At 73.1% G+C, this 57,671-nt stretch carries 45 protein-coding genes (1 of these 45 running past the window's edge); 31 read left to right on the top strand and 14 right to left on the bottom strand.

Translation table 11 applies throughout. The annotated features are described in order from the left end of the window. The 18 genes from murF to nrdR form a co-directional block, all read left to right on the top strand. A protein-coding gene (murF, locus tag Q0817_RS10395) for a UDP-N-acetylmuramoyl-tripeptide--D-alanyl-D-alanine ligase (protein WP_298586834.1) crosses the window boundary here: on the top strand, positions 1-321 show its 3' portion. It extends 1,281 nt beyond the left edge of the window; 321 of the gene's 1,602 nt are visible here — the last part of the coding sequence; its start codon lies off the left edge, out of view; it ends in the stop codon at positions 319-321. After that, positions 318-1,433 carry a phospho-N-acetylmuramoyl-pentapeptide-transferase gene (gene mraY / locus Q0817_RS10390; protein ID WP_298586831.1) on the top strand — a complete coding sequence of 372 codons (1,116 nt, stop codon included), beginning with the start codon at positions 318-320 and terminating at the stop codon, positions 1,431-1,433. Before murF ends, mraY begins: the two co-directional genes overlap by 4 nt. Then, positions 1,430-2,956 (top strand): UDP-N-acetylmuramoyl-L-alanine--D-glutamate ligase, encoded by a 1,527-nt coding sequence (murD, locus tag Q0817_RS10385; protein WP_298586828.1) that lies wholly within the window; start codon positions 1,430-1,432, stop codon positions 2,954-2,956. The genes mraY and murD overlap by 4 nt, the downstream gene beginning before the upstream one ends. Then, positions 2,953-4,188 (top strand): putative lipid II flippase FtsW, encoded by a 1,236-nt coding sequence (gene ftsW / locus Q0817_RS10380; protein WP_298586825.1) that lies wholly within the window; start codon positions 2,953-2,955, stop codon positions 4,186-4,188. The genes murD and ftsW overlap by 4 nt, the downstream gene beginning before the upstream one ends. Then, complete coding sequence (gene murG, locus Q0817_RS10375) at positions 4,185-5,312, top strand: undecaprenyldiphospho-muramoylpentapeptide beta-N-acetylglucosaminyltransferase (RefSeq protein WP_298586821.1); 1,128 nt, start codon at positions 4,185-4,187, stop codon at positions 5,310-5,312. The genes ftsW and murG overlap by 4 nt, the downstream gene beginning before the upstream one ends. Beyond that, positions 5,302-6,705: a UDP-N-acetylmuramate--L-alanine ligase gene (gene murC / locus Q0817_RS10370; protein ID WP_298586819.1), complete on the top strand. Its 1,404-nt coding sequence runs from the start codon at positions 5,302-5,304 to the stop codon at positions 6,703-6,705. Before murG ends, murC begins: the two co-directional genes overlap by 11 nt. Further along, positions 6,705-7,925 carry a cell division protein FtsQ/DivIB gene (locus Q0817_RS10365; RefSeq protein WP_298586817.1) on the top strand — a complete coding sequence of 407 codons (1,221 nt, stop codon included), beginning with the start codon at positions 6,705-6,707 and terminating at the stop codon, positions 7,923-7,925. Before murC ends, Q0817_RS10365 begins: the two co-directional genes overlap by 1 nt. A gap of 249 nt (positions 7,926-8,174) precedes the next feature. After that, positions 8,175-9,422, top strand: a complete 1,248-nt coding sequence (ftsZ, locus tag Q0817_RS10360) for a cell division protein FtsZ (RefSeq protein ID WP_298586814.1) — start codon at positions 8,175-8,177, stop codon at positions 9,420-9,422. A gap of 110 nt (positions 9,423-9,532) precedes the next feature. Beyond that, complete coding sequence (locus tag Q0817_RS10355) at positions 9,533-10,267, top strand: polyphenol oxidase family protein (RefSeq protein WP_298586991.1); 735 nt, start codon at positions 9,533-9,535, stop codon at positions 10,265-10,267. After that, positions 10,264-11,043, top strand: coding sequence for a YggS family pyridoxal phosphate-dependent enzyme (locus Q0817_RS10350; RefSeq protein WP_298586811.1), 780 nt, complete (start codon positions 10,264-10,266; stop codon positions 11,041-11,043). Before Q0817_RS10355 ends, Q0817_RS10350 begins: the two co-directional genes overlap by 4 nt. Positions 11,044-11,170: 127 nt before the next feature. Next, positions 11,171-11,692 (top strand): cell division protein SepF, encoded by a 522-nt coding sequence (sepF, locus tag Q0817_RS10345; protein ID WP_298586808.1) that lies wholly within the window; start codon positions 11,171-11,173, stop codon positions 11,690-11,692. Positions 11,693-11,701: 9 nt separating this feature from the next. Further along, a complete protein-coding gene (locus Q0817_RS10340; RefSeq protein ID WP_298586805.1) occupies positions 11,702-11,992 on the top strand; it encodes a YggT family protein in 291 nt (96 codons plus the stop codon). A 202-nt stretch (positions 11,993-12,194) separates the two neighbouring features. Further along, entirely contained in the window at positions 12,195-12,914 is a 720-nt protein-coding gene (locus Q0817_RS10335) for a DivIVA domain-containing protein (RefSeq protein ID WP_298586802.1), read from the top strand. Positions 12,915-13,079: 165 nt separating this feature from the next. Beyond that, positions 13,080-13,670 carry a signal peptidase II gene (gene lspA, locus Q0817_RS10330; RefSeq protein ID WP_298586799.1) on the top strand — a complete coding sequence of 197 codons (591 nt, stop codon included), beginning with the start codon at positions 13,080-13,082 and terminating at the stop codon, positions 13,668-13,670. Then, positions 13,663-14,613 (top strand): RluA family pseudouridine synthase, encoded by a 951-nt coding sequence (locus tag Q0817_RS10325; RefSeq protein WP_298586796.1) that lies wholly within the window; start codon positions 13,663-13,665, stop codon positions 14,611-14,613. Before lspA ends, Q0817_RS10325 begins: the two co-directional genes overlap by 8 nt. A 127-nt stretch (positions 14,614-14,740) precedes the next feature. Further along, on the top strand, positions 14,741-18,289 hold the full coding sequence (gene dnaE, locus Q0817_RS10320) for a DNA polymerase III subunit alpha (protein WP_298586794.1): 3,549 nt from the start codon (positions 14,741-14,743) through the stop codon (positions 18,287-18,289). Between the two features lie 58 nt (positions 18,290-18,347). After that, positions 18,348-19,703: a histidinol dehydrogenase gene (hisD, locus tag Q0817_RS10315; RefSeq protein ID WP_298586791.1), complete on the top strand. Its 1,356-nt coding sequence runs from the start codon at positions 18,348-18,350 to the stop codon at positions 19,701-19,703. Positions 19,704-19,710: 7 nt separating this feature from the next. Continuing rightward, positions 19,711-20,280, top strand: a complete 570-nt coding sequence (gene nrdR / locus Q0817_RS10310; RefSeq protein ID WP_298586788.1) for a transcriptional regulator NrdR — start codon at positions 19,711-19,713, stop codon at positions 20,278-20,280. Between the two features lie 215 nt (positions 20,281-20,495). Here the strand turns inward: nrdR and ppgK are convergent, their stop codons facing one another. After that, positions 20,496-21,308: a polyphosphate--glucose phosphotransferase gene (ppgK, locus tag Q0817_RS10305; RefSeq protein ID WP_298586786.1), complete on the bottom strand. Its 813-nt coding sequence runs from the start codon at positions 21,306-21,308 to the stop codon at positions 20,496-20,498. A gap of 58 nt (positions 21,309-21,366) precedes the next feature. Continuing rightward, positions 21,367-22,266, bottom strand: a complete 900-nt coding sequence (map, locus tag Q0817_RS10300) for a type I methionyl aminopeptidase (protein ID WP_298586783.1) — start codon at positions 22,264-22,266, stop codon at positions 21,367-21,369. Positions 22,267-22,397: 131 nt separating this feature from the next. On the opposite strand from map, the gene Q0817_RS10295 reads away from it, so the two are divergent. Next, a complete protein-coding gene (locus tag Q0817_RS10295) occupies positions 22,398-22,574 on the top strand; it encodes an SPOR domain-containing protein (protein ID WP_157571329.1) in 177 nt (58 codons plus the stop codon). A gap of 42 nt (positions 22,575-22,616) precedes the next feature. On the opposite strand, the gene panB is transcribed toward Q0817_RS10295, so the two are convergent. Beyond that, complete coding sequence (gene panB, locus Q0817_RS10290; protein ID WP_298586778.1) at positions 22,617-23,453, bottom strand: 3-methyl-2-oxobutanoate hydroxymethyltransferase; 837 nt, start codon at positions 23,451-23,453, stop codon at positions 22,617-22,619. A 156-nt stretch (positions 23,454-23,609) separates the two neighbouring features. Here panB and glnA (Q0817_RS10285) point away from each other — a divergent pair, with 156 nt between their 5' ends. Together glnA (Q0817_RS10285) and Q0817_RS10280 are read left to right on the top strand one after the other, a co-directional pair. Next, on the top strand, positions 23,610-24,950 hold the full coding sequence (gene glnA / locus Q0817_RS10285; protein ID WP_298586775.1) for a type I glutamate--ammonia ligase: 1,341 nt from the start codon (positions 23,610-23,612) through the stop codon (positions 24,948-24,950). Positions 24,951-24,968: 18 nt separating this feature from the next. Continuing rightward, positions 24,969-28,034, top strand: a complete 3,066-nt coding sequence (locus Q0817_RS10280) for a bifunctional [glutamine synthetase] adenylyltransferase/[glutamine synthetase]-adenylyl-L-tyrosine phosphorylase (RefSeq protein WP_298586772.1) — start codon at positions 24,969-24,971, stop codon at positions 28,032-28,034. Positions 28,035-28,115: 81 nt separating this feature from the next. On the opposite strand, the gene Q0817_RS10275 is transcribed toward Q0817_RS10280, so the two are convergent. Both Q0817_RS10275 and glnA (Q0817_RS10270) read right to left on the bottom strand, forming a co-directional pair. Further along, the gene (locus Q0817_RS10275; protein WP_298586769.1) at positions 28,116-28,616 is read right to left on the bottom strand and encodes a hypothetical protein; all 501 of its coding nucleotides are present in this window, start codon (positions 28,614-28,616) and stop codon (positions 28,116-28,118) included. A gap of 276 nt (positions 28,617-28,892) precedes the next feature. Beyond that, entirely contained in the window at positions 28,893-30,317 is a 1,425-nt protein-coding gene (gene glnA, locus Q0817_RS10270; RefSeq protein WP_298586766.1) for a type I glutamate--ammonia ligase, read from the bottom strand. A 197-nt stretch (positions 30,318-30,514) separates the two neighbouring features. On the opposite strand from glnA (Q0817_RS10270), the gene Q0817_RS10265 reads away from it, so the two are divergent. Further along, on the top strand, positions 30,515-30,961 hold the full coding sequence (locus Q0817_RS10265) for an RDD family protein (protein ID WP_298586763.1): 447 nt from the start codon (positions 30,515-30,517) through the stop codon (positions 30,959-30,961). Positions 30,962-31,051: 90 nt separating this feature from the next. Here Q0817_RS10265 and Q0817_RS10260 read toward each other — a convergent pair whose 3' ends face one another. From Q0817_RS10260 to lipB, 3 genes are all read right to left on the bottom strand, one after another. Beyond that, on the bottom strand, positions 31,052-31,849 hold the full coding sequence (locus Q0817_RS10260) for a DUF4191 domain-containing protein (protein ID WP_298586761.1): 798 nt from the start codon (positions 31,847-31,849) through the stop codon (positions 31,052-31,054). Positions 31,850-31,975: 126 nt separating this feature from the next. Beyond that, positions 31,976-32,983, bottom strand: coding sequence for a lipoyl synthase (gene lipA, locus Q0817_RS10255; RefSeq protein WP_298586759.1), 1,008 nt, complete (start codon positions 32,981-32,983; stop codon positions 31,976-31,978). A 69-nt stretch (positions 32,984-33,052) separates the two neighbouring features. Then, positions 33,053-33,754 carry a lipoyl(octanoyl) transferase LipB gene (gene lipB / locus Q0817_RS10250; RefSeq protein ID WP_298586756.1) on the bottom strand — a complete coding sequence of 234 codons (702 nt, stop codon included), beginning with the start codon at positions 33,752-33,754 and terminating at the stop codon, positions 33,053-33,055. A gap of 96 nt (positions 33,755-33,850) precedes the next feature. Between lipB and Q0817_RS10245 the strand changes: the two genes are divergently transcribed. Further along, a complete protein-coding gene (locus Q0817_RS10245) occupies positions 33,851-35,434 on the top strand; it encodes a hypothetical protein (protein ID WP_298586753.1) in 1,584 nt (527 codons plus the stop codon). A gap of 37 nt (positions 35,435-35,471) precedes the next feature. Here Q0817_RS10245 and Q0817_RS10240 read toward each other — a convergent pair whose 3' ends face one another. The 4 genes from Q0817_RS10240 to Q0817_RS10225 form a co-directional block, all read right to left on the bottom strand. Then, a complete protein-coding gene (locus Q0817_RS10240; RefSeq protein ID WP_298586750.1) occupies positions 35,472-35,819 on the bottom strand; it encodes a hypothetical protein in 348 nt (115 codons plus the stop codon). A 132-nt stretch (positions 35,820-35,951) separates the two neighbouring features. Beyond that, positions 35,952-38,267, bottom strand: coding sequence for a 2-oxoglutarate dehydrogenase, E2 component, dihydrolipoamide succinyltransferase (gene sucB / locus Q0817_RS10235; RefSeq protein WP_298586747.1), 2,316 nt, complete (start codon positions 38,265-38,267; stop codon positions 35,952-35,954). A 117-nt stretch (positions 38,268-38,384) separates the two neighbouring features. Further along, positions 38,385-39,752, bottom strand: coding sequence for a dihydrolipoyl dehydrogenase (gene lpdA, locus Q0817_RS10230; RefSeq protein WP_298586745.1), 1,368 nt, complete (start codon positions 39,750-39,752; stop codon positions 38,385-38,387). A gap of 143 nt (positions 39,753-39,895) precedes the next feature. Next, the gene (locus Q0817_RS10225; protein WP_298586742.1) at positions 39,896-41,449 is read right to left on the bottom strand and encodes a leucyl aminopeptidase; all 1,554 of its coding nucleotides are present in this window, start codon (positions 41,447-41,449) and stop codon (positions 39,896-39,898) included. Between the two features lie 268 nt (positions 41,450-41,717). On the opposite strand from Q0817_RS10225, the gene Q0817_RS10220 reads away from it, so the two are divergent. The 4 genes from Q0817_RS10220 (at position 41,718) to Q0817_RS10205 (ending at position 47,318) form a co-directional block, all read left to right on the top strand. Continuing rightward, positions 41,718-42,635, top strand: coding sequence for a proteasome assembly chaperone family protein (locus Q0817_RS10220; protein WP_298586739.1), 918 nt, complete (start codon positions 41,718-41,720; stop codon positions 42,633-42,635). Between the two features lie 91 nt (positions 42,636-42,726). Then, positions 42,727-44,022, top strand: coding sequence for a nitrate/nitrite transporter (locus tag Q0817_RS10215; protein WP_298586735.1), 1,296 nt, complete (start codon positions 42,727-42,729; stop codon positions 44,020-44,022). Between the two features lie 118 nt (positions 44,023-44,140). Then, entirely contained in the window at positions 44,141-45,634 is a 1,494-nt protein-coding gene (locus tag Q0817_RS10210; protein ID WP_298586732.1) for a DUF4192 family protein, read from the top strand. A gap of 187 nt (positions 45,635-45,821) precedes the next feature. Continuing rightward, entirely contained in the window at positions 45,822-47,318 is a 1,497-nt protein-coding gene (locus Q0817_RS10205) for an RNA polymerase sigma factor (RefSeq protein ID WP_298586729.1), read from the top strand. Between the two features lie 233 nt (positions 47,319-47,551). Here the strand turns inward: Q0817_RS10205 and Q0817_RS10200 are convergent, their stop codons facing one another. Beyond that, a complete protein-coding gene (locus tag Q0817_RS10200) occupies positions 47,552-47,752 on the bottom strand; it encodes a hypothetical protein (RefSeq protein ID WP_017834164.1) in 201 nt (66 codons plus the stop codon). Between the two features lie 254 nt (positions 47,753-48,006). Here Q0817_RS10200 and Q0817_RS10195 point away from each other — a divergent pair, with 254 nt between their 5' ends. Further along, the gene (locus Q0817_RS10195; protein ID WP_298586713.1) at positions 48,007-50,115 is read left to right on the top strand and encodes a type IIA DNA topoisomerase subunit B; all 2,109 of its coding nucleotides are present in this window, start codon (positions 48,007-48,009) and stop codon (positions 50,113-50,115) included. 94 nt (positions 50,116-50,209) lie between these two features. Then, the gene (locus Q0817_RS10190; RefSeq protein ID WP_298586711.1) at positions 50,210-51,262 is read left to right on the top strand and encodes a malate dehydrogenase; all 1,053 of its coding nucleotides are present in this window, start codon (positions 50,210-50,212) and stop codon (positions 51,260-51,262) included. 3 nt (positions 51,263-51,265) lie between these two features. On the opposite strand, the gene Q0817_RS10185 is transcribed toward Q0817_RS10190, so the two are convergent. Further along, entirely contained in the window at positions 51,266-53,767 is a 2,502-nt protein-coding gene (locus Q0817_RS10185) for a DNA topoisomerase (ATP-hydrolyzing) subunit A (RefSeq protein WP_298586708.1), read from the bottom strand. A gap of 127 nt (positions 53,768-53,894) precedes the next feature. Between Q0817_RS10185 and Q0817_RS10180 the strand changes: the two genes are divergently transcribed. After that, positions 53,895-56,591, top strand: a complete 2,697-nt coding sequence (locus Q0817_RS10180) for a GNAT family N-acetyltransferase (RefSeq protein ID WP_298586705.1) — start codon at positions 53,895-53,897, stop codon at positions 56,589-56,591. Between the two features lie 15 nt (positions 56,592-56,606). Further along, a partial coding sequence (locus Q0817_RS10175; RefSeq protein WP_298586702.1) for a serine/threonine-protein kinase occupies positions 56,607-57,671 on the top strand: 1,065 nt, incomplete at its 3' end.

Here is a 57,671-nt window from a genome sequence, read left to right as displayed (position 1 = left end):
GCCGCCCAGCTCGAGGGCTCGTGGGGCAACGAGGCGACCTGGGCGGCCACCCCGGAGGACGCGGAGGAGATCCTGCGCCAGGAGCTCGCACCCGGTGACGTCGTGCTCTTCAAGTCCTCCAACGCCGCCGGCCTGGCGGTCCTGGGGGACCGGGTGGCGGCCGCCGCGGGGAACCGCGCCGGCGGACCCGCTCCGGGCAACGACGCCCCGGCGCACGGCGACCACTGGCTCTCCGCCGGCCCCTTCGTCAACGCCTCCCTCGACCCGAGCGGGAGGCCCACCACCCCGGGACCCTCGGCGGAGGGGAACGAGCCGGCATGATCCAGATCCTCATGGCGGCCTGCTTCGCCCTGGTGCTGTCCCTCTTCGGGACCCCGGCGTTCATCAAGTTCCTCGCCCGGCGCGGCTACGGCCAGTTCATCCGGGACGACGGGCCCACCAGCCACCACACCAAGCGCGGGACGCCCACCATGGGCGGGGTGGCGATCCTCGGCTCCGTGGTGCTCGCCTACGGGCTGACGCACCTGATCTCCGGTATCCTGTGGCCGGCCTACGGCGGCGTCACCCTCTCCGGGCTCTCCGCGCTGCTGCTGATGCTGGGCATGGGCTTCGTCGGCTTCATCGACGACTACAAGAAGATCGCCAAGAAGCAGAACCTCGGGCTCAGCGCCGTCGGCAAGATCGTCCTCCAAGGCCTCATCGGCACCGCGTTCGCGCTGCTCGTGCTGCTCGTGCCCGGCCCGCAGGGCACGACCCCCGCGTCCTCCGCGATCTCCGTGACCCGGGACACCGCCCTCGATCTCGCGTTCGCGGGCACCGCCGTCGGGGCGGTGCTCTTCGTGATCTGGGTGAACCTGATCGCGACGGCCACGACCAACGCCGTGAACCTCACCGACGGCCTCGACGGCCTCGCCACCGGCGCGTCCATCCTCGTGTTCAGCGGCTACCTGCTGATCGCCATGTGGCAGAACACCCACCTCTGCGGGTCCGTGGCCCAGGGGGTCTGCTACGAGGTGCGCGACGCCGCCGACCTCGCCCTCACCGCCGCGGCCCTCGTCGGGGCGCTCGTGGGATTCCTGTGGTGGAACACCTCCCCGGCGAAGATCTTCATGGGCGACACGGGCTCCCTCGGGCTCGGCGGCGCGCTCGCCGCGTTCGCGGTGCTCACCCGCACCGAGCTGCTGCTCGTGCTCATCGCCGGGCTGTTCGTGGTGATCACGGTCTCCGTCATCCTGCAGGTCGGCTACTTCAAGCTCTCCGGCGGCCGGCGCATCTTCAAGATGGCGCCGCTGCAGCACCACTTCGAGCTCAAGGGCTGGAACGAGGTGACCATCGTGGTCCGCTTCTGGATCATCGCCGGGCTGTTCGTCGCGGCCGCGCTCGGCGTCTTCTACGGCGACTGGCTGCTCTCCCACGGAGGAATGATCCAATGATCCACGCCAGCAACGACAACCCCGTCCTGGACCGGCCGCGCCTGGCCGGGCTCACCACGTGGGACGCGGACTGGTCCGGGCTGCGCGTGGTCGTGGCCGGGATCGGGCTCTCGGGCTTCGCCGCCGCGGACACCCTGATCGAGCTCGGCGCCCGTGTCGTCGTCGTCGACGGGGCGGACACCCCCGAGACCCGGGCGAAGGCCGACACCCTGCGGATCGTGGGCGCCGCCGACGTCCTGCTGGGGGAGCGCGGCCAGGAGACCGTGCCCGACGTCGAGGGCGCCCGCCCCGACCTCGTGGTCACCTCCCCGGGACTGCGGCCCGAGCACCCCCTGCTGGCCGCCGCGGCCGCCGAGGGCATCCAGATCTGGGGCGACGTGGAGCTCGCCTGGCGGGTCCGCGAGCGCGCCGGGCGCAGGACCGCCGAGTGGGTGTGCATCACCGGCACCAACGGCAAGACCACCACGGTCGGGATGACCGCGTCGATGCTGCGGGCCGCCGGGCTGACCACGGCCGCCGTCGGCAACGTGGGCACCCCGATCCTGGATGCGCTGCGCGAGCCGGTGGAGCACGACGTCCTCGTCGTGGAGCTGTCCAGCTTCCAGCTGCACTGGACGTCCTCGATGTCGCCGCTGGCGTCCGTGGTGCTCAACGTGGCCGAGGACCACGTGGACTGGCACGGCGGCTACGACAACTACGTGGCGGACAAGTCCCGGATCTACGAGAACACCCGGGTGGCCTGCGTCTACAACGCCCAGCAGGCCGAGACCGTGCGCATGGTCGAGGAGGCCGACGTCGTGGAGGGCTGCCGGGCCGTGGGCTTCACCCTCGAGAGCCCCGACGTCAGCATGCTCGGCGTCGTGGAGGACCTGCTCGTGGACCGCGCCTTCCTCGACGACCGGCGCGGCTCCGCCCTCGAGCTCGCCTCGATCACCGACACCGGCCCCATCCCCACGCCCCACGGCGTGGCCAACGCCCTGGCCGCCGCGGCGCTCGCCCGAGCGGCCGGCGCCCCGCCCGAGGCCGTGCGGGACGGGCTGCGCTCCTGGGAGCCCGGCGACCACCGGATCCAGGCCGTCGCCACGACCCACGGCGTGATGTGGATCAACGACTCCAAGGCCACCAACCCGCACGCGGCCGACGCCGCGCTGTCCGCGTTCGACTCCGTGGTGTGGATCGCCGGCGGCCTCTCCAAGGGCGTCTCCTACGAGCAGCTCGTCTCCCGGCACGCGGGCCGGCTGCGCACCGTGGTGCTCATCGGCACGGACAACGACTCGCTGCTGGCCGCGCTCGCCGCGCACGCCCCGCAGGTCCCCGTCCTGCGGACCGCCGAACGCCCCGGCCCCGGTGCGGGCGACGCCGTGATGGGCGAGGCCGTCCGGCTCGCCCACGAGGTCGCACAGCAGGGCGACACGGTGCTGATGGCCCCGGCGGCCGCCTCGATGGACCAGTTCAGCTCCTACGCCCACCGCGGCGACGCGTTCATCCGTGAGGTCGCCGACCTCGTGGGACGGCTCTCGTGACCCAGGTGCGGGAGCGGCCGGGGATCGCGCAGACGGCCCGGGGCTCCCTCGGCGGGGCGCGCCGCTTCTGGCGGGCCCTCGTGGACGGTCCGCTCATCCACTCCTACTACGCGCTGGCCGGCTCCGTGCTGCTGCTCACCGCCATCGGGATCATGATGGTCCTCTCCGCCTCGGCGGTGGAGTCCATCTCCGCGCAGGAGTCCGCGTACTCCTACTTCGTCAAGCAGGCCACCTTCGGGGGGCTGGGCGTGCTCCTGATGTTCGCCCTGTCCTTCGTGCCCACCGCGTGGTACCGCAGGGGCGCCACCGGTCTCCTGATCCTGGCCGTGCTGCTGCTGACGCTCGTCTTCACCCCGCTCGGGCAGGAGATCAACGGCAACCGGAACTGGATCGTGGTGGGCGGACAGTCCTTCCAGCCGTCCGAGGCCGCCAAGCTCGCCGTCGCGATCTGGCTGGCGATGGTCCTGGCCCGGCAGGGCGACGCCGTGCGGGACTGGCGCCAGGCCCTGTGGCCCTCGGGCCTGGGCATCGGGGTGCCCGCCCTGATGATCGTGCTCGGCGACGACGTGGGCACCGCGCTGGTCTTCGTCCTGATCTACGCGGCCGCCCTGTTCTTCGCCGGGGCGCCGCTGCGCCTGTTCGCGGTCTCGGCCGCCGGGGCCGCCCTGGCCGGCACGCTGGCCATCGTCACCGCGCCCCACCGCGTGGACCGGATCACCGGCTGGCTCTTCGGCGAGTGCGGGGCCACCGACGCCTGCTACCAGGCCGAGCAGGGCCTCAACGCCCTCGCCTCGGGCGGCTGGTGGGGCGTGGGGCTGGGCCAGTCCCGGCTCAAGTACAACTACGTCCCCGAGGCGCACAACGACTACATCTTCTCGATCATCGGCGAGGAGCTGGGCCTGCTCGGCACGGTGCTGATCCTCGCCCTGTTCGCGGTCATGGCCCTGGCGATGGCCCGGGTCATCCTGCGCGCCCGCAGCAGCTTCGTCCGGATCGCCACGGCCTGCATCGTCACCTGGCTCGTCGGCCAGGCGTTCATCAACATCGGCATGGTCACCGGTGTGCTGCCGGTGATCGGCATCCCCCTCCCATTCATCAGCTACGGTGGGTCGTCGCTGCTGATGAGCCTCGCGGCCGTCGGCGTCGTGATGTCCTTCACCCGGCTGCCGCGCCGGATCCAGGTCCCCACCCGCACCCCCCGCCCCCGCACCCCGAACGAGGATCGCGCATGACACCGTCCGAACCCACTCCCGGCGGCCCAGCGCCGTCGGTCCTGCTGGCAGGCGGGGGCACCGCCGGGCACGTCAGCCCCCTCCTGGCCGTGGCCGCCGCCCTGCGGGAGCAGGCCCCGCAGGCCCGGCTCACGGCGGTGGGCACCGCGTCCGGGATGGAGACGCGGCTCGTCCCGCAGGCAGGTCTCGAGCTCGAGCTCGTCGACCGGGTGCCGCTGCCCCGCCGGCCCTCCGTGGACCTCGTCCGGCTGCCCGGGCGGCTCCTCGGCGCCGTGCGGCAGGCGGGGGAGATCCTGGACCGGGTCCGGCCCGACGTGGTGCTCGGCGTCGGCGGGTACGTCTGCACCCCCGTCTACCTGGCCGCCGCCCGCCGGGGACTGCCCATCGTGGTCCACGAGGCCAACGCCCGGCCGGGCCTGGCCAACCGGGTGGGCGCGCGCTGGGCCAGGACCGTGGCCACCGCGTTCCCCGGCACCCCGCTGCGCGGCGCCGTGACCGTCGGCATGCCCATGCGCCGGGAGATCTCCCGCCTGGACCGCGGGGCGCTGCGCGCCGAGGCCCGCCGGTCCTTCGGGCTCGACCCGGACCTGCCCACCGTCGTGGTCACCGGCGGCTCCTCGGGCGCCCTCGCCATGAACCGGACCGTGGCCGGCGTCGCCGAGGAGGTCGCCGAGCACGGCCACCAGCTGCTCCACGTCACCGGCCGGGGCAAGCAGCTCACCCGGGAGGACGGCACGCCGCTGAGCGCCCCGGGCTACGTGCAGGTCGAGTACGTCGACGGCATGGAGCGCGTCTACGCCGCGGCGGACCTGCTGGTGGCCCGCGCCGGCGCCGCGACCGTCTCGGAGGTCGCGGCCGTCGGCCTGCCCGCCGTGTTCGTCCCGCTGCCCGTCGGCAACGGGGAGCAGGCGCTCAACGCCGCCTCCCTCGTGGCGGCCGGCGCGGCGCAGCTCGTCGCCGACGACGCGTTCACGCCCGACTGGTACCGCGGGCACGTCCACCCCCTGCTGGCCGACCCCGACCGGCTCGCGACGATGGCCGCCGCGAGCCGCGGCCACGGCGTGCGGGACGCCGACACCGTGCTGGCACGGCTGATCCTCGAGGAGGTCCCCCGTGGGCGCTGAGCACGAGACCGACCCCGGCCTGCTGGGCCGGGTGCACTTCATCGGCATGGGCGGGGCGGGGATGTCCGCCGTCGCGAAGCTCATGCTCGCCCGCGGGGTGCCGGTCAGCGGCTCCGACCGGCAGGACTCCCCGGCCCTGCGACAGCTCCAGGACCTGGGCGCCACCGTGCACGTGGGCCAGCACGCCGGCAACGTCGACGGGGCGCAGACCGTGGTGGTGTCCACCGCCATCCCGCCCGGGGACCCCGAGTACTCCGCCGCCCGGGCCGCCGGGCTGCGCGTGCTCCACCGCTCCGAGGCCCTCGCGGCCGCGATGCACGGGCGCGACGTCGTGGCCGTCGCCGGTACCCACGGCAAGACGACCACCAGCGCCATGGCCGCCGTCACGCTGCACGCCGCCGGACTGGAGCCCTCCTGGGCCATCGGCGCGCACGTGGCCGACCTCGGCTCCAACGCGGCCCTCGGCACGGGCCGGTGGTTCGTGGCGGAGGCCGACGAGTCGGACGGCTCCTTCCTGGCGTACGGCCCGCGGATCGCCGTGGTCACCAACATCGAGCCCGACCACCTCGACTACTACGCCTCCCGCGAGGCCTTCTTCCGGGCCTTCGACGAGTTCGCCGCGACGCTGCCCGGGGACGGGCTGCTCGTGGCCTGCCAGGACGACCCCGGCTCGCGGGCGCTCGCCGAGCGCCACCGGGCCGCCGGCGGGCGCGTCGTCAGCTACGGCACGGACCCGGGGTCCGACGTCCAGGTGCTCCCCGGGGAGGCCGACGGGCTGCGCACCCGCAGCACGCTGGTGCTGGGCGAGGGCGCGGACCGCCGCGAGGAGCGGCTCGAGCTCGCGGTGCCGGGCCGGCACAACGTCCTCAACGCGACCGCTGCCTTCTGCGTGGCCGTCGAGGCCGGCGTCCCGCCCGCGGACGCGGTGCGCGGGCTGGCCGGGTTCCACGGCTCCGCCCGGCGCTTCGACCTGCGCGGCGAGGTGGGCGGGATCCGGGTCTTCGACGACTACGCCCACCACCCCACCGAGGTGGTCGCCGCGCTCACCGCGGCGCGCGAGGTCGCGGCCGGGCACCGGGTGATCGCCATCTTCCAGCCGCACCTGTTCTCCCGCACGCGCGAGTTCGCGGCCGAGTTCGCCGACGCCCTCGCGCTGGCGGACGAGGCCCTGGTCATCGACATCTTCGCCGCGCGGGAGCAGCCCGTCGACGGCCTCACGAGCGAGATCGTCACCGACCGTGCCCCGGCCCACGTCCGCTACGTCCCGGACGGCGCCGACGCGGTCGCCCAGGCCGCCCGGGCCGCACGGCCCGGGGACCTGGTGCTCACGGTGGGCGCCGGGGACGTCACCGCCCTCGGCCCCCGGCTCGTGGACCGCCTCGGAGCCCGCTGATGAGCCGGCACGGCCGCCCGCCCCAGCCACGGCTGGGGGACTCCGCCGGGGACGGCGAGGACCAGCCCCCCGCGACGGTGGACGGGAGCGCCCCGGAGCGCGTCCCCGGAGCGCCGGCCGGCCCCGGGGTCCGGCCTCCGGCTGGGACCACGGACCCCGGCGGAACCGGCACCCCCGGAGGAGCCGCACCGCAGGGCGGCCGGGTGCGCGTGAACGACGGCACCAAGGTCACGCCCCTGGCCGACGAGGACGACCTCGAGGAGGTCCCGGCCGCCGGCGGGCGGTTCAGCGCGTGGCGGCGGCACCGGCAGGAGCGGTCCGCCTCGCGCACGCTCACCGCCTCCCGCGTCCCCCCGGAGGACGAGCCCGCACGGGCCGGTTCCACGGCGGTGGGTGCCACGGCCGCCGGTTCCACCGTGGGGGGTGCCCCGCCGGCCGGTTCCACTGCGGTGGGCTCCACCGCAGCCGGTTCCCCGGCAGCCGGTTCCACCGCGGCCGGTGCCACGGTCGTCGCCTTTCCCGCCTCCCCGGCGGCCCGGCGCCGGCGCCGCCGGATCGCTGCGGTCCTCGGGGTGCTCGCAGCCCTCGCGGTGCTCGCCGGCGTCCTGTTCCTCTCCCCGGCCCTGGCCGTCCGGGAGGTCTCGGTGCGCGGGGCCGAACTGACGGACCCCGCCCGCGTCGAGTCCGCGCTCGAGGTCTACCGGGGCGTCCCGCTGACCCGGATCTCCAAGGACGAGGTGCGGGAGCGGGTGGGCCGGATCCCGCAGGTCCGCTCCATCGAGGTGCTGCTCGAGCCCCCGCACCACCTCGTGGTGGCGCTGCACGAGCGCGTGCCCGTGGCGGCGATCGAGGACGGCGACGAGTTCGTGGTCGTCGACTCGGAGGGGGTCGCGCTGATGACCGCCGGCTCGGCGGAGGAGGCGGGCGTCCCCGTCGTCACGGGCGGCCGCGACGTGCTCGAGAGCGAGCGGTTCGACGCCATCGCCGACGTCCTGGCCGCCCTGCCCGAGTCCGTGCTCGCCCAGCTGCGCACCGCCTCGGCCGAGTCCCTGTCCTCGGTGGAGCTGGCCTTCACCGACGGCCGCACGGTCGTGTGGGGCACCGCCGAGGACAGCGAGCTCAAGTCACAGGTGCTGCGGGAGCTCGTCGAGGCGCGCGGCGCCGGCAGCGGGGTCGAGACCTACGACGTGTCGAGCCCGACGCGGCCCGTGGTGCGCTGACGGACGATGCGCGCCCTCACCTTCGACCAGAGGTCTAAGGTGGTGCGAAAGAGCGGCACGACCTGCGGTTTTGGCGAAAAGTGTCGAAAGCGGTATGGCTTGTCGTGCAGGTGGTCCCCACGGTTGTTAGGCTTGACCTCGACATCGAACCTCCCGGGAGAGCAGCTGACGGCCTGATATTCGACCTTCGATCGAAGGTTGAGGAACAGCTCGCGATTCCGGACCCGGACCATCTCAAGTTAGGTACCCATGGACTCCTCCACCCCCCAGAACTACTTGGCCGTCATCAAGGTCGTCGGAATCGGCGGCGGCGGCGTCAACGCCGTGAACCGGATGATCGAGGAGGGGCTGCGCGGCGTCGAGTTCATCGCGATCAACACGGACGCGCAGGCCCTGCTGATGAGCGACGCCGACGTCAAGCTCGACGTCGGGCGCGAGCTCACCCGCGGCCTGGGCGCCGGCGCCAACCCCGACGTGGGGCGCCAGGCGGCGGAGGACCACCACGAGGAGATCGAGGAGGTCCTCAAGGGGGCCGACATGGTCTTCGTGACCGCCGGCGAGGGCGGCGGCACCGGCACCGGCGGCGCCCCCGTGGTCGCCCGCATCGCCCGCTCCCTGGGCGCTCTGACCATCGGTGTCGTCACCCGCCCGTTCACCTTCGAGGGCCGCCGCCGCTCCAACCAGGCGGAGAACGGGATCGAGACGCTGCGCGACGAGGTCGACACCCTCATCGTGATCCCCAACGACCGCCTGCTGTCCATCTCCGACCGGAACGTGTCCATGCTGGACGCCTTCAAGTCCGCGGACCAGGTGCTGCTCTCGGGCGTGCAGGGCATCACCGACCTGATCACCACCCCGGGGCTGATCAACCTCGACTTCGCCGACGTGAAGTCCGTCATGCAGGGCGCCGGCTCGGCGCTCATGGGCATCGGAGCCGCGCAGGGCGAGGACCGCGCCGTGAAGGCCGCCGAGCTCGCGATCGCGTCCCCGCTGCTGGAGGCCTCCATCGACGGCGCCCACGGCGTGCTGCTGTCCATCCAGGGCGGCTCCGACCTCGGCCTGTTCGAGATCAACGAGGCCGCCCGCCTGGTCCAGGAGGTCGCCCACCCCGAGGCGAACATCATCTTCGGCGCGGTCATCGACGACGCCCTGGGCGACCAGGCCCGCGTCACGGTCATCGCCGCGGGCTTCGACTCGGTGAGCCCGGAGACCAACGCCAACAACACCAACGCGGCCGCCCAGCAGGCGGCGACCACGCGCGCGGCCTTCGGCTCCGGCGCCGGTCAGCCCGCCGGTGTGGGGCGCGCCCCGCAGCGCGGCGGCGCCCCGTCCTTCGGCCAGCCCTCGACGTCTCAGCGGTGGGCGCAGCCGGTGCAGAACGACGACGTGCCCGACGACGCCGGTTTCGACGTCGACCTGCCCGCCGAGGCCGAGGCCGGCGCCGGGGCGGGTTCCGGGCGCAAGGACTCCCTGGACTTCCCCGACTTCCTGAAGTGAGCACCGCCCCGGGGGCGGACGCGGAGGACCCGCGTCCGCCCCCGGGCGCGTTAATCCCCGCCGCAGCCGGCCCCCGGCGGCGGCACGACGAGGCACGACAGGAGGACCCGGTGTTCTGGTGGCAGGACGACGTCGGGCAGGGCGTCCGGGTGGCGTTCACGGACCGCGGCGCGGGCAATCTCGCGCTGCACACGGGCGACGACGCGGACGCGGTGCGGACCCGCCGCGCCGCGCTCGAGCGGTCGATGGGCGTTCCCGGTGGCTCCCTGCTGTTCCTCGAGCAGGTGCACGGCACCGATGTCGTCGACGCGGACCGGCAGGACCGGCCGGCCGTGCCGACCGCGGACGCCGCCGTCACGGCGACGGGCGTGCCGCTGGCCGTGATGGTCGCCGACTGCGTGCCCGTGCTCCTGGTGGGGGAGGGCCCGCGGGGCCCGGTCACGGGCGTGGCGCACGCGGGCCGCCGCGGTCTGCTCGACGGCGTGCTCGAGCGCACGGTCGAGCGGCTGCGGGACCGTGGCGCGCACGGGCTGTCGGCGTGGCTCGGTCCCTCGATCTGCGGGAGCTGCTACGAGGTGCCCGCCGCCATGCGCGAGGAGTCCGTGGCGCGGCTCCCCGCCGTCGCCGCCACGACGTCCTGGGGCACCCCCGCCCTCGACCTGCGCGGCGGGGCCCGGGAGCGGTTGTCGGCCCTCGGGGTCGGCGTCGTCGAGCCGCCGGCGGCCGCCGGCTCCTGCTGCACCCTGGAGAACGAGCGGCTGTCCTCGCACCGGCGGGACCCCGGCTCCGGCCGCATCGTCGGCCTCGTCTGGGCCGCCGGTGCCCGCGGGGAGGACGCCGCGTGAGCGCGGACCGGGCCGCCGGCTCCGGCGGTGACGATCCGCGGACCCTGGAGCTCGCCCGCTCCCTCGACCGGGTGCGCGCCCGGATCGCGGCCGCGGCGCAGCGGAGCGGGGCGGCGCAGGAGCCGGTGCTGGTCGCCGTGACGAAGTTCTTCCCCGCCGCGGACGTGGCCCGGCTGCACCGGCTCGGCGTCCGGGACGTGGGGGAGAACCGGGACCAGGAGGCCGCCGCGAAGGCGCGGGAGGTGGCCGAGCTCGTGGACGGACCCCTCACCTGGCACTTCGTGGGCCAGCTCCAGTCCAACAAGGCGAAGTCGGTCGTGCGCTACGCGTCCTGGGTTCACTCCGTGGACCGGGCCTCCCTGGTCACGGCCCTCGGCAAGGCGGTGCAGCGGCACCGGGAGTCCGTGGCGGCCGGGGACGCGGCCCCCGGCCCGTGCGCGGACCAGGACCTGACGTGCCTCGTCCAGGTCTCCCTGGACGCCGAGGAGCGCCGCGGCGGGGCCCGCCCCGAGGACGTCGTCGGGCTCGCCGAGCAGATCGCCGGGACCGAGGGGCTGCGCGCCGGCGGGATCATGGCCGTCGCCCCGCTGGGGGCGCCGCCCGGACCCGCCTTCGACCGCCTCCGGGAGATCTCGCAGGAGCTGCGGCAGTCCCTGCCGGAGGCCACGGCCGTGTCCGCGGGCATGAGCCAGGACCTCGAGGAGGCGGTCGCCCGGGGAGCCACGCACGTGCGCGTCGGCTCCGATATCCTCGGCCCCCGGGCGCCCGTAGGATAGCTTGGAGGACGGCCCCGCGGGGCCAGGGCCGTACCGCGTTCCGCGCAGCACGACGGGCGCAGGCGGTCCGAGGATCCCGGAACTCCCCCCATCGCCGATATCCGCACAGACAGTCAAGGAGAGCACCATGGCCGGAGCGTTGCGCCGCACCATGATCTATCTCGGCCTCGCCGAGACGGACGAGGACTACGACGACCCGACGCCGTCCCGCCAGGAGCACCAGTCCGCCGTCGCGGTCCGCGAGGAGCCGCGCGAGGCCCGCGCCCACGAGTCCACCGCGGTGGCCGTGCCGCGCCGGTCGGCCGAGTACCGGGCGCCGGTCACCCCCATCAAACGCGCCCCCTCCAGCTCTCGAGAGGACAGCTCGACCTTGCGCACGATCACCACGGTCCACCCCCGCTCCTACAACGACGCGAAGTCCATCGGCGAGGCCTTCCGCGAGGGCACGCCCGTCATCATGAACGTCAGCGACATGGGCGACGCCGAGGCCAAGCGCCTGGTGGACTTCTCCGCCGGCCTGGTCTTCGCCCTGCACGGCTCCATCGAGCGGGTGACCGGCAAGGTCTTCCTGCTCACCCCGTCCTACGTGGAGGTCGTCGGGCACCCCGCCGGCGGCGAGGACGAGACCGACGACCAGCAGGAGGACTGAGGCGGACCGATGGACCTTCTGCTCTCCGTGCTGTACCTGGCACTGCACCTCGTGTACGTCGCGCTGCTCGCGCGCCTCGTCATCGACTGGGTGCAGATGTTCGCCCGCAGCTGGCGGCCCCGCGGGGCCGCCCTCGTCGGGGCCTCGGCCGTGTACACCGTCACCGACCCGCCGATGCGGTGGCTGCGGCGGATCGTGCCGCCGCTGCGCTTCGGCGGGGTGTCGCTGGACCTCGGGTTCCTCATCCTCATCTTCGCCGTGAGCATCGTCCAGGGCATCATCGGCTCGATACTGATCTGATCTGCTGCTAGCTCTGACGTGATGCTGATCCGACCCGTCGCTGCTCCGACGCCGCGCCGGTCCGTCCCGGTCCGCCGAGGACCGGCCTGTACGCTGTAACCGCACGACCACCGGGGGCCGGCCACCGCGCCGCCCCGGCCCCGGTCGGACGGATCCCCCGCCGCGGGCCGCGCCCGCGCCCCGCCCACGAAGGAATGCACTCATGGCCCTGACGCCCGAAGACGTCATCAACAAGCGGTTCCAGCCCACCAAGTTCCGGGAGGGCTACGACCAGGACGAGGTCGACGACTTCCTCGACGAGATCGTCGTGGAGCTGCGCCGCCTGAACCAGGAGAACACGGACCTCAAGCAGCAGCTCGAGGCCGCGGGGCAGCCCGTCGCCCCCAAGGACTCCACGCCGTCGCCCGTCTCCGAGCCCGGTTTCCCGGACGCGGAGGACACCGGCGCCCCGGAGGCCCCCGGCCGGGTGGCCGGCGGCGCCGAGCAGGACGCGGTCGAGCAGACCGCACCCGCCGCGGCCGCGCCGGCGGACACCGGTGCCGCCGAGACCGTCCCGGCGGAGACCGCGCCCGCCTCCGGCGCGGCGCAGTCCGCGGCCGGCGTCCTGGCGATGGCCCAGAAGCTGCACGACGAGTACGTCGCCGAGGGCACGGCCGAGCGCGACCGGATCATCGGCGAGGCCCGCGACCGGGCCGAGGAGCTCGTCACGGACGCCCAGCGCACGCGCGAAGAGACCCTCACCGCCCTGCAGGAGGAGCAGGCCGAGCTGCAGTCCCGGGTCTCGGGCCTGCGCACCTTCGAGCAGGACTACCGCACCAACCTCAAGGTGTTCATCCAGGACCAGCTGCAGGACCTGGACACCACCCCGTCGCTCGAGCCCGCGCCGAGCGCCGACGGCGCGGTCCGGACCGAGCAGGCCTAGCCACCGGGCCACGGCGCACGACCGACGGAGGGACCGGCCACGTGCCGGTCCCTCCGTCGTCGCCCGGCCGGGCCGCTCCCGGACGGACGTGGCACCATGGAACGGGACCGATGTCCCCGCCGCCCCGCTCCGCGGGCCGGCCCCGACCCGCCACCCGAGGAGAGCATGAGCGAGTCCCCCGAAGTCCCCGCCGGCGCACCCGACCGCGGGGTGCCGCGGGGCGTCCTGCTCCTCGCCGCGGTCGCCGCGCTGCTGGTCTACACCGCGGACCAGCTCACCAAGTGGTGGGTCGTCTCGACCATGGCGCTGGGCGAGCGCACCCCCGTGGTCGAGGGCCTGCTGTGGTGGCAGTTCATCCGCAACCCCGGTGCCGCGTTCTCGCTGGGCGAGAACATCACCTGGGTCTTCACCGTGGTCATGGCCGTCGTCTCCGTCCTCATCGTGCTCACCCTCCGCCGCGTCCGCTCGGCCGCGTGGGCCCTGGCCCTGGGCCTGGTCCTCGGCGGGGCGCTCGGCAACCTGACCGACCGGCTCCTGCGGGAACCAGGCTTCGGGGTGGGGCACGTGGTGGACTTCATCGCCGTGCCGCGCTTCGCGATCTTCAACATCGCCGACTGCGGGGTGGTCACGGGGGTGTCCCTCGTGGTGCTCCTGACCCTGCTCGGCCGGGAGCTCGACGGCACCCGCACGGGTTCGCGCGGCCCGGACGCGCAGCGGCTCGAGGCCTCGCCGGAGGAGGAGGGAACCCGTGGCTGACCCCGAGGAGCACGTGCAGGAGCGCTTCACCGTCCCGCCCGAGCTCGAGGGCCACCGCGCGGACGCCGCCGTGGCCGCCCTGACGGGGCTCTCGCGCTCCGCGGCCGCCGGTCTGTGCGCGGAGGGGCGCGTGCTGCACCGTGACCGGCCGGTCGCCAAGTCCTTCCGGGTCGAGGCCTCGCAGACGCTCACCGTGCACGTGCCCGTTCCCGAGGACCCGGCGCGGATCGTCCCCCAGCTGGTCGAGGACTTCCGCGTGGTGCACCTGGACGACGACATCGTGGTGATCGACAAGCCCCCGGGCGTCGCCGCGCACCCCTCGCCGGGCTGGAAGGGACCGACCGTGGTCGGGGCCCTGGCGGGCGCGGGCGTCACCGTGAGCACCTCCGGCGCCCCCGAACGGGCCGGCGTGGTGCACCGGCTCGACGTCGGCACGTCCGGGCTGATGGTCGTGGCCCGCACCGAGCGGGCCTACACCGCGCTCAAGCGCGCGTTCAAGGAGCGGACGGTCACGAAGGTCTACCACACCGTGGTCCAGGGGCTGCCGGACCCCCTGCGCGGGACGATCGACGCCCCGATCGGCCGCCACCCCGGCTACGACTGGCGCTTCGCCGTGGTCGAGGGCGGCCGCAGCTCGATCACCCACTACGAAGTCCTGGAGGCGTTCGGCCGGGCGGCGCTCGTCGAGGTGCACCTGGAGACCGGCCGCACCCACCAGATCCGGGTGCACTTCTCGGCGCTGCGCCACCCGTGCTGCGGTGACCTCACCTACGGCGCGGACCCCGCGCTGTCGGCCGGCCTCGGGCTCACCCGGCAGTGGCTGCACGCCAAGCGGCTGGGCTTCGAGCACCCCGGCACCGGGGAGCCCGTCGAGTACGAGAGCCCGTACCCGCCGGACCTCTCGTTCGCCCTCGAGACGCTGCGCGACGGCGGGCCCGCCTGAGCCGCCGGCCCGGCCCCGCCCGGGGAATCCGTCCCGCCCCGTGGGGCCGCCCGCGGCGGGCCGGCCGCCGGCTCCGGCGTGGCCCCGGCGGGGCGGAGCGGTCGGTGCGGGCCACTACACTGGTCGGGTGACGACGGCGACCGGCAAGAACAGCTTCACCCACCTGCACGTGCACACCGAGTACTCCATGCTCGACGGTGCGGCACGGCTCGACGACCTCTTCGAGGCCTGCCACGAGCTGGGGATGTCCTCCCTCGCGACGACCGACCACGGCTTCGTCTTCGGGGCCTTCGACTTCTGGAACAAGGCCCGCAACGCGGGGATCAAGCCCATCATCGGCGTGGAGGCGTACCTGACGCCGGGCACCGCCCGCTCGGACCGCACCCGTGTGAAGTTCGCCGACGGCGGCCGGGACGACGTCTCGGGCGGCGGCGCCTACACGCACATGACGCTGCTCGCGGAGACCACCCAGGGGATGCAGAACCTGTTCCGCGCCTCGTCCCTGGCGTCCCTCGAGGGCCAGCTGTACAAGCCCCGCATGGACCGCGAGCTGCTGAGCACCTACGGCAAGGGCCTGATCGCGACCACCGGCTGCCCCTCCGGCGAGGTCCAGACCCGCCTGCGCCTGGGCCAGTACGAGGAGGCGCGCCAGGCCGCGGCGGAGTTCCGTGACATCTTCGGCGCCGAGAACTACTACTGCGAGCTCATGGACCACGGCCTGGGGATCGAGAAGCGGGTCACCGGCGACCTGCTCCGGCTCGCCAAGGACCTGCAGCTGCCGCTCGTGGCCACCAACGACCTGCACTACACCCACGCCGAGGACGCGAAGTCCCACGCCGCCCTGCTGTGCGTGCAGTCCGGCTCGACGCTGGCGGACCCGAAGCGGTTCAAGTTCGACGCCGACGAGTTCTACCTGAAGTCCCCGGCGGAGATGCGGGAGCTCTTCCGCGACTTCCCAGAGGCCTGCGACAACACCCTGGAGATCGCGGAGCGGTGCAACGTCGAGTTCGACACCTCCGCGAACTACATGCCCCGCTTCCCGACCCCCGAGGGCCACGACGAGGAGTCCTGGTTCGTGGAGGAGGTGCAGCGGGGACTGCACCACCGCTTCCCCGGCGGGATCCCGGAGGACGTCCAGCGGCAGGCGGACTACGAGAAGGGCATCATCCTGCAGATGGGCTTCCCCGGGTACTTCCTGGTGGTGGCCGACTTCATCAACTGGGCGAAGAACAACGGCATCCGGGTGGGCCCGGGCCGCGGCTCCGGGGCCGGCTCCATGGTCGCGTACGCCATGCGCATCACGGAGCTGAACCCGCTGGAGCACGGGCTGATCTTCGAGCGCTTCCTCAACCCGGACCGCGTGTCCATGCCCGACTTCGACGTCGACTTCGACGACCGCCGCCGCTCCGAGGTGATCCACTACGTCACCGAGAAGTACGGCGACGAGCGCGTGGCCATGATCGTCACCTACGGCACCATCAAGGCCAAGCAGGCGCTGAAGGACTCCTCGCGCGTGCTCGGCTACCCCTTCTCGATGGGGGAGAAGCTCACCAAGGCCATGCCGCCGGACGTCATGGGCAAGGGCATCTCCCTCAAGGACGTCTACGACGACTCCGCCAAGCGCCACGGCGAGGCCGACGAGCTGCGCGAGGTCCTCGCCCAGGACCCCGAGGCGAAGAAGATCTTCGAGACCGCCGAGGGCCTCGAGGGGCTCAAGCGCCAGTGGGGGGTGCACGCGGCCGGCGTCATCATGTCCTCGCACCCGCTGATCGACATCATCCCGATCATGCGCCGCGAGCAGGACGGCCAGGTCATCACCCAGTTCGACTACCCCACGTGCGAGGGTCTCGGGCTGATCAAGATGGACTTCCTGGGTCTGCGCAACCTCACGATCATCTCCGACGCCCTCGAGAACATCACCCTCAACCAGGACGGCTTCGTCCTCGACCTCGAGAACCTCGGCCTCGAGGACACCGAGTCCTACGAGCTGCTGGCCCGCGGCGACACCCTGGGCGTCTTCCAGCTCGACGGCGGGCCCATGCGCCAGCTGCTCAAGCTCATGCGCCCCGACAACTTCGAGGACATCTCGGCGGTCATCGCGCTGTACCGCCCGGGCCCCATGGGTGCGAACTCGCACACGAACTACGCGCTGCGCAAGACCGGCCAGCAGGAGATCACCCCGATCCACCCCGAGCTCGAGGAGCCGCTCGCGGAGATCCTCAACACGACCTACGGCCTGATCGTCTACCAGGAGCAGGTCATGGCGATCGCCCAGAAGGTCGCGGGCTTCTCGCTCGGCCAGGCGGACATCCTGCGCCGCGCCATGGGCAAGAAGAAGAAGTCGGAGCTGGACAAGCAGTACGAGGGCTTCCACGGCGGCATGGCGGAGCGCGGCTACTCGGAGGCCGCCATCAAGGCCCTGTGGGACATCCTGCTCCCTTTCTCGGACTACGCGTTCAACAAGGCCCACTCCGCGGCCTACGGTCTCGTGTCCTACTGGACGGCGTACCTGAAGGCGCACTACCCGGCCGAGTACATGGCCGCGCTGCTCACCTCGGTGGGCGACGACAAGGACAAGCTCGCCCTGTACCTCACCGAGTGCCGCCGGATGGGCATCACCGTGCTGCCCCCGGACGTCAACGAGTCCGCGCTGAACTTCACCCCGGTGGGCACCGACATCCGCTTCGGCATGGGCGCGGTGCGCAACGTGGGCGCCAACGTGGTCAGCGCGATGGTCGAGGCCCGGGAGGAGCACGGCGCGTTCACGTCCTTCAACGACTTCCTCGCCAAGGTCCCCGCCGTGGTGTGCAACAAGCGCACCATCGAGTCCATGGTCAAGGCCGGCGCCTTCGACCGGCTGGGCCACACCCGGCGCGGGCTCGTGCTCTGCCACGAGGAGGCCGTGGACGCCACGGTGGCCGTGAAGCGCCAGGAGGCGGCCGGGCAGTTCGACCTCTTCGGCGGCATGGGCATGGACGACGAGGACCCCACCACGTCGCTGACCGTCGCGGTGCCGGACGTGCCCGAGTGGGAGCGCAAGGACCTGCTCGCCTTCGAGCGCGAGATGCTCGGCCTGTACGTCTCCGACCACCCGCTGCGCGGCCTCGACGAGGCGCTCGGGCAGTACGCGGACACCTCGATCCAGCCGCTGCTGGGCGAGGACGGCCGCCCGGACGGCGCGGTCGTGACCGTGGCGGGCATGATCACGTCCCTGTCCCGGCGGATCGCCAAGACCTCGGGCAACGCCTACGCACGGGTGGAGCTCGAGGACCGGACGGGCTCCATCGAGATCATGTTCTTCGGCAAGGCCTACGCCCCCATCGCGGGGGTGCTCGCGGAGGACCTGATCTGCGTGATCAAGGGCCGGCTGCAGCGCCGGGACGACGGGTCGGTGACGATCTCCGCGCAGGAGCTCACCGTGCCGGAGCTCTCGGCGGACGGGCACAGCGGACCCGTGCTCATCGCCCTGCCCGAGTTCCGCGCCACGGAGGAGACGGTCAAGGAGATCGGCGCGGTGCTGCGCAACCACCGCGGGGACTCCGAGGTGCGCATCCACCTCGAGACGCGTCAGAAGGTGCAGGTCCTGCGGCTGGGTCCGGACCTGCGGGTGAACCCCTCGCCGGCCCTGTTCGGGGACCTCAAGGTGCTGCTCGGCCCGACCTGCCTGGAGGTCTAGCCCAGCGGGCGGCGGAGCGCAGGATCCGGCACCCGGCCGGGCCTCGCAGTGGAATACCATGGAGAACGTGACTACTGCTGAGACGACCACGACTCCCGTCCTGCGAACGATCGACCTGCGCGGGCGGCACCTGTCCTGGTCCGAGCTGCGGGCGGCCGTGCCCCGGCAGAGCTCCACGTCGCTCGCCTCGGCGCAGCAGGCCGTGGAGGAGATCCTCGCCGCGGTCCGCACCGAGGGCGCCGACGCCCTGCGCCGCTACGCGCAGCGCTTCGACGGGGTGGCACAGGGCTCCCTGCGCGTGGACCCCGCGGAGATCCGCCGGGCCGTCGAGGAGCTGGACCCGGCCGTGCGCCGGGGCCTGGAGACCGCCATCGAGCGGACCCGGGCCTTCGCCCGCGCCCAGCGCCCGGCCGACGCCCGCGTGGAGGTCGCCCCGGGCGCGGTGCTCGTGCACCGGTGGACGCCGCTGCGCCGGGCGGGTCTGTACGTGCCCGGCGGGCTCGCCGTCTACCCCTCGTCCGTGGTCATGAACGTCGTCCCGGCCCAGGCGGCCGGGGTCGGCTCGGTGGTGCTCTGCAGCCCGCCGCAGAAGGAGTTCGGCGGTCTGCCCCACCCCACGATCCTCGCCGCCGCCGGGCTGCTCGGCGTGGACGAGGTCTGGGCCATCGGCGGCGCCCAGTCGCTGGCCGCGATGGCCTACGGGGTCACGGACGGCGATGACGTCCTCGAGCCGGTCGACACCGTGACCGGTCCGGGCAACGTCTACGTCGCCACGGCCAAGCGCCTGCTCCGTTCCGTGGTCGGCGTGGACGCCGAGGCGGGGACCACCGAGATCGCCGTGCTGGCCGACGACACCGCCGTGCCGGCCTACGTGGCCGCCGACCTGATCTCCCAGGCCGAGCACGACCCCGCCGCCGGCGCGGTCCTGATCACCCACTCGCCGGGGCTCGCCGAGCGGGTCGCGGCCGAACTGGCCGTGCAGGTGCCCGAGGCGAAGCACCGGGAGCGGATCAGCACCGCCCTGTCCGGACCGCAGTCCGGGATCGTGCTCACCGACGACCTCGACGCCTCGATCGCCGTGGCCGACGCCTACGCCGCCGAGCACCTCGAGATCCACACCGCCGACCCGCAGGAGGTCGCGGCCCGCGTGCGCAACGCGGGGGCGATCTTCCTGGGGCCCTACAGCCCCGTCCCGCTCGGGGACTACGCCGCGGGCTCGAACCACGTCCTGCCCACGGGCGGGACGGCGGTGCACGCCCAGGGCCTGTCCACCACCGCGTTCATGAAGGCCGTGCAGATCGTCGAGTACACCCAGGACGCGCTGGCCCGGATCGGGGAGGACATCGTGGCCGTCGCCGGCTCCGAGGACCTGCCCGCGCACGGCCGGGCCATCACGATCCGCACCGGGAGCTGATCCGACCGTGCACTGCCCGTTCTGCCGTCACACCGACTCCCGCGTCGTCGACAGCCGCACCACGGACGACGGGACGGCGATCCGCCGCCGCCGCCAGTGCTCCGAGTGCGGCCGGCGGTTCACCACGGTCGAGACCACGACGATCTCGGTCATCAAGCGCTCGGGCGTCACCGAGCCCTTCGACCGGCAGAAGATCGTCAACGGCGTGCGCAAGGCCTGCCAGGGCCGGCCGGTGAGCGAGGACGACCTCGCGATGCTGGCCCAGGAGGTCGAGGAGACGATCCGGGCGCTGGGCGCCGCGGAGATCGAGGCCCACGAGGTGGGGCTCGCGATCCTGGCCCCGCTGCGCCGGCTGGACGTGGTGGCCTACCTCCGCTTCGCCAGCGTCTACCAGGCCTTCGACGGCCTGGGCGACTTCGAGGAGGCGATCGACCTCCTGCGCCGGCAGCAGGCCGAGCAGTCCGGGCAGCAGACGATCCCCGCCACCGTGGAGCCGATCGGTGCCGCCAAGCGGCGCTCCGGCCGGCGGCCGCGGGGCAAGGGCCTCGAGGGCGTGTCCCAGCCGCGGCTGCTCTGACACCCCTCGTGCGCCCCGCCGCGTCCGGCCGGCAGGTCCCGGCGTGTCCCTTGCCGGAGGCCGGAGCGGGGCCGTAGAGTGGGGACCACAACAAGCTCCCGCCGGGGGCTGCGGAGGGGAAGCCGCGGCCCCCGGCGGGTTTTTTTCTGCCCCGAGCACGACGACGCCCGGTCTCCTCCGCGAGGAGGCGACCGGGCGTCGTCGTCGGACCGGGGTCAGCTCTCCGGCTCGTGCGGGATGCCGGCCCACAGGGCCGCACCCACGATGCCGGCGTTGTTGCGGAGCTCGGCGACCTTCACGGGCGTGCGCAGCTCGATGAAGGGCAGGAACTTCTCCGCCTTCTTCGACACCCCGCCGCCGACGACGAAGAGGTTGGGCGAGAACAGGAACTCCACGTGGCTGAAGTAGCGCTGCAGCCGGGTGGTCGCCCACTTCTTCCACGGCATGTCCTCGCGCTCGCGCGCCGCGGCGGACGCCTTCGTCTCGGCGTCGTGGCCGTCGATCTCCAGGTGCCCCAGCTCGGCGTTGGGGACGAGCTTCCCGTTGAGGATCAGGGCGGAGCCGATCCCGGTGCCCAGCGTGATGACGATGACCAGGCCCTTGACCCCCCGGCCGGCGCCGTAGACGGCCTCGGCCAGGCCCGCGGCGTCGGCGTCGTTGAGGGCCTCGACCGGGCGGCCGAGCCGTTCGGTCATGAGCGCGTCGACGTCCGTGCCGATCCATGACTGGTCGATGTTCGCCGCGGAGAGGGCGACGCCCTCCTTGATGATCGCCGGGAAGACGATGCCCACCGGCGAGTCCGGGGCGGGGGCCTCGGGGCGGGACTGCAGCTCCGCGACGATCTGCTCCACCACCTCGGCGACCTTCTCCGGAGTGGCGGGTCGGGGCGTGGGGATCCGGAAGCGCTCGCCGACGAGCTCGCCCGTGTCGAGGTCCACGATCCCGCCCTTGGTCCCGGTGCCGCCGAAGTCGATGCCGATGACGCGGCGGCTCGGGACGGCGGCGGCGGCGCGGTCTGGTGTGGTCATGGAGCGGTCCTCTCGTGGGGCCGTGGTCGGATGATCAGTGGGCAGTCTACGGCAGGGGCTACGGAAGGGTGAGGACGTCCACCCCGTCCTCGGTGACGGCCATGGTGTGCTCGAACTGCGCGGTGCGGCGCCGGTCGCGGGTGGTCACGGTCCAGTCGTCGTCCCACTGCTCCCACTGGACGGTGCCCAGGGTCAGCATGGGCTCGATCGTGAAGACCATGCCCGGGACCATGAGGGTGGCGTAGGAGGGCGCGGCGTCGTAGTGGGGGACGATCAGTCCGGAGTGGAACTCGCGGCCCACGCCGTGGCCCGTGAAGTCCCGCACCACGCCGTAGTCGAAGCGCCGGGCGTACTTCTCGATGACGCGGCCGATGACGTTGATCTCCCGCCCCGGGCGGACCGCCTTGACGGCCCGGTTCAGGGCCTCCTCGGTGCGCTCGACCAGCAGGCGGGACTGCTCGTCGACCTCGCCCACCAGGAACATCCGGTTGGTGTCGCCGTGGAAGCCGTCCTTGTAGGCCGTGACGTCCAGGTTGATGATGTCGCCCTCCTCCAGCACCGTGGAGTCGGGGATGCCGTGGCAGATCACCTCGTTGAGGGACGTGCAGATGGACTTGGGGAAGCCCCGGTACCCCAGGCAGGAGGGGTAGGCCCCGTGGTCGCACATGTACTCGTGGGCGATCCGGTCCAGCTCGTCCGTGGTGGTGCCGGGCACGGCCGCGCGGCCGGCCTCCTGCAGGGCGCGGGCCGCGATCCGGCCCGCCGCACGGATGAGCTCGATCTCGTCCGCGGTGTAGACGTTGCCGCCGCGGCCCTCGTCCGGCTCCGCCCGGCCGACGTACTCCGGGCGGGGGATGGCCGCCGGCACCGGGCGGCCAGGGGTCATGGAGCCGGGGACGAGGGTCCCGACGGGGGCGGCGCCGCCAGGGGCGGGCGCGGTGAGGTTGTGCGTGGGCACGGGGGTCTGGACCTCCTGGATCGGGTGTGCCGGCCCCGTCCGGGCCGGTCCGGGCCTAGGATCTACCCTAGCGCGCCGGGCACGGAGCCGGCCCGGTCTCCCGGGCCCGGCGGCCACCGAGAGGAGAGGTCATGAGCGAGTACTGGTTCAACGTCTACACCCACCAGGTGGAGGAGGGTCCGCAGTCGGACTACCGCAAGCTGCTCGGGCCCTACGCCACGCGCGAGGAGGCGCAGAACGCGCTGAAGCTGGCCGCGGAGCGCACCCGGCAGTGGGACGAGGAGGACCGGGCCTTCGACGAGGGCTGAACGGCCGGGCCGCGCGTCGGCGCGGTGCGTCCGCGGGCCGGGTCAGAAACCGTGCTCCGGGCCCGGGAAGGTCCCCGAGCGGACGTCCTCCACGTAGCGGCCCACGGCGTCGGAGACCACCCCGTGGAGGTCCGCGTACTGCCGCACGAAGCGGGGCATCCGGCCCTGGCGAAGTCCCAGCATGTCCTGCCACACCAGCACCTGGCCGGTGGTCGCGGACCCGGCCCCGATCCCCACGGTCGGGACCTCCAGGGCGGCGTCCACGGCCGCGGCGGCCTCCGCCGGGACCATCTCCATGAGCACGCAGAAGGCCCCGGCCGCCTCCAGGGCACGGGCGTCCTCGACGAGCGTGGCCGCGGCGTCGCCGCGGCCCTGCACCCGGTACCCGCCCAGGGCGTGCTCGCTCTGCGGGGTGAAGCCGATGTGCGCCACGACCGGCACCCCTGCCTGGACCATGGCCTCGACGTGCGGGGCGAACCACGCCCCGCCCTCGAGCTTCACCGCGTGCGCGCCGCCCTCCTTGAGGAAGCGCACCGCGGTGGCCACCGCCTGCTCGGGAGAGCCCTCGTAGGAGCCGAAGGGCAGGTCCACCACCACGAAGGCGCGCTCGACCGACCCGGACACGGCCCGGCACATCGGCAGCAGCTCGTCCACCGTGACCGGCAGGGTGCTGGAGTGGCCCAGGACGTTGTTGCCCGCGGAGTCCCCCACCAGCAGCGAGTCGACGCCGGCCGCGTCGAAGATCGCAGCCGTCAGGGCGTCGTAGCAGGTGAGCATCGTGAACTTCTCGCCGTGGCGCTTGGCCTCGCGCAGGTGGTGCGTGCGCACCCGGCGCACGTCCAGCGCGCCCGGTGCCGGGCGGGGTGTCTCCTGGGTCATGGCCCCACCCTATCGGGCGCACCCGCCCGCGCCGGTCCCGTCCGCGGGGCGCGGCGGGGCCGCGCGTTAGAGTGGGCGGGACAAGCAGTCGTGCCCGGCCGGCACAGCACGCACGGGCGGGGCGGAGCCGCGGGCAGGAAGACGAGGAAGGCAACCATGGACCGTCAGCAGGAGTTCGTCCTCAGGACCATCGAGGAGCGCGACGTCCGCTTCGTGCGCATGTGGTTCACGGACGTCGTCGGGAGCCTCAAGTCGGTGGCCCTGGCCCCCGCCGAGGTCGAGGCGGCCTTCGAGGAGGGACTGGGCTTCGACGGCTCGTCCATCGAGGGTCTGTCGCGGGTCTCCGAGGCGGACATGCTCCTGCAGCCGGACCCCTCCACGTTCCAGATCCTGCCGTGGCGCGGCGAGACGGAGCCCACCGCACGGATGTTCTGCAACATCCTCACCCCGGACGGCGAGCCCTCCTCCTCGGACCCGCGCGGCGTGCTCAAGCGTGTCCTGGAGAAGGCCTCGGACATGGGCTTCACCTGCTACACGGCGCCGGAGATCGAGTTCTACCTGCTGAAGTCCGCGGACCTCGACGCCGAGGGCCGGCCCACCCCCGTGGACCACGAGGGGTACTTCGACCACGTGCCGGGCGGCGTGGTGCAGGACTTCCGGCGCAAGGCCGTGAGCATGCTGGAGGCCGTCGGGATCTCCGTCGAGTTCTCCCACCACGAGGCGGGTCCCGGGCAGAACGAGATCGACCTGCGCTACGCCGACGCCCTGCAGACGGCCGACAACATCATGACGTTCCGCACGGTGATCAAGGAGGTCGCGCTCTCGCAGGGCCTCTACGCGACCTTCATGCCCAAGCCCTTCACGGAGCACCCCGGCTCCGGCATGCACACCCACTTCTCGCTGTTCGAGGGGGACACCAACGCCTTCTTCGAGGCCGGGTCCGAGTTCCGGCTCTCCCGCACGGCGGGGCACTTCATCGCCGGCATCCTGCGGCACGCCCCCGAGTTCACGTCGGTGACCAACCAGTTCGTCAACTCCTACAAGCGGCTCTGGGGCGGGGGAGAGGCGCCCTCCTACCAGTCCTGGGGGCACAACAACCGCTCCGCGCTCGTGCGGGTGCCGCTGTCCAAGCCGGACAAGGTGCAGGCCGCGCGGATCGAGTACCGCGGCATCGACTCCGCCACGAACCCGTACCTGTCCTACGCCGCTCTGCTGGCCGCGGGTCTGCGGGGCATCGAGAACGAGTACGAGCTCCCGCCGGTCGAGCTGGACGACGTCGCGGCGATGAGCTCCGCGGAGCGCCGCGCCCTCGGCCACAACCCGCTGCCCTCGAGCCTGTACGACGCGATCCGGGAGACCGAGGAGTCGGAGTTCATGGCCGAGCTGCTCGGGGAGCAGGTCTACGACTACTTCCTGCGCAACAAGCGCCGCGACTGGAACGACTACCGCCGGGTCGTCACGCACTTCGAGCTCAAGAACAACCTCGGCATCCTCTGACCCCGGACGGACCGTCCCATGACACACCCTCCCCAGTCGACGGCCGCCACGGACCCCGTCGCGTCCGGCCGGCTCATCAAGGTCGGCTTCGCCGACACGGGCAACGCCCAGCGCTGGCTCGGCTTCCCCGAGCTCGCCGAGGTCGACCTGGACCGGCTGCTGGAGGGCCTGGCGCTGGCGGCGTCGCCCGACGTCGCCCTGCAGCTCACCGTCCGGCTCCTCGAGGGCACCCCGGAGCTCGCCGAGCGGATCAACGCGGGTCCGGAGGCCTCCGAGACCATGTTCCGGCTCCTGGGGGCCTCCGAGGCGCTCGGGGAGTTCCTGCTGCGGCGCCCCGAGCACCTGGACCTGCTCGCTGAGCCCGCCGCCGCCGAGCCCGAGGAGATCCCCGCGGAGCAGTTCCGCGACGCGCTGCTGACGGCCGTCGGAGCCGATCCCGCCGCGCGAACCCCGGTGGCGGCGGAGACCGGCGACACCGCCTGCAGCGCCCTGCGCGTGGCCTACCGGCGGGAGCTGGCGCGCATCGCGATCCGCGACGTCGGGGCCCTCTACCCCGCCGACCACATGCCCGCGGTGGGCCGGCAGCTGGCCGACCTCGCCGCCGCCGCCCTCGAGGCGGCGCTCGCCGTCTCCCGGGCGGAGGCGGCGGCAACCTGGGCCCCCGAGACCGTCGACCGGGTGCGGCTGGCCGTGATCGGGATGGGCAAGTGCGGCGCGCGGGAGCTGAACTACATCTCCGACGTCGACGTCGTCCACGTCATGGCCGTCGAGGACCCGGACGGCACCGAACCCCTCGACGGGGCGGAGGCGACCGTCATCGGCGCGGCCCTCGCCACGGGCACCGCCCGGGCGCTCATGTCCCGCGGCACGGAGCCCCCGCTGTGGGAGGTGGACGCCAACCTCCGGCCCGAGGGCAAGGACGGGCCGCTCGTGCGCACCCTGGACTCGCACGTGCGCTACTACGAGCGGTGGGCCGAGTCCTGGGAGTTCCAGGCCCTGCTCAAGGCCCGCCCCGTTGCCGGGGACCCGGAGCTCGGGGCGGCCTACCGGAAGGCCATCGAGCCGTTCGTGTGGCGCAGCTCCGCGCGCGAGGGCTTCGTCGAGTCCGTGCAGGCCATGCGCCGGCGGGTCACCGACAACATCCCGGCGGCCGAGGGCGAGCGCCAGATCAAGCTGGGCCCCGGCGGTCTGCGCGACGTCGAGTTCACGGTCCAGCTCCTCCAGCTGGTGCACGGGCGCACGGACGAGCGGGTCCGGACGCAGGCCACGACCGAGTCCCTCGCCGCGCTCTCCGAGGGCGGCTACATCGGCCGCCGGGACAGCGAGCAGTTCTCCGCCCACTACCGCTGGCTGCGCCTGCTCGAGCACCGCATCCAGCTGTTCCGCCTGCGCCGCACCCACCTCATGCCGCGCGGGGAGCGGGAGCTCACGGTCATCGCCCGGTCGCTGCAGGGCGCCGCCGACACCGCCCGTCCCTCCGGCGACTCGCTGCTCGAGGAGTGGCGCAAGGTCAAGCGCAGCGTGCGGGGGATGCACGAGCGGATCTTCTACCGGCCGCTGCTCGCCGCGCTGGCCCACCTGCCCGAGACCGACACCCAGCTGTCGGCCGAGTCGGTGCGGGACCGGCTGGCCGCGCTCGGCTACCGGGACCCGAAGGCCGCCGTGCGGCACATCGAGGCGCTCACCCGCGGCGTCAGCCGGCGGGCGGAGATCCTGCGCACCCTGCTGCCCGTGCTCCTGGCCTGGCTGGCCGACGGGGTCGACGCCGACGCCGGGCTGCTCGGGTTCCGGCGGCTCTCCGAGTCCCTCGGGACCACCCCCTGGTTCCTGCGGCTGCTGCGCGACTCGAACGCCGCCGCGGAACGGCTGTGCCAGATCCTCTCGAGCTCGCGCTACGTCACCGACCTGCTGGAGAACTCTCCGGAGGCGACCGCCTGGCTCGGCCAGGACGACGAGCTCTGCCCCGTGTCCTTCGAGACGCTGTGGAGCGAGATCCGCGCCCAGATGGCCCGGCACCCCGACCCCGGGGAGGCCGTGCGGATGATCCGGCTGATCCGCCGCCGCGAGGAGCTGCGCGTGGCGCTCGCGGACACCTCCGGGCTGCTCGACGTCGAGCAGGTCGTGGAGGCGCTGTCCGACATCGACCGGGTCTGCATCCTGGGCGCCCTGCACGTGGCCGAGCGGGAGGTCTACGACCGGGACGGGCGGCTCGCCGACGTCCTGGTCGTGGCGATGGGCCGGCAGGGCGGGCGGGAGATCGGCTACGGCTCCGACGCCGACGTCATGTACGTCTGCGCCCCGGTGGAGGACGCGGACCCCGCGGACGCCCGGGAGCAGGCCGAGACGCTGCTGCAGCGGATGGTGCAGCTGCTCAAGGCGCCCTGCACGCCGCCCATCGTGGCGGAGCGGGTGCTCGAGATCGACAACGACCTGCGCCCCGAGGGCAAGCAGGGGCCCATGGTGCGCTCCGTCGACTCCTACGCCGAGTACTACGCCCGCTGGGCGCAGACCTGGGAGTTCCAGGCGCTCACCCGCGCCCTGCCCATGGCCGGCAGCGACGACCTGGCCGACGCCTTCCGGCGGGTCATCGACCCGCGCCGCTACCCGGAGGAGTTCACGGAGCGCCAGCTGCTGGAGATCCGGCGGATGAAGGCCCGCGTGGAGAACGAGCGGATGCCGCGGGGTGCGGACCCGTCCCGGCACGTGAAGCTGGGCCGGGGCGGGCTCTCGGACGTCGAGTGGCTCGTCCAGACGCTGCAGCTGCAGCACGGGCACCGGGTCCAGGGGCTGCGGACCACGAGCACCCTGCGGGCGCTGCACGCCGCGGAGGAGGCCGGGCTCGTCACCGCCGAGGACGCCACGGCCCTCTCGGCCGCGTGGCGGCTCGCCACGGCCGTGCGCAACGGCAACGTCCTGCGCACCGGGCGCCGCTCCGACGCCCTGCCCTCGAAGCGGGCCGACCTCGAGGCGGTGGCCCGCTGGTGCGGGTACGAGCACGGCGGCGCCGGCCGTCTCGAGGAGGACTACCTGCGCACCACCCGCAAGGCCCGGGCCGTGTTCGAGCGGCTCTTCTATGGGCACTGAGGGCGGTCACGTTCCGCCGTCGGCACGGGAGCGCCCCGGACGCTTATGAGGCAACCGGGGCCCTCCCCGAGATGGCTCGGACTAAGCAAGCTCCGCGCAAATGTCCCGTTCCCGGCCGGATGTGCTGACTAGGGTCCACACGCCGTCCGTTCCAATGGTGTAGACGACTCGCCCAAAGTAATGGGTGGTGCTGGGACCAGGAGGCTCGTCCGAGGGGAAAAAGATGAGTCCACCCTGGCCGGTCATGGTGACGGTCTGCGATCCATCCGGATGGTAAGTCTTGCGCTCCACGTTGCCTCCCGTCTTGAGGGACAGGAACGCACCCGTATCCAGGTTCGTGTAAGTCACCACATCGCCCCGACCCGCAGTAATGCTACGCACGGGATCGCCCTTTTCGTCGTACCACGTCTTGGTGTGGAGCTTGCCCCCGGTGGCTGATACACCGAGCGGGAATGTGCATGCCGTGTTTTCGGGCAACTCGAAAGGAGGATAGTGATCGGCCGTGGCCGGTGGCAGTCCTGTGAGGACGAGGGCGCCGGCCACTGCCAGCGGTGCAAGGGCGCGCTTGGTGGAGGTTCTCATGATCGCCTCGGTTCATTGACAACGTGATGGAGAGGGCACCGGCACCGAACGGCCGACGAGCGCAGAGTCGGTGCGCGCGCGAGTGCCGACAACAATCGGCCGGCTCAATGTCCCCCTGCTGGCCCCCATGGCCGGCAGTGTCCACGTTAGTGATGCCCATCACAAATATTCACTGACCATGGCAAATGTCGAAAAGTGAACGCCGAGCACGGGCAAGGCCCCGGACCCCTGCGAGGGGTCCGGGGCCTTGCCCGTGAAGCGGTCGATCCCTGCGGGTCAGACGCCGTAGTACAGCGAGAACTCCAGCGGGTGCGGGACCACGGACAGCGGCTTGAGCTCGAACTCGCGCTTGTACTCGATCCAGGACTGGATGGTGTCCTCGGTGAAGACGTCGCCGGCGAGCAGGAACTCGTGGTCCTCCTCGAGGGCCAGGAGCGCCTCCTCGAGCGAGGCCGGGGCCTTCTTGATGTCCTTGGCCTCCTCGGCGGGCAGCTCGTAGAGGTCCTTGTCGATCGGGTCGGCCGGCTCGATGCGGTTGCGGATGCCGTCGAGGCCCGCCATCAGCTGCGCGGCGAAGGCGAGGTACGGGTTGCAGGAGGGGTCCGGGGCGCGGAACTCGAGACGCTTGGCCTTCGGGTTGGTGCCCGTGATCGGGATGCGGATGCCGGCGGAGCGGTTGCCCTGCGAGTACACCATGTTGACCGGGGCCTCGAAGCCCTTGACCAGGCGGCGGTAGGAGTTCACCGTCGGGTTGGTGAAGGCCAGCACGGCCGAGGAGTGCTCGAGCAGGCCGCCGATGTACCAGCGGGCGAGGTCGGAGAGGCCCGCGTAGCCCTTCTCGTCGTAGAACAGCGGGTCGCTGCCCTTCCACAGGGACTGGTGGCAGTGCATGCCGGAGCCGTTGTCGTTGAAGACGGGCTTGGGCATGAACGTGGCCGACTTGCCGAAGGCGTCCGCCGTGTTCTTGATGACGTACTTGAACTTCTGCAGGTCGTCGGCGGCCTTGGTCAGGGTGTTGAACTTGTAGTTGATCTCGGCCTGGCCGGGAGCGCCCACCTCGTGGTGGGAGCGCTCGACCTCGAGACCCACCTCGTCCAGGGCCACGCACATGGCGTCGCGCAGGTCGGCCTGCTTGTCGACCGGGGAGACGGGGAAGTAGCCGCCCTTGGTGGCGGTCTTGTTGCCCAGGTTCCCGCCCTCCTCCTTGCGGCCGGTGTTCCAGGCGGCCTCGTCGGAGTCGATGGCGTAGAAGGAGCCCTGCGGCTGGATGTCGTAGCGGACGTCCTCGAAGATGAAGAACTCGGCCTCGGAGGCGAAGTTGGCGACGTCGGCGATCCCGGTCGACGCCATGTAGGCCTCGGCGCGCTCGGCGACACCGCGGGGGTCGCGGTGGTAGGGCTCACCGGTGCGGGGGTTCACGATCGAGCAGGTCACCACGAGGGTCTTCTCGACGCGGAAGGGGTCCACGAACGCCGAGGTCGGGTCCGGGATGAGCTGCATGTCGGACTCGGCGATGCCCTGGAAGCCGCGGATGGAGGAGCCGTCGAACAGCTGTCCGTGCACGAAGAAGTCGTCGTCCACCGACTTGGCGGGGAGGTTGAAGTGCTGCTGCACGCCGGGCATGTCCGTGAACCGGACGTCGACGAAGACGATCTCCTCGTCCTTGATGAAGGCGAGGACTTCCTCGGGTGTCTGGAACATGTGCTGTTCTCCTTGTTAGGTGGGCTGGACCGCCGTGCCAGGTGCGTTCGGCCGGCGTCCGTTTCCGGGGACAACGCTACGGACCGGGCATTAAGGCTCCGTGTCCCGGGTGTTTCCTCGGTGTTACGCAGGAGTCCCCCGGGGGAGCCACGGTCTCCCGCCAGTCTAGGGGAGTCCCTCCCCGATACCCTGAGGGGATGATCGACAGACGTGATGTGGGCTCGTGGCTCGAGGGGCCGGGGACCGGCCGGCAGCAGTACCCGGGGCAGCGCCTCGGACGCCCGGAGCAGGGGCCGGGCTCCGTGGGGCGGGTGGGGCGGCGGCTCGTGGCCCTGGTGGTGGACTGGTACCTGTGCTGGGCCCTCGCGCAGTGGCTCGTGCCCCAGTGGAACGAGCAGGGGCTGATGACCCTGGCGTTCCTGTTCGTGCTCAACGTGCTGCTCGTCGGTGCGACCGGCCACACGCCGGGGCACCTGCTGCTCGGTCTGCAGGTGCAGACGCTGGCCGGGCGGCCGGCGGGCTTCGCCCGCGCCGCGGTCCGCTCCCTGCTGCTGTGCCTCGTGATCCCGGCGGTCGTGTTCGACCCGGACCAGCGGGGCCTGCACGACCGGGCGGCGGACACGGTCCTCGTCCGCACCCGCTGAGCCCCCGGCGGCACGGCGCCCGACGACGACGGAGCCCCTCGCCTTCCGCGGAAGGCGAGGGGCTCCGTCGTCGTCGGGCAGACCCGCGGCTCAGCGGCCGCGCATGGCCCGGCGGTCCGGGCGGGCGCGCATGGGGTCCACGCCCTTGGGGATCGGCAGGCGGTTGCCCAGGGTGCTGATCCGCTTGTGCACGGTCTGCACCTCCTGCTGGGTGAGCTTCTTGTCGAGCTTCTTCATCTCCTTGGACAGCTGGCGCAGCGGGACCTGGCCCTCGCCCTTGCCGGTCTTGATGACGTGGATCGGCACGTTCTGGATCACGGGGCCGATCCGGCGGCGCTCCTTGGTGACGAGCTTGTCGACCCGTCCGGCGGGCCCCTCGGTCACGAGGACCACCCCGGGCCGGCCGATGGCGCGGAAGATGAGGTCGCGGGTGCGGGGGTCCATGGCGGCCGGCTGGTCCTCGACGATCCAGCCGCGGCGCAGCGCGGACAGCGCGGCGCCGGCGGCCCCGGGCTGGTCCTCGATCCGGGCGAACGCGGCGCGCTCGGCCCGCCGGGAGAGGTAGAACGAGGCGGCGAGCAGGGCGAACGGCAGGCCGATGAGCAGCCCGGTGATCCAGTTGCCGAGGAGGACGCCGACGAGCAGAAAGACCAGGAGGACGCCGAGGCCGATCAGCAGCATCCACCAGCCGATGTTGGGCTCGACCTCGCGGGTCATCTTGAAGACCTGCTTGATCTGGCTGAGGAAGCCCGGCCCCTTGGACGCCTTCCGCTGCTGCTTCGCCTCGCGCTTCTGCGCCCGGGTGGGCTTCCCGGTCGGCTTCCCCGTCGGCTTCCCGGGGGAGGTGGATCGCGACGTCGGGCGCGACTTGGCGTGGGAAGGTGACACGGTGAGACCTCGTCCTGTGGTGCGGTGGCGGTGTTCCGGGGGACCCGCGGCGTCAGCGCATGGGGGCGCCCGGCCGTGGTCCGTCCTCCAGTTTAGCGGGTGGACGGGGCCGCGCCCCGCCGGTCCTCAGCGGAGACGCTGGACGAGCGAGGACGCCTCCTGGGAGGCGCTGCCGGTGTCCTCGATGTGCGCCAGGTGCTCCGGGATCGCCCGGCCGGACTTCTCCATGGCCCGGGCCCACAGCCGGCCGGCGCGGTACGAGGAGCGGACCATCGGCCCGGCCATGACGCCCAGGAAGCCGATCTCCTCGGCCATCTCGGAGAGCTCCACGAACTCCTCGGGCTTGACCCACCGGTCGATCGGGTGGAACAGCGGGGAGGGGCGCAGGTACTGGGTGAGCGTGATGATGTCGCACCCGGCGTCGTTGAGGTCGCACAGCGCCTCGTAGATCTCCTGGTTCGTCTCGCCCATGCCCAGGATGAGGTTGGACTTGGTGATCATCCCGGCGTCCTTGCCCTGGGTGATGACGTCGAGGGAGCGCTCGTAGGTGAACGCGGGCCGGATCTCGCGGAAGATGCGCGGGACCGTCTCGACGTTGTGGGCGAAGACCTCCGGCTCGGCGTCGATGACCTGCTGCAGCCGGTCGGGCTTGCCCTGGAAGTCGGGGATCAGGATCTCCACGCCGGTGTTCGGGTTCAGCGTGTGGATCGCGCGGATGGTCTCCGCGTACAGCCAGGCGCCGCCGTCGTCGAGGTCGTCACGGGCCACGCCCGTGACGGTGGCGTAGCGCAGGCCCAGCTCCTTGACGGACTCGGCCACCTTGCGGGGCTCGGTGACGTCCAGCAGGTCGGGCTTGCCGGTGGCGATGTCGCAGAAGTCGCAGCGGCGGGTGCACTTGGAGCCGCCGATCAGGAACGTGGCCTCCCGGTCCTCCCAGCACTCGTAGATGTTGGGGCAGCCGGCCTCCTCGCACACGGTGTGCAGGCCCTTGCCGCGGGCCAGCGACTTCAGCTCCTGGAACTCGGGGCCCATCCGCGCCGTGTTCTTCAGCCAGGACGGCTTCTTCTCGATGGGTGTCTCGGCGTTGCGCGCCTCGACGCGCAGCAGGCGGCGGCCCTCGGGGGCAACGGTCATGGTCGGTCTCCTTGTCGAGATGTCGACGGTGGTGCGCTCACGGTCCCGGCGGTCCCGGGGCGGCGCAGGTCAGCTGACGGCGGTGGGCCAGGGCAGCGGACCCGGGGTCCCTGACGGGACGAACTGTTCGCACAACTCGTCCCGGCGGGCGGATATTTCCTGCTCCATGCGCGCGACCACCGTCTCCGGGGTCACGAGCCGGCCCGTCTCCTGGGAGAGGCTCGTGACGGAGGCGTCGGTGATGCCGCAGGGGATGATCTTGCCGAACGGACGCAGGTCGTTGGAGCAGTTCAGGGCGAAGCCGTGCATGGTGGTCCGTTTGGAGACCTGCACGCCGATGGCGGCGATCTTGCGGTCCGGGCCGTGCTCGTCCGCGAGCACCCACGCCCCGGAGCGCCCCGCCACGGTGGTGGCCTCCACCCCGAAGTCCGCGACCACGGCCAGGATGATCTCCTCGAGCAGGCGCACGAAGCGCACGACGTCGATGGGCGTGGTCAGCCGGACGATGGGGTAGCCGACGAGCATCCCGGGTCCGTGGTACGTGAGCTTGCCACCGCGGCCGATCTCCACGACCTCGCTCCCGTCCTGGGGGTACTCGTGGGGTTCGGTGCGCCGACCGGCCGTGTAGACCGGGGGGTGCTCGAGCAGCAGCACGGTGCCGGCCCGCTCGCCCGCGACGACCTCGCGGTGCACGTTCTTCTGCAGCTCCAGCGCCGAGCGGTAGTCGACGAGGTGCGGATCGAAGCCGAGCCGTTCGAAGCAGAGGGACATGTCCCCAGCCTATCGCGCGGCCGGCCCGGCGCGCGCCGGGCGGAGGCTGTGGACGGCGCCCGCGGTCCCGGGCGCCGGGCGGGCATCCTGGGGGGCATGGACCAGCGCCCCGCCGCGCACGGCGGCCACCACGAGGCCATCCGGGCCCTTCCCGTCTCCGCGCGGGCACGGCTCGCCGCGGCCGTCCGCGACGACCGCCCCGGCGCCTCCGCCGGCCCACCGCCGGAGGACACGCCCCCGCGGCTCCCGCCCGAGGACGGGCTGGAGCCGGTCCGCCGCCTGGGCGGGCGCTCGTGGCTGGTGCGGGAGGCGCGCTCCGGGGAGCACTTCGTCCTGCGTCCCTGCCCCGAGGAGCCCGGCCCGGCGCGCGACCGGTCCCGGGCCGCGGCCCTGTCGCTCGCGGTGGCCCTGGGGGGCCGGGAGGAGCCCTGCCTCGTGGCCGTGCGCGGACTGCTGGGCCCGGCGGCGGCGCCCGTGGGACTGGTCGAGGACTTCCTGGCGGGCGGCTCCCTCGCCGACCGGCTGGCCGTGCGCGGCCGGCTGGAGCCCGCCGAGGCGGCCGCGGTGCTCCGGGACGCCGCCACCGGCCTGGCCGCCCTGCACGCCCTCGGCCGGTGCCACGGAGAGCTCTCGGCCCGGCAGGTCCTGTTCCGCGCCACGGCGACCACGGACGGTGCCGCGCCGTCGGCCGCCGTGCGGGCGGGCACGGCGGCCGGGAGCCCGGAGGACGACGTCCGCGATCTGGGGGCGGTCGGATGGACGGCCCTCACCGGGCGGGCGCCGGCCCGGGAGGCGCGGCGGGTGCCCCTGTCCCTGCTGTGCCCCGCGGCCCCGCACGGCCTCGTCCGGGCGGTCGAGGCCGCCCTCGACGCCGACCCGTCGGCCCGGCCCACCGCGGGGGACCTGGCCGACCGGCTCGCGCGGGCCCAGGAACCGGCCCCGGACGGCCCGGGGCTCCCGGCCGGCCGACGAACCCGGACCGGGACGGGCGGGCGCCGGACCGTGCTCGTCGGGGCGGCGGCGCTGCTGCTGGCCGCCGCGGGCGCCGTCCTGCTTCCGCAGGGGGACCCCGTCCCGTCCCCCGGAGCGGCGTCGGAGCCGGCCTCGACGCGGGATCCCGCAGTGACGGCGGACCCGGTGCCGACGGCGGACGCGGTGCCGACGGCGAACCCGCTGCGGCGCACGGCGCCCGGGCGGCCGGGAACGACCGAGCCGGGCGCGGGGCCCGGCGGCGGAACGCCGCAGGACCCCGCGGATCCCCGGCAGGCGCTGCGGGAGCTGGTGGCGCGGCGGGGCGAGGCCCTGCGCACCGGTGACGCCCGGCTGCTGGAGGAGGTGTACGTGCCCGGGGCCGAGGCCGCGGCGGCCGACCGGAACACCATCGCGCGAGGAGCAGGCGACTTCCCCGAGCTCGTGCTCGAGGTCGGGAGCATCCGCGACGCCCCTGCTGGGCCCTCGGAGCCGGGCACGGTCGCGCTGGTGGCCGAGGTGCGGGTGGACGGCTACCGGGGCGAGCCGGGAGCGACCGCGTCCGTGGTGGCGGCGGGGGACGCCTGGGTGCAGACGGTCCTCGTGGTCCTGGTCGACGGCGAGCGGGGCTGGCGGCTCGGGGCGGTGGAGCCCGTGGCGGACGCGACCGCCCCCGCCGCGGACCCGGAGACGAAGAACCCCCGGGGCTGACGGGCAGCGCCGGGGGTCCGGTGGTGGGGGACGCCGCTCACCAGAGCGTGGCGACCGCCATGTTGATCAGCGCCAGCCCGCCCACGGCGTGGGCCAGGCCGGTCGAGACGGTCTCCCCGCGCTTGGTCCTCCGCTGTCCCACGAAGGCCGCGACCGCCACCGCGAGGGCGACGAGCAGCTTCACGGCGACCTTGGCGTGGTTGACGTCGGCGTCGCCCATCTCGTAGATCGCCACGAGCAGGAGACCGGTCACCAGGCTCAGCAGCGAGGCGTGGAACTGTCCGGGGGACACCGTCGGGCGCTTCATGGTGTAGATCCAGGTGCCCACGATGATCGCGGCGCCGACGAGGTGCAGGAGGACGAGGAGTCCGGTCAGGAAGGTCATGATTCCGAGCCTATCGGAGCCCCGCCCGCGCACGCCGAGAGGGCGTGCTCCCTGTGACCAGGAACACGCCCTCTCGTCGTGGTGGGTCCTCCGCAGGTGCTCAGCGGCGGACGGGGACCGGCACGGGACCGGTCAGAGACCGACCTCGGACTCGAAGCGGCCCTCCTCCAGGCGCGCCTTGAGCGCCTGCAGGAAGCGACCGGCGTCCGCGCCGTCGACCAGACGGTGGTCGTAGGTCAGCGACAGGTAGCACATCTGGCGGATGGCGATGGTGTCGTTGCCGTCCGCGTCCGAGACGACCATCGGGCGCTTCACGATCGACCCCGTGCCGAGGATGGCCACCTGCGGCTGGTTGATGATCGGGGTGTCGAACAGGGCGCCGAAGGAGCCGAGGTTCGTGATCGTGAAGGTGCCGCCGGTGAGGTCGTCCGGCGTGATGTTGCCGTCCTTGGCCCGGGAGCCGAGGTCGGCGATCTGCTTGGCCAGGCCGCCGAGGTTGAGGTCGCCGGCGTTCTTGATGACCGGCACCAGCAGGCCCTTCGGGGTGTCCACCGCGATGGCGATGTTCTCCGAGCCGTTGTAGACGATCTCCTTCTCGGCCTCCTTGAAGGTGGCGTTGAGCTTGGGGTGGGCCTGCAGCGCCTCGGCCACCGCCTTGGCGAAGAAGGGCAGGTAGGTGAGCTTGGCGCCCTCCCGCTCCTGGAACTTCGCCTTCGCCTTGCCGCGCAGCACGGCCACGCGGGTCATGTCGACCTCGGTCACCTGGGTCAGCTGGGCGGCCTCCTGCAGCGACTCGCGCATGCGCTGGGCGATCGTCATCCGGATCCGCGGGGCCTTCTCCGTGGTCCCCCGCTTGGCGTCCGCCTTCGGCGCGGCCGGGGCGGACTCCTTCTCCGGTGCCGCGGCGGCCGGCTCGGCCGCCGGTGCCTCGGCGCCCTTCTGCTGCTCGGCGGCGGCCAGCACGTCCTGCTTGCGGATGCGACCGCCCACCCCGGTGCCCGTGAGCGTGGAGAGGTCCACGCCCTCCTTCTTGGCGAGCTTGCGCACCAGCGGGGTCACGTAGGACGAGTTGTCACCGGTCGGAGCCTCGGCCTTCTCGGTGCGGGCGCCGTCGCGCTGCTCGGCGTCCTGCTGCTCGTCCCCGGACGTGTCGGCCAGCGCGGGCTCGTCGGTCTCGACCAGGGCCTCGTCGCGGGACGGCGCCTTCTCCTGCTTGCCGGAGGAGGAGCCCTCGTAGCCCTCGCCACCGTCGGTGGACTGCTTCGCCGGCTTCTCCTCGGCCTCCTGCGCGGAGGAGTCCTCGGCGGGCTTCTCGGCGGGCTCGTCCCCGGACGGGGCGGAGCCGGAGCCGATGATCGCCAGGACCTGGCCGACCTCGGCGTCCTCGTCCTCCTGCACCCGGATCTCCAGCAGGGTCCCGGCCACGGGGGAGGGGACCTCCGTGTCGACCTTGTCGGTGGAGACCTCCAGCAGCGGCTCGTCCACGGCGACCTCGTCGCCGACCTGCTTGAGCCACCGGGTCACGGTGCCCTCGGTCACGGACTCGCCCAGGGCGGGCAGGGTGATCTCGCTGCCCTCGCCCGTCTGCTGGGCCTCGGCCTTCGGGGCCTTCTCCTCGCCGGAGGGCTCCTGCTCGGCGGCCTCGTCGGTCGCCTCGGGGGTCTCCGCCTCGGTCGCGGCGTCCTCGGCCTCCTGCGCGGAGGAGTCCTCGGCGGGCTTCTCGGCGGGCTCGTCCCCGGACGGGGCGGAGCCGGAGCCGATGATCGCCAGGACCTGGCCGACCTCGGCGTCCTCGTCCTCCTGCACCCGGATCTCCAGCAGGGTCCCGGCCACGGGGGAGGGGACCTCCGTGTCGACCTTGTCGGTGGAGACCTCCAGCAGCGGCTCGTCCACGGCGACCTCGTCGCCGACCTGCTTGAGCCACCGGGTCACGGTGCCCTCGGTCACGGACTCGCCCAGGGCGGGCAGGGTGATCTCGCTGCCCTCGCCCGTCTGCTGGGCCTCGGCCTTCGGGGCCTTCTCCTCGCCGGAGGGCTCCTCGCCGGAGGGCTCCTCGCCGGAGGGCTCCTCGCCGGAGGGCTCCTCGCCGGAGGGCTCCTGCTCGGCGGCCTCGTCGGTCGCCTCGGGGGTCTCCGCCTCGGTCGCGGCGTCCTCGGCCTCCTCGGCGGAGGACTCGTCCTGGCCGGAGCCGCCCTCGGACCCGGAGCCCGAGCCGTCGCCGATGACGACCAGCGGTGCGCCGACCTCGACGTCCTCGTCCTCCTCGACGAGGATCTCCTCGATGACGCCCGCCACGGGGGAGGGGATCTCGGTGTCGACCTTGTCGGTGGAGACCTCGACCAGGGGCTCGTCGACGGCGACCTCGTCACCGACCTGCTTGAGCCACCGGGTCACGGTGCCCTCGGTCACGGATTCGCCCAGTGCGGGCAGGTTTACGGTTTCTGACATGGTCCGACCGTCTCTCTTTCGGTGCCTTCGATGATGCCTTCGATGGTGCGGTCCGGGCGCCCGCCCGGTCCCGGGTGCTGGGGAGGCCCCGCCCGGGAGGGCGGGGCCTCGGCGTGCTCAGCCGTGCAACGGCGTCCCCGCGAGTGCCATGGCCGCCTCGCCGATGGCCTCGTTCTGGGTGGGGTGGGCGTGCACGAACGCGGCGACGTCCTCCGGGTAGGCCTCCCAGTTGACGATGAGCTGGCCCTCGCCGATCTGCTCGCTGATGCGCTTGCCGATGGCGTGGAAGCCGATGATCGGGCCGTCCTTCTCCCGCACGAGCTTGATCATGCCGCCGGTGCCCAGGATCGAGCTCTTGCCGTTGCCGGCGAGGTTGTACTCGGCGACCTCGACGTTGTCCTCGCCGAACTTCTCCTTGGCCTGCGGCTCGTTGTACCCCACGGAGGCGATCTCGGGCTCGGTGAACGTGACCTTGGGGATGTTCACGTCCTCGACGACGGCCGGGTTCAGCCCGGCGATCTCCTCGGCCACGAACCGACCCTGCTGGTAGCCGCGGTGGGCGAGCTGCACGCCGGGGACGATGTCGCCGATCGCGTAGATGTTGCCCACGCCGGTGTGCAGACGCTCGTCCGGGGTGACGAAGCCGCGGTCCATGGGGATGCCCTGCTCCTCGTAGCCCATGTCGGCGGTGTTCGGGCCCCGGCCCACGGCGACCAGGACGATGTCGGCCTCGAAGACCTTGCCGTCGGCCAGGGTGACCTTCGCACCGTCGTCGTCCTGCTCGACCTTCTCGAAGAAGGTGCCGAGGTTCGACTTGATGCCGCGCTTCTTGAACTCCCGCTCGAGCGTCTTGACGATCGCCGGGTCCTCGTTGGCGACCAGGTGGGGCAGGCCCTCGATGACGGTGACGTCCACGCCGAAGGACTTCCACATGGAGGCGAACTCGCAGCCGATCACGCCGCCGCCGAGGACGATCGCGCTCTTGGGCACGAAGTCGATCTCCAGGGCCTCGGTCGAGGTCATGATCCGTCCGCCGATCTCGACGCCCAGGGTCTTGGAGATCGAGCCGGAGGCCAGCACGATGTGCTTGCCGGTGTAGGTGGTGCCGTCGACCTCGACCGTGTTCTCGCCCGTGAGCTTGCCGACGCCCTCGACGACCGTGATCTTGCGCATCTTCATCAGGCCCGTGAGGCCCTTGAACTTGCCGGCGACGATCTTGTCCTTGTACTCCCGCACGGCCGCCATGTCGATGGAGTCCAGCGTGGTGTGGATGCCGTACTTGGAGCTCTCACGGGCATCCTCGGCCAGCTCGGCGGAGTGCAGGTAGGCCTTGGTGGGGATGCAGCCCCAGTGGAGACACGTGCCCCCGAGCTTGTTCTTCTCGACCAGTGCCACGGTGTAGCCGAGCTGCACGGCCCGCAGCGCGGCGGCGTAGCCGGCGCTCCCTCCGCCGAGGACGAGGATGTCGAATTCGTTGTCGGCCACGTGTTTGGCTCCCTTGCGCGTTGACGTCGTTCCGGGTGGGTCGCACCCGTCCCGTGACGGGTTCGTTTCGTACATACCTTAGCCCTACGCCGGAGGGAGCGACCAGGCGGGCGCTCCCTCCGGCGCGGGGGTGTCGCGGGGCCTCAGCGGCGGTCGGCGACCGCGTCCTCGAGCAGCCGCACGAGCGTGCGCACGCCCGCCCCGGTGCCCTCGGCCGGGGTGTAGCCGTAGGGCGACCCCTCGTTGAAGGACGGGCCGGCGATGTCCACGTGCGCCCACGGCACCCGTGCGCCGTCGCCGCCGCCGACGAACTCGCGCAGGAAGATCGCGGCGACGAGCATCCCGCCGTTCTTGTCCCCGATGTTCTTGAGGTCGGCGACCTTCGAGTCCAGGGACGGGCGCAGGTGCTCGGGCAGCGGCATGGGCCAGCCGTCCTCCCCGGCGCCGCGGGCGGCCTCGGCCACCGCGGCGCGCAGTGCGTCGTCGCCCATGATCCCGAACGTCCGGGCGCCCAGGGCCACCAGCTGGGCGCCGGTCAGCGTGGCGATGTCGACGACGGCGTCCGGGCCCTCCTCGCACGCGGCCACGAGACCGTCGGCCAGCACGAGGCGCCCCTCGGCGTCGGTGTTGAGCACCTCGACGGTGCGGCCGCCGCGGATGGTGATGACGTCGCCGGGGCGCGTGGCCGTGGACGAGGGCAGGTTCTCGGCCAGGCACAGCCACCCGGTGACCTTCACGGGCAGTCCGAGCTCGGCGGCGGTGAGGACGGTCGCGAGGACGGCGGCGGCGCCGGCCATGTCCGACTTCATGGTCATCATGGAGGCCGGGGGCTTGAGGGAGAGCCCGCCCGAGTCGAAGGTGATGCCCTTGCCCACGTAGGCGTAGTGCTTGGTGGCGCGCGCCGGGGCGTACTCCAGCTTGACGAGGCGCGGGCCGTGCACGGAGCCCTGTCCCACGCCCAGGAGCCCTCCGTAGCCGCCCTTGGCGAGCTCCTTCTCGGCGAGCACGCTCACGGAGACCTTGGTGCCCTTGGCGGCCCGGCGGGCGTAGTCCGCCACGGCCTCCGGGTACATGACGTTGGGGGAGAGGTCCACGAGGGTGCGGGCGGCCCTGACCCCGCGCCCGAGGGCGGCGGCGCGGTCGAGGCACCGGCCCAGCGCGGCCCGCGCCACACCGGGGGCGTGCACGACGGCGGAGGCCAGCGGGGCCTGCACGCTGCCGGCGGTCGCGGCGCGCTGGTGGGCGAAGGCGAAGGCGCCGAGAGCGGCGCCCTCGGCGACCGCCGCGGCGTCCTGCTCGGTGGCCACGGGCAGGGCGAGCACCGCGGAGTCGGTCCCGGCGAGCCGTCGCACGGCCGCGCCGGCGGCCCGGCGCAGTGCCTCGGCGCGCTCGGCGGTCTCCTCGGGCAGGACACCGATCCCGGTGAGGACCACCACGGTGAAGGGGATCCCGGACGGGGCCGGAAGCACGGTCACCTCGTCGGCGGCGCCCTTCACGCGCAGCGCCGCCGCGGCGTCCAGCACGGGGGCGAGCTTGCGCTGCTCCCCGGCGGGGAGCACGACACGGCCCGAGCCGTCGCCCTCCCGTCCCTTCTCCACGCCGAGCACGAGCGCGTGGGCCGGCGTCCGGCCCAGGGCCTTGTGGGTGGCGGTGAGCTCGATGCCCCGGGGCTCGAGCAGGTCCTGTACGTCGGGCATGGATCGTCCTTTCGCTGAGGTCTGGACCGGCGGGGCCGGCCCGGTCCGCTCCCGGCGGCCCGGCCCGGCCGGCAGGCGTGCTGTCGATCCTATCCCCGCACCGCCCCGCCGCCGGGGCCGGGGCACGGGTCGGGCGGCGGGGCGGTGCGGCGGGGAATAACGCGGTGCCCGCGGACGGTTGACATGATCCGGGCGCACCACCGCCGGTGTGCCCCTCACCGGTCTCCCCACGGACGCCCGGAACCGACCCACCCCAGGAGGAAGAGCTGTGCTGGACCCCACCTCGCTGTACCTGAGCAACCCCGCTCTGCTCGAGGACGCCCGGGTTCGTGGCCTGCCGCTGATCGTCGCCCTGTCCGGCTACGCGGAGGCGGGACACGTGGCCGTGCAGATCGAGCACACCATCACGGAGGCCCTGCCGCACGAGGTCGTGGCCCGTTTCGACCTGGACCAGCTCTACGACTACCGCGCCCGCCGCCCGCACGTGACCTTCCGGGAGGACCACTTCGAGGGCTTCCAGAACCCCGAGCTCTCCCTCCGGCTGGTCACGGACGGCCTGGGGCGCAGCTTCGCGCTGCTCACGGGCCCCGAGCCGGACCTGCAGTGGAACCGGTTCACGGAGGCCGTGGTGGGCCTGGCCCGGCGGATGGACGTCTCCCTCGTCGCGATCGTGTCGGGGATCCCGATGCCCGTCCCGCACACCCGTCCGTTCATCGTCTCGGTGCACGGCAACCGGGCCGACCTGCTGCCCGCCGAGCACGCGTGGAAGCCCGTCGTGGAGATGAGCTCGTCGGCCGCCCAGCTCCTCGAGATCCGGCTGGGCGAGGCGGGCATCGACAACATCGGCTTCACCGTCCACGTCCCGCAGTACCTGGCCGAGGCGCACCTGCCGCACGCCGCCGTGGCCGCCCTCGAGCACGTCAGCGCCGTGACGTCGCTGAACCTGCCCTCGGACGAGCTGCGCGAGGCGGCCCGCGAGATCGAGCAGCAGATCGACCAACAGGTCGGCGCGTCCCCCGAGGTGCAGGCGGTCGTGGCCGGACTGGAACAGCGCTACGATGACGTCGTCGACGCCTCGGTGCCGCGCTCCCTGCTGGTCGGGGACGAGTCCGAGCTCCCCGACGCCGACGAGATCGGCGCCGCGGCCGAGGCCTTCCTCGCCGCCCGGGAGGACGAGCAGGACTGAGCCCGCCCGGCGCGCGGCCCGCCCGGCGCCGTCCCGGGCGGCCCCGCCGTCCCGGGTCCCGGCCCGGTCCCGTCCCCCGAGAGCGAAGTGCATGCAGTCCGACCGGTACCGAGCCCACGAGCCGGGCAAGGACTCACGCCGCGCCTACCTGGTCTTCGCGATCGGCACCTTCGCCTACTTCAGCGCCGTGGCCCAGCGCACCAGCTTCGGCGTCGCGTCGGTCGACGCGGCCGAGCGCTTCGGCACCGCGGCCTCCGCACTGTCGATGTTCTCGCTCATGCAGGTCCTCGTCTACGCGGGGCTCCAGATCCCCGTGGGCGTGCTCGTGGACCGGTTCGGCTCCCGCGTCATGGTCGCCGCCGGGGCGCTGCTCATGACGGTGGGTCAGGTCCAGCTGGCCCTCGCCGACACGGTCGGCGAGGGCGTGGCCGCACGCGTGCTCGTGGGCGCGGGGGACGCGGCCACGTTCGTGTGCGTGATGCGCCTGATCCCCGCCTGGTTCTCCGCGCTGCGCGTGCCGCCGCTGACCCAGTTCCTGGGCGTGGTGGGCAACCTCGGCCAGCTCGTCTCCGTCATCCCGTTCGCCTGGCTGCTCGAGCTGACCGGCTGGTTCCCGTCCTTCGTGGCCCTGGCGTCCCTCGCGCTGCTCGCCGCCGTGCTCGCCGCGGCCCTGCTGCGCAACGCGCCCCCGGGGGTGGAGGTCCTCAACCGGGAGCTGGGGCTGCGCCGGACCGGACAGGTGCTCCGGGAGAGCGTGACCGAGCCCGGGACACGGCTCGGCTTCTGGGTGCACTTCACCACCCAGTTCGCGGGCAACACGTTCGTGCTCATGTGGGGCTACCCCTACCTCGAGTACGCCCAGGGCCTGTCCGACACCACGGTCTCCCTCGTGATGACCTCCTTCGTGCTGACCAACCTGGCCGTGGCCCTCGGCCTGGGCGGGCTCACCGCCCGCCACCCGCACCGCCGGGTGCGGCTGTCCCTGGGGGTCACCGGCGTGATCTTCTCGGCGTGGACCGTGCTGCTGGTCTGGCCGGGGACGGCGCCCGTCCCGGTCGTGCTGGCCGCCGTGTGCGTCATCGCGATCAGCATGCCGGCGTCCATGATCGCCTTCGACATCACCCGCAGCTTCAACCCGGCCCGCCGCTCCGGCACCGCCACGGGCATCGTCAACGTGGGAGGCTTCACCGCCTCCGTGCTGGCCATCTTCGTCACCGGTCTCGTCCTCGACGTGCTCCACGCCGCGGGCTTCCGCGACGAGCTGTACGCCCCCGACGCCTTCCGGATCGCGATCGCCGCGCAGTTCCTGATCGCCGCGGCCGGCGCCGCGGGCGTGCTCGCCACCGCCCGGCGGGTGCGCCGGCGGCACGGCCACGACGCCGCCTGAGTCCGCACGGGCCCGTCACCACTGCACCGCGCCGCAGACCGGGGCCACGCCCCGCCGGCGGTCCACAGACCCGGCGCGGACCGGCTCCCCCGGACCCGGGAGTGCCCAGGCTGGGCACATGAGACAGCACCCCACCCGAGACCCCTTCGTCCCCGTCGTCCGGTGCGCGGCCGACCTGCTCGCCGTCGTGCCGCACACCCTCGGCTACTGGCCCGCCGACTCCCTCGTCCTGTTCGCCGCCGGCGGCGGCACGGCCGGGGCGTGCGTGCGCGTGGACCTCCCCCGCGGCCCGTCCGACGACGGCCTCCGGGAGGCCTTCGTCGCCGAGCTCGCCGACCTCGTGGGCCACGACGCCCTGAGCGACCGGATCTTCGTGATCGTGTACACGTCGTCGTCCGCCGGGGACCCGCCGGTCCCGCCCGTCGAGGTGGGCGCCGTGCTCGCGCTCGTGGACGAGGCCGCCGGGCGCGCGGGGCGGGCCGTGGCGGCGCGCTGGATCGTGGCCGGCGACCGCTGGTGGCCGGCCGAGGACCCGGCCGACGTCCAGGACGTGGCCCGCATCGCGGACAGCGCCGTCAACGCCGCGCTCGTGGCCTCGGGCAGCTCCTACGCGGCCGCCCCGCGGCTGGCCATGGATCACGAGTACGGCGCGCTGCCCGCGGGCACCGCCCGCGGCGCAGGGCGCGCCGCGGTCCGCTGGGCACAGGCCGGGGAGGGCTCCTGGCACCACCTCGACCGCCTCGTGCCGGCGCTGTCCGTGTGGGCCGACGTCCTCGCCGCGGTCCTGGGCTCGTCCCGGGACCCGGTTCCCGCGGTGCTGGGCCACGACGACGACCTGCTCGGCTTCCTGGCCGCGAGCCTGGCGGACCCCGTGCTCGCCGACCTGCTCCTCGTGGCCTGCGCCACTGACGACCTCGACGGCGCCCTGGCGGCCGCAGCGATGTGGGCCGAGCTGTGCGACGACGTCGACGACCCGGAGGCCGGCGCCGACGGCGTCCCGATCGGGCCCACCCGCGCGCCGGCCCCCTCGGGCCTTCCGCCGGTGCCCCGGCGACCGCCGGCCGGGGACGTCGGGAAGACGTCCGCCCCGGGTGCCGCCGCGATGCCCGTGCCCGACGCGGGGGAGCTCGTCCGGCTCTCCCGCGTGCTCGCCGGCGAGTGGACGGACACGCCGCACTGGCCCCTGCTCGACACCCTCTACCGGGTGCTGCAGGTGCTCTGCTGGCTCCTGGAGCCCGCCGAGCCCGCCGAGTCCGCCGAGTCCGCCGAGCCGACCGAGCCCGCCGAGCCCACCGAGCCCGCCGAGCCGACCGAGTCCGCCGAGCCGGCGGAGTCCGCGGAGCCGGGCACGGGGAGGACGGGGGGAGCGGCCGATGAGCCCCGAGAAGAGGGGGTCGACGAGGCGCGGGGGCGGAGCGTGCTCGCGGGCGTGCTCGTCGAGCTGGCGCAGCTCAACCGCTTCCGGGCGCGCGGTTCCCACACCGCGCACTTCGTGCGCCGGGCCACCGCCCTGGTCCCCGCGCACCCGTCCGCGCTGCGCGTGCTGCGCCTCGCCGACGCCCGGCCCGTGCCGTTCTGGGCCCGGGACCGTGCCACCGCCTGGCACTCCTGAGCCGCCGGGCTCCATCTTTTTCCGGTCCGGGCGGAAGAGCGGGAACAAATCCCGGGCAGGCGTGGTTCCGGCTGTCAGGACCCTTCAAGCCCGCCGCGCCGGACACTGCCCGGCGCACGGACTTGACAGGGTCATAGGCGTGTTGCCCCGAGGGCGGACGCCGTGACCGCTCAACGAAAGGCTCTCAGTGTCACCTGCCGCCAGCAAGAAGACGACGGACACCGCCGCCGAGGCCCCGGGCACCGGGGACGCTCGGTCGCCGTCCGGCACCACGGGCACGTCGCCGCGGGCGAAGACCGCCGCTGCGAAGTCGACCGCCACCAAGAAGACCGTGGCCGCGAAGAAGACCACGGCGACGAAGTCCACCGCCGCGCGGTCCGGCGCGCCCAAGAGCGCCGCCGCGGCCGGTTCCACGAAGTCCACGGCCGGCAAGTCGACCGCGACCAGGACCGCCGCGAGCAAGGCTCCCGCCGCGCCCAAGGCCACGGGCCGCCAGAAGGCCGCGGCCCCGGCGAGCAAGGAGGCCCAGGACGTCGCCGGGGCGCCCGAGGAGGACGTCGTCGTCACCGACGACACCGACATCGAGACGGCCCTGACCGACGAGGCCGGGGTGGTCGACCCCGAGGTGGACGTGGACGAGGAGGCCGAGGAGGAGGCCGCGCCCGAGGACCCGGCCGCCGCGCCCGCGCCCAAGGACGAGAAGACCTCCGGCTTCGTCATCACCGCCAACGACGACGACGACGCCCCGGCCCAGCAGGTCGTCTCCGCCGGGGCCACCGCCGACCCGGTCAAGGACTACCTCAAGCAGATCGGCAAGGTCGCGCTGCTGAACGCCGAGCAGGAGGTGGACCTCGCGCTGCGGATCGAGGCCGGCCTGTACGCCGAGCACAAGCTCGCCGACGGGAAGGACTCCCTGGACCCCCAGACCCGCAAGGAGCTGCGCTGGGTCATCCACGACGGGAAGCGCGCCAAGAACCACCTGCTCGAGGCCAACCTGCGCCTGGTCGTCTCGCTGGCGAAGCGCTACACCGGTCGCGGCATGCTGTTCCTGGACCTCATCCAGGAGGGCAACCTCGGGCTGATCCGCGCGGTCGAGAAGTTCGACTACACCAAGGGCTTCAAGTTCTCCACGTACGCCACCTGGTGGATCCGTCAGGCGATCACCCGCGCCATGGCCGACCAGGCCCGCACCATCCGCATCCCGGTGCACATGGTCGAGGTCATCAACAAGCTCGCCCGCGTCCAGCGCCAGATGCTGCAGGACCTCGGCCGGGAGCCCACCCCGGAGGAGCTGGCCAACGAGCTCGACATGACGCCCGAGAAGGTCGTCGAGGTCCAGAAGTACGGCCGTGAGCCGATCTCCCTGCACACCCCGCTGGGCGAGGACGGCGACTCGGAGTTCGGCGACCTGATCGAGGACTCGGAGGCCGTGGTCCCCGCGGACGCCGTGAGCTTCACGCTCCTGCAGGAGCAGCTGCACTCGGTCCTGGACACCCTCTCCGAGCGGGAGGCGGGCGTCGTGGCGATGCGCTTCGGCCTGACCGACGGCCAGCCCAAGACCCTCGACGAGATCGGCAAGGTCTACGGCGTGACCCGTGAGCGCATCCGGCAGATAGAGTCCAAGACGATGTCCAAGCTGCGCCACCCGTCCCGCTCGCAGGTGCTGCGCGACTACCTCGACTGACGGGCCGGTCCCGTGCCCGGACCCCGTCCGGGCACGGGACGCCCGCGACCGGATCCGTGCGCCGCACCGGTGGCGCGACCGGTTCCGGTGACGGGCGACCCGCTCCGTCGACCGGGTCGCGGGCCGGTCGACGGAGCGGGCCGGGCCCGCGGGACGTTCCGGCACGCAGGAGGGCCCCGACACCAGGTGTCGGGGCCCTCCTTGCGTCGACCGCCCGTCGTGGGCGTTCCGGGTCAGGAACCGATGCGCTCGGTCTCGTCCTGCCAGGTGGCGGCCAGCGGCCGCAGCTTCTGCTCGTTCTTGCGCGCGTGGTGAGCGCAGAAGAGCAGTTCACCGCCCGTCGACTCGAGGATCACTCGGACGTAGGCCTGGGCGCCGCACGCGTCGCAGCGGTCGGTCGCATTGAGTTCTCGGCTCTCCAATGTTGCGTTCACGGGATCCTCCTCCTGGTCGTACGCGTTGCACGGGGCACGGGGCCGCCGGTGCGGGTACCCGGGGTCTCGTGGACGCATCGGGGTACTGCTATATACAACCACGCTCGTCGGACATTCGATCCCGTCCGGGGGCCTTTTTCGCCCCGGGCGTAGGTGCCGGCACCGGGCGGCGGCCCGGCGCCCCGGGACAGCGGTGTCCGCCGCCCGGACTACAGTGGTGGGGAATCCCGCCGTCCCCCAGGAGTCGTATCCCCGTGACACCGTCCCGTTCCGAGTACAACGCCCGCCACCTCTCCGTCCTCGAGGGCCTCGAAGCCGTCCGGAAGCGGCCGGGCATGTACATCGGCTCCACCGACTCCCGCGGGCTGATGCACTGCCTGTGGGAGATCATCGACAACTCCGTGGACGAGGCGCTCGCCGGCTTCGGCCACCAGATCACGGTGGTCCTGCACGCCGACGGCGCCGTGGAGGTCCACGACGACGGCCGCGGCATCCCCATCGACCTCGAGCCGCGCACCGGGCTGACTGGTGTGGAGGTCGTCTTCACCAAGCTGCACGCGGGCGGGAAGTTCGGCGGCGGCTCCTACAGCGCCTCCGGCGGCCTGCACGGGGTGGGCGCCTCCGTGGTCAACGCGCTCTCCGCGCGCCTGGACGTCCAGGTGGACCGCGGCGGGAAGACCTACCAGATGTCCTTCCGGCACGGCGAGCCGGGACGCTTCGTCGACCAGGGCAGGCCCTCCCCGCACGCCCGCTTCGAGCCGTTCGTGGAGGGGTCGGTGCTCGACGTCGTCGGCAAGGCCAAGCGCGGGGTCACCGGCACCCGGATCCGGTACTGGGCCGACGAGCAGATCTTCACGACGGACGCCCGGTTCAGCTACGAGGAGCTGGCCAAGCGGGCCCGGCAGACCTCGTTCCTGATCCCGGGGCTGCGCATCACCGTGCGCGACCAGCGGGGCCTGCCCGGCACGCCGGGGGAGTTCGGGACCCACGAGGAGGTGTTCCAGCACGACGGCGGGATCTCCGAGTTCGTCGAGTACCTCGCCGCGGACAGCTCGGTCACCGACGTGTGGCGCTTCCAGGGGGAGGGCCGGTTCACGGAGAACGTGCCGGTCCTGGACGAGAACGGCCGGTCCAAGCTCACGGAGCTGGACCGCACGTGCGAGGTGGACGTCGCCCTGCGCTGGGGCATCGGTTACGACACGTCCCTGCGCTCGTTCGTGAACATCATCTCGACCCCCAAGGGCGGCACCCACCAGGCCGGGTTCGAGGCGGCCCTGCTGAAGACGTTCCGGAAGCAGATCGAGGCCAACGCCCGCAAGCTCAAGGCCGGCAGCGACAAGGTCGAGAAGGACGACGTCCTCGCCGGTCTCACGGCCGTGCTCACGGTGCGGCTGGCCGAGCCGCAGTTCGAGGGCCAGACCAAGGAGGTCCTGGGCACCCCGGCCGTGCGCCAGATCGTGAGCCGGGTGATCGAGAAGGAGCTGACCGCCAAGCTCACGGCCACCGGCCGCCACGACAAGCAGCAGGCCGGACAGCTCCTGGAGAAGGTCGTGGCGGAGATGAAGTCCCGCATCTCCGCGCGGGTGCACAAGGAGACCCAGCGGCGCAAGAACGCCCTGGAGACCTCCTCGATGCCGGCCAAGCTCGTCGAGTGCCGCTCGAACGACGTGGAGCGCTCCGAGCTGTTCATCGTGGAGGGGGACTCCGCCCTCGGCACGGCGCGGCTGGCCCGGTCCTCGAACTACCAGGCGCTGCTGCCGATCCGCGGCAAGATCCTCAACGTGCAGAAGGCGTCCATCACGGACATGCTCGCCAACACGGAGTGCGCCGCGCTCATCCAGGTCATCGGGGCCGGTTCGGGGCGCACGTTCGACCTGACCGCTGCCCGGTACGGCAAGGTCATCATGATGACGGACGCCGACGTCGATGGTGCGCACATCCGCACCCTGCTGCTCACGCTGTTCTACCGCTACATGCGTCCCCTGGTCGAGGCCGGGCGGGTCTACGCGGCGGTGCCCCCGCTGCACCGGGTGGAGATCGTCAACGCCGGCGGCAAGGCCAACGAGATGGTCTACACGTACTCCGAGCGCGAGCTCGCGGACCTGCTCGCACGGCTCGAGGCGGAGGGGCGGCGGTACAAGGAGCCCATCCAGCGCTACAAGGGCTTGGGCGAGATGGACGCGGACCAGCTCGCGGAGACGACCATGGACGTCCGGCACCGGATGCTGCGCCGGATCCGGGTCGAGGACGCCGAAGCCGCCGAGCACGCCTTCTCCCTGCTCATGGGCTCCGAGGTGGCCCCCCGCAAGGACTTCATCATCGAGGGCGCCACGCAGCTGGACCAGGAGCGCATCGACGCCTGAGGGCGCCGGGGGCAGCCGGGCCGGGGTCCGGCGCGGCGGCCCGGCCGCTACGCTGGGCAGGGACGAGCGACCGTCCCCCCAGGAAGGACCCCGCATGACCGCCTCCGGCCCGCACACCCCGCCCCCCGCACCCGGCCGGCCCCGGCCGGTCACCGTCACCGTGACCGGTGCCGCGGGCCAGATCGGCTACGCCACCGTCTTCCGGGCCGCGGCGGGCGACCTCCTCGGCCCCGGCACACCCGTCCGGCTGCACCTGCTCGAGCTGCCGCAGGCGCGGCGGGCCGCGGAGGGCACGGCCCTGGAGCTCCAGGACGGGGCGTTCCCGCTGCTCGACGGGGTGGAGGTCTTCGAGGACGCGGACGCCGCCTTCGACGGCGCCTCCGTGGGACTGCTGATCGGGGCCCGTCCCCGGTCCCAGGGCATGGAGCGCGCGGACCTGCTCGAGGCCAACGCCGGGATCTTCTCGGTCCAGGGGCGGGCCGTCAACCGCGGAGCGGCCGAGGACTTCCGGGCCGTGGTGGTCGGCAACCCCGCCAACACCAACGCGTACATCGCCGCCTCGCACGCCCCGGACGTGCCGCGCGAGCGGTTCACCGCCCTGACCCGGCTCGACCACCACCGCGCGATCGCCCAGCTGGCCGCGGCCACCGGGGCGCGCGTCGGCGAGATCGAGGGCGTGGCGGTGTGGGGCAACCACTCCGCGAGCCAGTACCCCGACCTGACCCACGCGACGGTCGGGGGCCGGCCGGCGCTCGAGGTGCTGGCCGGGAAGGACCTCGGCCTGGACTGGGTGGACAGCACCTTCATCCCCCGGGTGGCCCGCCGCGGCGCGGAGATCATCGACGTGCGCGGCGGCTCGTCGGTGGCCTCGGCGGCGCACGCGGCCCTGTGCCACGTCCACGACTGGGTCCTGGGCACCCCCGAGGGCACGTGGACGTCCATGGCCGTGGCCTCCGACGGCTCCTACGGCGTGCCGGAGGGGCTCGTCAGCTCCTTCCCGGTCGTCTGCCGGGACGGGCGCGCCGCGGTCGTCCCGGACCTCGAGCTCGACGAGTTCTCACGCTCCCGCATCGACCGCTCCGTCCGGGAGCTCGAGGAGGAGCGCGCCGCCGTGGCGCAGATGGGACTGCTCGGACCCCGCCGCTGAGGCTCAGCCGTAGGCGGGGCCCACCGCGTCGATCACCTGGTCGGTGGGCACGCCCGAGCCGTCCCGGCGGCCGTGCTCGGTCGGCAGGGCCCGGGCCACGCCCGAGGCCGAGACGGCCTTGGGGGGTCCGTGCCCCACCCAGGCCAGCGCCAGCCCGGTCTCCCCCTTGAGGAAGCGGTGCGCGCGCACTCCGCCGGTGGCCCGGCCCTTGGGCGGGTACTCCGAGAACGGGGTGACCTTCACCGAGTACTGCGACATGCCCGGCAGCACCTCGTCCGCGCGGGCGAGGGTCACCACCACGGGCGTCTCGTCCGCGGCCCGCACCGCACCGAAGTACGCCACGGCGTCCCCGGGGACCAGTTTGATCCCCGCGACACCCCCTGCCGTGCGTCCCTGGGGCCGCACGGCGCCGGCCTCGAAGTGCAGCAGCTTGCCGTCCCGGGTCACGAACACCAGCTCGTCCTCGACGGCGGCGGACTCGGCGAGACCGACCAGCTCATCGCCGTCCTTGAGCGTGATCACCTCCCACTCCTCGCGGTTGAGGGGGTACTCCGGGCTGACGCGCTTGACCACGCCGTTGCGGGTGCCCAGGGCCAGCACCGCGTTGAGCGGCGCGAGCCCCACGAGCCGCTCCCCGCGGCCGAGGGTGAGGAAGTCCTTGACGGGGACGCCGTCGCCCAGCTTCGGGGTGCCCTCGAAGGCGGTCAGCACGGGCACGTCCATCACCTGGACGCGCAGCATGCGCCCCGTGGACGTGACCGCCCCGATCTCCCCGCGGGCGGTGGCGCGCACCGAGGAGACCAGGGCGTCGTGCTTGATCCGCCGCGGCGGATCCACCAGCGGGACCTGGGAGGGCGTGCGGGCGAGCTGGCCCGAGGTGGACAGGAAGACCCAGCACGGGTCGTCGGCGATCTCGAGGGAGAGCCCACCTGCCGGGGTCTTCCCCGGAGCGGGCGCCGCCGCCGCGGCGACGGGTGCCGGCAGGGCCTCCGACTCGAGCAGCTCGGTGCGCCGGTCGTCGCCGTGGACCTCCGCGACCTCCGCGAGCTCCGCCGAGACCAGGGCCCGCAGCCGGGCGTCGGAGGCGAGGGTCTCCTCGAGCTCGGCGATCTCCCGCCGCAGCTCCTCCTGCTCCTTCTCGAGCTCGATCCGCGAGTACTTGGTCAGCTGGCGCAGACGCAGCTCGAGGATGTGGTCGGCCTGCACGCGGCTGAGGTCGTACACGGCCATCAGTCGTTCCCGGGCCACGGCGGTCTCGTCGGAGGACCGGATGATCTGGATGACCTCGTCGATGTCGACGATGGCCACGAGCAGGCCCTCGACCAGGTGCAGGCGGTCCCGCCGCTTGCCCAGGCGGAACCCGGTGCGCCGCCGGACCACCGACAGCCGGTGCTCCACGTAGACCCGGAGCAGCTCGAGGAGGCCCATGGTGCGGGGCCGTCCGTCCACGAGCGCCACGTTGTTGATCCCGAAGGAGTCCTCCATGGGCGTGTACTTGTACAGCTGCTGGAGCACGGCCTGCGGGTTGAAGCCGTTCTTGACCTCGATGACGAGCCGCATCCCGTTCTTGCGGTCGGTGAGGTCCACCACGTCGGAGACGCCCTGCAGCTTCTTGGCCTGCGCCGCCTCCTTGATCTTCTCGGTGACCTTCTCGGGCCCCACCATGTAGGGCAGCTGGGTGACGACGATGCCCTGCTTGCGCGGGGAGATCTGCTCGATCGACACCTTCGCGCGGGTCTTGAAGGAGCCGCGCCCGGTCCGGTAGGCGTCCCGGATCCCGTCGAGGCCCACGATCCGCCCGCCCGAGGGCAGGTCCGGGCCGGGGACGAAGCGCATGAGCTCCTCGAGCGTGGCCTCGGGGTGCTCCACGAGGTGGCGGGCGCCCGCCACGACCTCCCGCAGGTTGTGCGGGGCCATGTTCGTGGCCATGCCCACCGCGATGCCGGAGGAGCCGTTGACCAGCAGGTTGGGGAACGCCGCCGGCAGCACGCCCGGCTGGGTGAACTGGTTGTCGTAGTTGGGCACGAAGTCGACGACGTCCTCGTCGAGGTCGGCCGTGAGCGCGAGGGCGGCCGGGGCCATCCGGGCCTCGGTGTAGCGGGAGGCGGCGGGACCGTCGTCGAGGGAGCCGAAGTTGCCGTGCCCGTCCACGAGCGGCAGGCGCATCGCGAAGGGCTGGGCGAGGCGGACCATGGCGTCGTAGATCGCGGAGTCGCCGTGCGGGTGCAGCTTGCCCATCACCTCGCCCACGACGCGCGCGCTCTTGACGTGGCCGCGGTCCGGGCGCAGGCCCATCTGGTTCATCATGAACAGGATGCGGCGCTGCACGGGCTTGAGCCCGTCCCGGGCGTCGGGCAGGGCCCGGGAGTAGATGACGGAGTACGAGTACTCGAGGAAACTCGTCTCCATCTCGGAGGTCACGTCGATGTCGACGATGTTCTCCCGGAAGTCGGCGGGCAGCTCGTCCTCGGCGGACGGGCGGGAGGGCGCACGGCGGCGTGCCATCACAGCGGGGGGTCCTTCGGTCGTGGGTCGGTCCGGGGCGGTCCCGGCGGCTCGGCGTTCGAGATCGTCGGGGGACGCACCGGGATGCACCGTTGACGGTGCGGGTTTGTCTACTAGCCTGAAGTCTATGGTTCCAGAGACCGCGGACACGGACGTCGCCGGGCAGTACCCCGAGTACTGGGAGGCCGACGTGATCCTGCGCGACGGCGCCACGGCGCAGCTGCGCCCCATCTCCCCGGAGGACCGGGACGCGCTCCTGGCCTTCCACCAGTCGCAGTCCGAGAACACCATCTATCTGCGCTTCTTCTCCTACAAGCCCACCCTCTCCGCCCGTGAGCTCGACCGGTTCACCCGCGTGGACCACCGGGACCGCGTCTGCTTCGTGCTGCTGCTGGGCGAACAGATCATCGGGGTCGGCCGCTACGACCGCACGGACGATCCGCAGGACGCCGAGGTCGCGTTCATGATCTCCGACGCCCACCAGGGGCGGGGGATCGGCTCGATCCTGCTCGAGCACCTCGCCGCCGCGGCGCGGGAGAACGGGATCGACCACTTCTCGGCCGAGGTCCTGCCCGAGAACCGCAAGATGCTCCGCGTGTTCGCGGAGGCCGGCTACGAGCTCACCCGGAAGTTCGACGACGGCGTGGTGGTGGTCGGCTTCGACATCGACCCGACCGAGAGGTCGCTGGCCGTGATGGCCGCCCGGGAGCACCGGGCCGAGGCACTGTCCATGGCCGACCTCCTCTCCCCGTCCTCCATCGCCGTGATCGGGGCGTCGCGGGACCCCGGCCACGCCGGGCACGCGCTGGTCGAGCACCTGATCGCCTCCGGGTTCAGCGGCCGGCTCAGCGGGGTGAGCCCCACCCCGTTCGAGCGGGAGGGCATGACCCACGCCACCTCGATCGGGGAGGTCCCCGAGCGCGTGGACCTCGCCGTGGTCGCCGTGCCCGTCGACCAGGTGGCCGACGTCGTGGACCAGTGCGGCGCGGCCGGCGTGCGCGCCGTCGTGGTGGTCACGGGCGGGTACGCCGAGGCCGGCACGGAGGGCCGGGCCCGGCAGACCGAGCTGGTGCGCCGTGCGCGCTCCTACGGGATGCGCGTGGTCGGCCCGGCGAGCCTCGGGCTCTACAGCACGTCCCCGGAGTCGCGCTTCAACGCCTCGATCCTCCCCAGGGTGCCGCGGGAGGGGCCCCTGGGGCTGTTCAGCCAGTCGGGGGCCATCGGCATGATGCTCAACGCCGCCGCGCTGCGCCACGACCTGGGCGTGTCCACGTACCTCTCCGCCGGCAACCGCGCGGACGTTTCCGGCAACGACATGATGCAGTACTGGGAGGACGACTCGGCGACCCGCGCGTGCGGGCTCTACCTGCAGTCCGTGGGCAACCCCCGCAAGTTCTCCCGCATCGCCCGGCGGCTGTCCCTGAACAAGCCCGTGATCGTGGCCAAGAGCGAGGTCACCGGGCTGCGGCTGCCGCCCGGACACACCGGGCGCACCACGCAGGCGCCGCCGGGGGCCCTGGACGCGATGTTCCGGCAGGCCGGGGTGATCCGCGCCGACACGAGCGAGCACCTGATGGACGTGGCCGGGATCCTCGCCGGCCAGCCCCTGCCCGCGGGCGGCCGCACCGCCCTCGTCTCGAACGCGCTGGCCCTGGGGCAGCTCATGGAGGACCGGTGCATGCAGCTGGGGCTGGACGTCGCGGTGACCCAGGCGGGCGTGCGGACCGCGGACGGCGGGGACGAGGCCCTCGAGGCGCTGCGGGCGGCCGTCGACAGCTGCCTCGGCGCCGAGGCCGTCGACGCCGCCGTGGTCACGCTGATGCCGATCCCGGACAGCACGCCGGAGGTCGTCGCCGAGCTCGTGGGCCGCGTGGGGCGGGAGCACGGCAAGACCGTGGTGGTCGTCTTCACGGGCAGCACCGAGCCGGGGGCGGTCTCCGCCCTGCACCACGCCGACGACGGCCTGGACGTGCCCTGCTTCGACTCCCCGGGGGCGGCCCTGCGTGCGCTCGCCAAGGTGGTGGACTACACCCGGTGGCGCGCCCAGGACCAGGGCCGGCTCGCCGAGCCGAAGGGCATCGACGCGGAGGCGGCCGAGACCTTCGTGGAGACGGTGCTGCCCCGGGTCTCCGGCGACGAGCTGCTCGAGCTGGACGCGGACCAGGCGCGGGCGCTGCTGGAGACCTACGGCATCGGCCTGCTGCCCAGCGAACGCTTCACGGACCCCGAGGACGCGCCGGCCGCCGCCGAGCGGCTCGGCTACCCCGTGGCACTGAAGACCACCGACCCCAACCTGCGGCACCGCCTGGACCTGGGCGGCGTGCAGCTCAACATCCAGGACGACGGGCAGCTGCGCACGGCCATCGAGACCATGCACCGCGCGCTCGCCCCCTTCGGCACCTTCGACCTCGAGGTGCAGGCCATGGCGCCCACCGGCCAGGCCGTGGTGCTCCGGGCCATCGAGGACCCTCTCATCGGACCCGTGCTGTCGTTCGGGATGGCGGGAGACGCGGTGAACCTCCTCGAGGACTGGGCCCACCGGGTCCCGCCGCTGACCGACCAGGACGTGCGGCGGATGGTCCGCGAGCCCAAGGCCTCCCGCAAGCTGTTCGGCCACCAGGGGGTCCCGGCCGCGGACGTCGACCGGCTCGAGGACCTCGTCTCGCGGGTGGCGCTGCTCAAGGACCGGCACCCCGAGATCGCCCGCGTGGAGCTGAACCCGGTGCTCGTCTCCAGCGGTTCCCTGACCGTGCTCGCAGCCTCGGTCGGGATCGGCAACGCCCGGCAGCGGACGGACAGCGCGCGCCGGGCCATGCGCAGCTAGGCGGGCCCGGACCTCGTGGCGGACACCATAGCCGGTCGGTACACCCTCATCGACCCGATCGCGCGCGGCGGCAGCGGGTCCGTCTGGCGGGCCTGGGACGGTCGGCTCCAGCAGCTGTGCGCGGCCAAGGTGCTGCGCCAGCGCGACTCGGCGGACCTGTTGCGCTTCGCGCGGGAGCAGTCGGTGAAGCTGGAGCACCCGCATGTGCTCGCCCCGTACGGGTGGGCCGCGGAGGACGCGCACGTGGTCATCGCGATGCCGCTCGTCCACGGCGGGACCCTGGAGTCCGCGCTGCTGGACAACGGGGCCGCCTCGGTGGAGCTGACGGAGGAGGTCCTGGCCCAGCTGCTCCAGGCGCTGCAGTTCGTGCACGCCCAGGGCTGGGTGCACCGGGACGTGAAGCCCGGCAACCTCATGCTGGACAGCACCGGGACGGGCCGGCCCCACATCTTCCTCTCCGACTTCGGCATCGCCGTGCGCGTCCAGGACGCCCGGCTGACCCGGACGGGCACGGTGGTGGGCACGCCCGGCTACCTGCCCCCGGAGGCCTACGAGCTCACCGACCCGAACCCCGCACAGGACCTCTACGCGGCGGGCATCACCGCGCTGCGGATGCTGGACCCCTCGCTGGAGCCGCAGGAGAGCCTGGGGCCCAACGACGCGCGGGCGGTGGTGGGGGAGCAGGGCGACCTCGCGGAGCACCTCGCGGCGCTGCTCACCCCGGATCCCGCCCAGCGCCGCGACGCGGCCGTGGCCGTGCTGCACGAGCTCACGGCGGGCGCGGCGCGGCGGCACTTCGACCCGGCCCGCACGCGGGACGGGGAGCCGTTCGAGGTCTTCGACGTCCTCGATCCGCTGCCGGAGCCGTGGGCCGGCCGGGTGCTCACCGGATGGGACGGCACGGACGCGCCGGACGGCGCGGAGCCCGGGGGCGGGGCCGCCGCCACGGCGGGCGCGCACACCGGCGACCCGTTCCCGGACGGACCCGACACGGTGGACACCGGCGCCGGCACCGCCGCCGGTGCCACCGGGGGGAGGACGGCCGGCACCCCGGCGGGCGGCAGCGGGGCGGGCGGCACC

It is taken from the genome of uncultured Kocuria sp. (assembly GCF_947500125.1).
Lineage (GTDB): Bacteria > Actinomycetota > Actinomycetes > Actinomycetales > Micrococcaceae > Kocuria.
Note: the sequence above shows the minus strand (reverse complement) of the source record. Positions and strands in the feature narration are given on the sequence as shown.

Coding starts and splice junctions, on each gene's coding strand:
- Q0817_RS10190 (WP_298586711.1), top strand. CDS start 50,210: ATGACCGCCTCCGGCCCGCACACCCCGCCCCCCGCACCCGGCCGGCCC.
- Q0817_RS10280 (WP_298586772.1), top strand. CDS start 24,969: ATGACACACCCTCCCCAGTCGACGGCCGCCACGGACCCCGTCGCGTCC.
- Q0817_RS10210 (WP_298586732.1), top strand. CDS start 44,141: ATGAGACAGCACCCCACCCGAGACCCCTTCGTCCCCGTCGTCCGGTGC.
- panB (WP_298586778.1), bottom strand. CDS start 23,453: ATGACCCAGGAGACACCCCGCCCGGCACCGGGCGCGCTGGACGTGCGC.
- ftsZ (WP_298586814.1), top strand. CDS start 8,175: ATGGACTCCTCCACCCCCCAGAACTACTTGGCCGTCATCAAGGTCGTC.
- Q0817_RS10265 (WP_298586763.1), top strand. CDS start 30,515: ATGATCGACAGACGTGATGTGGGCTCGTGGCTCGAGGGGCCGGGGACC.
- Q0817_RS10215 (WP_298586735.1), top strand. CDS start 42,727: ATGCAGTCCGACCGGTACCGAGCCCACGAGCCGGGCAAGGACTCACGC.
- sepF (WP_298586808.1), top strand. CDS start 11,171: ATGGCCGGAGCGTTGCGCCGCACCATGATCTATCTCGGCCTCGCCGAG.
- Q0817_RS10335 (WP_298586802.1), top strand. CDS start 12,195: ATGGCCCTGACGCCCGAAGACGTCATCAACAAGCGGTTCCAGCCCACC.
- Q0817_RS10365 (WP_298586817.1), top strand. CDS start 6,705: ATGAGCCGGCACGGCCGCCCGCCCCAGCCACGGCTGGGGGACTCCGCC.
- lipB (WP_298586756.1), bottom strand. CDS start 33,754: ATGTCCCTCTGCTTCGAACGGCTCGGCTTCGATCCGCACCTCGTCGAC.
- mraY (WP_298586831.1), top strand. CDS start 318: ATGATCCAGATCCTCATGGCGGCCTGCTTCGCCCTGGTGCTGTCCCTC.
- Q0817_RS10225 (WP_298586742.1), bottom strand. CDS start 41,449: ATGCCCGACGTACAGGACCTGCTCGAGCCCCGGGGCATCGAGCTCACC.
- Q0817_RS10185 (WP_298586708.1), bottom strand. CDS start 53,767: ATGGCACGCCGCCGTGCGCCCTCCCGCCCGTCCGCCGAGGACGAGCTG.
- sucB (WP_298586747.1), bottom strand. CDS start 38,267: ATGTCAGAAACCGTAAACCTGCCCGCACTGGGCGAATCCGTGACCGAG.
- Q0817_RS10275 (WP_298586769.1), bottom strand. CDS start 28,616: ATGAGAACCTCCACCAAGCGCGCCCTTGCACCGCTGGCAGTGGCCGGC.
- murG (WP_298586821.1), top strand. CDS start 4,185: ATGACACCGTCCGAACCCACTCCCGGCGGCCCAGCGCCGTCGGTCCTG.
- murD (WP_298586828.1), top strand. CDS start 1,430: ATGATCCACGCCAGCAACGACAACCCCGTCCTGGACCGGCCGCGCCTG.
- ppgK (WP_298586786.1), bottom strand. CDS start 21,308: ATGACCACACCAGACCGCGCCGCCGCCGCCGTCCCGAGCCGCCGCGTC.
- hisD (WP_298586791.1), top strand. CDS start 18,348: ATGGAGAACGTGACTACTGCTGAGACGACCACGACTCCCGTCCTGCGA.
- Q0817_RS10295 (WP_157571329.1), top strand. CDS start 22,398: ATGAGCGAGTACTGGTTCAACGTCTACACCCACCAGGTGGAGGAGGGT.
- Q0817_RS10245 (WP_298586753.1), top strand. CDS start 33,851: ATGGACCAGCGCCCCGCCGCGCACGGCGGCCACCACGAGGCCATCCGG.
- lspA (WP_298586799.1), top strand. CDS start 13,080: ATGAGCGAGTCCCCCGAAGTCCCCGCCGGCGCACCCGACCGCGGGGTG.
- Q0817_RS10240 (WP_298586750.1), bottom strand. CDS start 35,819: ATGACCTTCCTGACCGGACTCCTCGTCCTCCTGCACCTCGTCGGCGCC.
- glnA (WP_298586766.1), bottom strand. CDS start 30,317: ATGTTCCAGACACCCGAGGAAGTCCTCGCCTTCATCAAGGACGAGGAG.
- Q0817_RS10340 (WP_298586805.1), top strand. CDS start 11,702: ATGGACCTTCTGCTCTCCGTGCTGTACCTGGCACTGCACCTCGTGTAC.
- Q0817_RS10180 (WP_298586705.1), top strand. CDS start 53,895: ATGGTTCCAGAGACCGCGGACACGGACGTCGCCGGGCAGTACCCCGAG.
- lipA (WP_298586759.1), bottom strand. CDS start 32,983: ATGACCGTTGCCCCCGAGGGCCGCCGCCTGCTGCGCGTCGAGGCGCGC.
- glnA (WP_298586775.1), top strand. CDS start 23,610: ATGGACCGTCAGCAGGAGTTCGTCCTCAGGACCATCGAGGAGCGCGAC.